We start from the raw sequence: 57382 nt of genomic DNA, 5'->3' as shown, positions 1-57382 counted from the left end.
TACGATAGAAGGAATGGTACAACGGACGGACTCTTCAGTATCTCTTCAACGAGTACCCAAAAGAAATACATGTATTTTAAATTTGATGTGACGGCAGCTTCAGATCCGAGCTATAAATTTATTTTGCAAGTATCTGCTAAATTAGGAACCAACCTGACGACAGCGGATTTTCAGGTTTTCGGATTAAACGACAATTCGTGGCAGGAAAATACGTTTACATGGAACAATGCTTCTGCCCTTCAAAAAGATCTTCAGCAAATGGAGCAGGTCGGTCAATTTACGATTACTACCTTAAATGGCGCTAAGCCAATTTATCATGACATTGATGTCTCTGACTATGTGAGACAACATTTAGCGGATGGCATTGTATCCTTTGTGGTTGCAGATTCGCTGTCATCAGGGAAATCAGTCAACATCTATTCCAAAGATAATACCTCCGTCTCTAATCCGGAAACGCAGCTTCTTGTGAAGCGCATTGTGCAAAGCGATACTACGCCGCCACAATGGCCTGCAGGTGCTGCCTTAAAGTCAATTAATCTAGGTACAGACTTTGTGCAGCTTGTTTGGCCAGCAGCAACAGATGATAGCTCCGTAGCAAACTATAAGCTTTACCAAGATGGCGCACTTACAGCGACCATTGCGGGCAGTAACACGTATACGGCTCAAGGCCTGACACCGAATACTAGTGTATCTTATGCCGTCTATGCTGGAGACGTAGCTGGAAACTACTCTACTGAACCTTTGACCTACAACACAACAACCTTGTCAGCGCCAGTTACGCCGATTCCGATTGTCGATGTAAATGCGAGCAGCAGTGACGGGAATGTGGAAAGCAATACATTAGATAATAACTTATACAGTCGCTGGTCAGCATCAGGTGATGGTCAGTATATCATGTTTGATTTAGGTCAAACCAAACGAATCGGCTATGTAGGTATCGCATTTTATAAAGGTGATCTGCGCTCCACTCGAATCGATATTGAGACTTCTAATGATGCTATAGCATGGACAAATGTATGGAGTGGAAACAGCCGTGCGACCACAGCAAATATGCAAGCTTTTGATATTCCAGATATGGATGCTCGTTTCGTGCGTATCATAGGACATGGGAACTCAGATGGCAGCACGTTTACCAGCTTAACGGATGTCATGATCTATGCACCCTATTTAAAAGGCGACACTCCAGTTGCCATAGTACCGAACATTACACCAACTGCTCCTCCAGGGACAGTTCCTTTCACCAAAGCAGGATTAACGAATCCAGATGGCACTGTACATGCACTGCATACACCGAACCTTGTCACAGGAACAACCCTTAATGTAACAAGTTATGGTGCGGATCCTGCAGATAATGCGAATGATGACCGTGTTGCGATTCAAAATGCCATTAATGCTGCTTCTCCAGGAGACGAAGTTTACCTGCCAAACGGTGTGTATAACCTAATCACTTCGCCAGATGGCTTTGTGAATTTGAAGTTGAAGTCCGGCGTGAATTTACGTGGTGAAAGTGAAAGTGGCACTATCTTGAAATCCAGCATCGATGATATTAAAAATAGTTCCGTTGTGAAGTCATCAAGTCAACACGATATTAAGGTTTCAAACTTGACGATCACATCGACTTGGAATCGCTCATTCTCTCTCGAGCATGCGACGAACAATCCCGATGCAGGTGGTCCCGATAGCAGCATTGCTATCGCTAACTATGGAGAAATTCCATCCTATAATGTGACGATTGATCATGTTACGGTGGAACGTTTTAGACGGATGGCTATCCGTATTGAGAACAGTCATGATGTGGTTGTTCGCCACAGCACATTCCGAAATGCAACAGATCTAGGTGGAGGCGGAGCAGGTTACGGAACTTCCATTCAAGGTATGCCGAAGGTGGATCGACTTGGTTTCGACAATGATACGTATTGGAATGTTGTTGAAGATTCAACGTTTGAAGGACCGTATTTACGTCATGGTTCCCTAATCCAAAATGTCGCGCACAATAACGTTTTGCGTAACAATCATTATATGAATACCAAATTAGACGCCATTGATCTTCACGGTGAGTTAGAATATTTAAATGAGGTGTACGGCAACACCATCGAGAATATTTTGACTGGCGGAGGCGTAGGCCTTGGGAATACAGGAGGAACAGCTCCTTCTAATCATAGTAAATCCGGCCCCAATAACCACATTCATGACAATGTGATCCGTAATTCGCGAGAAGGCATTGTTGTCACGATGGGTACGCCAGAAACGTTGATTGAGAACAATATTATCGAAAATACAACATCGGTCGAAAATGCAGTAGGTATCAATATTCTAAATGGGCCGGGAACTCGTATTGTTAATAACATTATTCGAAATAATACGGCGTCTAATTACTGGGGCATTTTGCTGGAGCATGATAGAGGGGATCAGAATGCTAACTTTATCGGCGCTGGTGATCCTCAGAATGTGCAAATTGAAGGAAATGTCCTTACTGGAAATGCAAATGGCATTCAATTACAAGCTGGCGCTAACATTTTGGTAAATAAAAATCGCTTGAACAATTTGGGCACCAATTATGATAAGGAAGCTGGAGTTACTGCGACAGAGGTATGGCCATCTACGGACAGTACGTTAAGTGGTTTGGAGGTAAATGCTGGTACATTAAGCCCGGCATTTGATCCAGCAGTGACGGAGTATGTGTCTTCTGTTCCAAAAAGCACGTCTGAGCTTTTCATTACACCAACGACAGGAAGCGGCGAGGCTACAATGACCGTAAACGGTGCTCCAGTTGTTAGTGGATCACCTTCCAATGCCATTCAACTGCAGGTTGGTGAAAATGTCATAGTACTTGTCGTTACCGCAGAAGATACAACGACGAAGACTTATCGACTAGTGGTAACGCGTTTACTCTCAGACAATGCGAATTTAAGTAACCTAACTATTGACGCGGGTACGTTTGTATTTAACCCTATGCTTACAACCCAAACGGCGAATGTATCTACTGGGAATTCTAAAATACAAGTAACACCAACCACATCAGATAGCACAGCTACTGTGACCGTAGACGGAGAAACTGTTGTAAGTGGCTTTCCTTCTAAAACAATCAAATTGCATCCTGGTGCGAATGAAATTGCTATTGTCGTTACCGCAGAAGATTCGTCGATGAAGTCTTATCTCTTGACGGTAATCCGTGGCAAGGACAAAGACATGGATATATAAGATTGAAAAAAGCTTGATCAAGCCCAGTTCACTACTGGGAATTGATCAAGCTTTTCTATTTCTGCTGGTATCCTAGCGATTATCAATTTTCTCTGGGTACAGATCATGATTCATCAAGCGATGCTCAGCCATGGCTTCGTACTTCGTACCTGGTTGACCCCAGTTACAGTAAGGATCAATGGAGATGCCGCCGCGAGGTGTGAACTTGCCCCATACCTCGATATAACGCGGATTCATCAATTCGATGAGATCATTCATAATAATATTGACACAATCCTCGTGGAAATCACCGTGATTGCGGAAGCTGAATAGATAAAGTTTCAAGGACTTGCTCTCCACCATTTTGATCGTAGGAATATACGAAATGTAGAGGGTAGCGAAATCCGGTTGTCCAGTTACAGGGCAAAGGCTAGTGAACTCAGGGAAGTTAAATTTGACGAAATAAGCCCGATCCGGGTGTTTATTATCAAATGCTTCTAAGAGTGTAGGGTCATAATTGAACACATACTTCGTGCCTTGATTGCCCAAAAGGGTAATCTCTTTCAAGTCTTCATTACTTCTTCCTGCCATGGGTAAATCCTCATTTCATAGTTTTTTAGAGAGGGAGTTTTCGAACCTCTTCTTATTCTGTACAAAATGTATCATACTCCGCAGGAAAAAGCACCTTGCAGCGAGGTGGCAATTATTACAGACTTGTGTAGGTCGTCTAGCACACGCTTACAGCGAAACGGGTTGTCCCAGTGCCACGGATTTGTAACCCGCTAAGGCGACAACGGTTGAACGTAACCCATCTTCCCCCGTGATCGGCACCTGTTCGCCATTCAGCAACGCTTGAACAAATGCTTTCACTAAGTAAGCATCCATGGAGTCGCCCCAGAAATTCCATTGGCCTTTCCCATTATCTAAGCTATATAGCTCGTTTTTTTGAGCAAAAGCATCGAGGGATAGCGTTCCTTTCGTACCCACAATCGTCATCGTCACATCTCCCCAAGTAGGGAAAGCGGCATTCCGCGACCAGCTTGTGTCTAAGACGCCGACGACGCCATTCGCGAATTTGACATGGATCATACCCGCATCATCGATCGCTAACTCTTCATTGAATAACGTTGCAGCATAAGCGTAGACTTCTTTCACTTCGGATTGGGTCATCCAATTCATCAAGTCCATGACGTGTACGGTATGATCTAATAAGGCACCGCCGCCGGATAGCTCGGATTGGAGGAACCAGCCTGAAGGGAGCGAACCGCGATTGGTTCCCTTGATGGCTACGATCTCACCAATTTCGCCCTGCTCGATAGCCTCTTTAGCTTTAACCACTGAGGCTAAATAGCGGCATGGGAATGCCGTCATCAGCTGAACGCCGTTTTCTTTACACGCGGCAATCATCGCTTCCATTTCCGAGAGCGAAACGCCAAGCGGCTTTTCACAAAGCACGTGCTTGCCAGCTTTCGCCGCTGCGATCGTGATTTCTGCATGATGCACGTTCTCGGAACAAATGACGACAGCATCCAAATCCGTGGCAAGTAAATCCTGATAATGTTCATAGTAGGGCAATTCATACTTGGCGATTACTTTTTCCACGCGTCTGTGATTGTCATCTGCAATACCCGTGACCTCCACCTGCGAGATCGCTCGTAGTGAATCCAAATAAGAGTGTGCATGGCCGTGCGCGAAGCTGATCATACCTACTTTTAATTTTTTCATACTGTTTCCTCCCCAGACGTTGAGCTTGGCTTCAATAGGACAGATTTCCCTGTGCGAACCGAATCCAAGGCAGCCATCGTAATTTCTAGTGCTTGATAGGCATCGTTTGCCGTAACGATGGGCTCACTTCCGTCTCGGATACACTGAATGAAATGGGCAATCTCCAAATCATAGGGACTTGCGTATCCGGGACTTTGCGGAACTTCTGCGAAACGTCTGCCTTCTGAATCGGAAGGGGCTTTGCAGATGTGCAGGGAACTGCTCTTTTGGCTGTCGCTGCGGACAATGCCTCTGCTTCCTGCAATTTCCACGGCGGTTTGGAACGGCCCTTGGTACCCCCAGAAGGCTTCCACATTGGCAACGGCTCCATTTTCAAAAAGAAGAGTAACTAGCGCATAATCAATGTCATTGACGCGTTGGTTCAAGCCATATACAGACTTCACTTCTCCGACGGCCCAACGTAGAAAATCAATATCGTGGATCATGAGATCGGTAATGACGCCTCCGCTTTTATTGAAATCTTTGAACCATGGTCTGACATCACCAGGGTGTGAACCGATTCGTTTGGCATGAATGACGCCGACTCGTCCTAACTTGCCCTCATCAATGGCTTGCTTCATTTGTACATATTCGGGGAAAAAACGAACGACATGTCCGACAAATAAGCGGACGCCGTAGTGGTCGCAACCTTGAATCATGGCTGCCGCATCTTCTAAGTTAAGGGCAAGTGGTTTCTCACATATCACATGTTTGCCGGCTTGTGCCGCTTTTAACGTATATTCCTTATGTAAGTAGCTTGGCAGTGTCACACTGATGACATCGAAATCAGCCTTGTTCAGCATGTCTTCAAAAGATGTAAAAGCAGGTGCCCCTGTCGTAAGGGAAAGTGCTTGTGCTAGCTCGAGATCCAGATCACATACGCCTGTTATCTCTATATCAGGCATGTTTGCATAGCTGAGGGCGTGTACGTTCCCCATTCCCCCGCAACCAATGATCGCAACTTTCATGCAAATTCACTCCTCACTTTATCGTATGAAAAATAGTAACTAAGTAATATGATATAGGTATTGTCCAATAGCGTATATGCGGACATTTATTCAGTTTATATCCAAATTTGTTATTAGTGGAAGCGTGGTGTTTGAAAGACATGGACATTTATAAAGAACCAATCCCCTATCAAAACCCATCATTATGCATGAAAGTATGGCGTTTCGCCCAATCGGGGGCAGAAGGGGAGTACGGTAACACCTGGCATTATCATAAAGAGATTGAATTCATTTTAGTTGAGCAGGGTATCCACGAAATTCAAACACCGAATCATGTCTACTCGCTCAAAGCCGGGGATGTGCTGCTGATCGGCTCTTCCCAATTGCATAGAGGACGCAAAATAAGCGATAAGGACCTCGTCTATATCGTACTTCATATTGACCTCGAGCCTTATTTCGATCGGGCTATGATGAGGTATTACCGAGATTTTCTGGAGATATTTCATCCGTTAGAAGCGCTTAATTACATTTTCCAAGAAAACGAGCATGTGAAGAAAGAAATTGCCAGGATTATTACGGATACCCATGATGAAGTTATGGGAACTAAGAAGGGCTATGAAATTGCAGTCAGCATGCATATCAAGCATCTGCTCTTAATGCTGCTTCGCTATGACAATCGGGGGTTGTTAACGACACATGGCAATGTGGATGGGGATGCGGATATCATTCGGTCACTTGTTGTCTATGTGGACGAGCATTTGACGGAGAAGATCGATATGGGGGCGGTCAGTCGAATCGCCGGTATGAGTTATTCGTATTTTTCGAAATATTTTAAGAAAAAGATGGGAGCCTCATTTATCGACTATGTCAACCAGAAGCGTATTTCAAAAGCGGAGCGGCTGCTCGTTACTGAAAAACGCAGTGTGAACGAAATCGCAGAGACTGTTGGTATAGGGAATATGGCGCATTTCTATGAGTTGTTCAAACGGTTCAATGGCTGTACACCTAAGCAATATCTGAACAAAATGAATGTAAGTGACTTTTGAACAAAAGGGGCCGTCTCACAAGTAGAGTAACTACTTACGAGTCGGCCTCGTTTCTTTTTGTCATGTATGTAATTAGATTAGGCCAATAATTTCAAAAATTCACGCATAAAACCTGGTAAATCCGGCCATGCATGACCGCTGACAAGTTTCCCATCGACATGAAGCGTATCCGTTGTATAGGTCGCGCCAAGTGCTTCAACATCTAAGCGACATGCGTTATACGCCGTCAACGTGCGCCCCTCAAAGAGGGAACTGTCTTTCAGAGCGGCGAATACTTGTGCACCATGGCAGATGGCACCGATCGGCTTATCCGCTTCAAGGAAATGACGAAGGATGCGTGGCACATCTTCACTTGAACGAATGTATTCTGGAGCTCTGCCGCCAGGAATGATGAGCCCATCGAACTGGCTGGGATCTACATCGGCGAAAGCGACGTGGGAGGGGAGAAGATGTCCTGGTTTTTCGGTGTATGTTTCCCAATCTTCAACAAAATCGTGGACGACTGTACGAAGTACTTTCTTCGTAGGAGACGCGATAACCGCCTCATAGCCCTCCTCTAGTACACGGTAATAGGGATAGTACACTTCCAAAACCTCTACAGCATCACCCGTTAGAAATAAGATCCTTTTGGACACAAGATCACTCCTTGGTAATAGATGGTAATTCATATATAATTATGAACAAACCTCGTTTTCTTGTAAACGGGTGGAATTTGAGATGAATTGTCGAATGGGATATTCAATAATGATGTTCATTACCAAGGATAATGTTTATAATAGATAAATAAATTATCATGAGAGCTAATCTATGAGGTGAATAGTTGAATTATGAAAGCTTATTTAGAACTGCTTAAGGATGTCTTAGATCAAGGTGTAGAAAAGGGAGATCGCACGGGAACAGGAACGATTTCTGTTTTTGGCCGTCAGATGCGAATCAACCTGAGGGAAGGCTTCCCACTTCTAACAACAAAGAAGCTGCATATCAAATCCATTGTTCATGAACTGCTGTGGTTCATAAGCGGCAGCACGAATGTCCAATATTTGCGCGATAATGGTGTTACGATCTGGGATGAGTGGGCTGACGAAAACGGAAATCTTGGCCGCGTATACGGTGCACAGTGGCGTACATGGCTTGCGCCAAATGGGCAAGTTATCGATCAAATTGAGAAGCTGATTCACCAAATCAAGACGAATCCTGATTCACGCAGACACTTAGTGAGCGCTTGGAACCCTGCGGAAGTGGATCATATGGCCTTGCCGCCTTGCCACTATGCGTTTCAATTCTATGTAGCGAACGGTCGTTTATCGTGTATGTTTCAAATGAGATCCGTGGACACGTTCTTGGGTCTGCCTTTTAATCTGGCATCGTACGCTCTGTTAACCCATATGATTGCTCAGCAGTGTGATTTGGAAGTAGGCGATCTGATCTGGAACGGCGGCGATGTACACATTTATCAGAATCATGTTGAACAAGTGAATAAACAGTTAGTGAGAGACCCACAAGAGCTGCCAACGCTTCATATCAAAAGGAAGCCAGCTTCCATCTTCGATTACCAATTCGATGATTTTGAATTTCTTAACTATACACCGCTGCCGGGCATCAAGGCTCCGATTGCGATCTAAGGAAGTTGTTGTAACGAAAGGAGTGTTCGCCGTATGAGTATTTCATTTATTTTTGCCATGGATCGTAACCGAGCCATTGGCGTCAATAATAAGCTACCTTGGCATCTGCCAGGCGATTTGAAATTTTTCAAAAACGTGACGATGGGGCACCCCATCCTGATGGGACGCAAAACGTACGAGTCCATCGGCAAGCCGCTTCCCGGGAGACGAAACGTCATTCTCACGCAAAATACCGCGTACCAAGCCGAGGGCTGCGAAGTTATTCACTCGGTAGACGAAGCGATCGACGCGTTCCGTGATCAGGAGTTATTCGTCATCGGCGGAGCAGAGATTTTCAAACTATTTGCTTCGCATGTGAATCGTATGTACATCACTTACATCGAGGATGAGTTCGAAGCGGATACCTTTATGTCCGACCTCGACTTGTCCACTTGGACTCTGGTATCGTCTGAGCAAGGTGAGCGCAACGAGAAGAATCCGTATGAGTACTATTTCCGGATTTACGAACGGAATTAGATCGTCTGACAAAAAAGCCTTGAGCACTCCCACTGTTTCGCACAGATGGCGCTCAAGGCTTTCTTCTATTGTAGAGACTTCACGCACTTTATTTACGTTTTCGAACCAACGATACGATCAACGCTAACGCGCCAAGCACCACGGCAGCAATGGACAGGTATAGTGACGTGTTCGATTCGGAACTATTTCCAGCAGATGCTGTGCCTGCCGTTATATTCCCGTGACTGTCCGTAGTCGCTCCAGCGGCAGCTTTCGCTTTAACGGTAGTGACTGAAGCGGGTTTGTCTGAGCCATTCGCCCCAACCCATTCCACGACAGTGCCGTCCTTGTATGTTTGGTAGGCTTTCCAGATGATCTGAGTAGCGGTATCAGCTACTTTACCTTGCATGCTGAAATCACCGAATTCAGTTGCCCCTAGTCCATCACCCGTTGCTGTCCAAGTAACGCCAGTAATTTTCCCGGCAGCGTCCTTTGCAATGTCGTACTTCCAACCTGCTTTAGGTTCAAAACGAGAAACAGCTACCGAATCAAGAGGGAATTTGACCTCGACTTTAACAGTAGCACTTTCCTTCTCAGAAGGTACACGTACGGTGAAAACTTCATAGCTGCCTTGCGTGGCTTCTTTCGGATATACAACGACGTGAGCACTTGCGATCCCCACGAGAAGCATGGACGCGATCATCATCGAGCTTGCGGTTAACATGAGCTTTTTAAACATGGAATTTATTTCCCCTTTCGATTTCAACTCTTACCATGTTGTCCATCTTACCTGATAGACAAGCATAAGAGTATGACTCGACTGGGCTATTTTTTCGACTAGTTTTGTCCTTTTCGTGTCAACCCATGCTTAATAGCGAAAGCTGTGAGCTGCACGCGATTCTCTAAGGATAGCTTCACGAGTATATTTTTCATGTGATTTTTCACAGTATGCTCGGAGATCAGCAGCTTCTCGGCAATAACCCGATTATTATCCCCTTGTGCGACATAAGCGGTGATTTCTTGTTCACGTGATGTAAGCATGTGAGGGCTCGGGCCTTCCGTGTGCGCGCCAACTGGTGAGCGGAAACGTCCGAATAGCTTGTCCGCCATACCGCGGGCCACCTCTGAATTATCGTCAAGCAAGGCACGCAAATAGCTGAGCCATTCATCGGGATCCATGTTTTTGAGTAAATACCCTTGTGCGCCGAATTGCAAAGCCGTGAAGAGATCTGCAACATCATCCGAAACTGTGAGCATAACGATGCGTATCCCGCCATAGGCTTGTTTAATGTGCCGTGTAGCCTGTAATCCGTCCATGGGTGACATATGAATATCCATTAAGACGACGTCTGGAGCAAGTTCTCCACAAAGACGAATGGCATCTTCTCCTGTACTGGCTTCTCCAACGATGAAGAAATCTGCGCATGGCGCAAGCATGCTTCGGATCGCTTTGCGTGCTAAGGGATGATCATCAACAATTAGAACGCGAAATGGCATAAGTTCGGGCATTAGCTGTTCACCTTTCTTTCAGCTTGAACGATCAGTTCCGTGCCAGCGTCTTTCTCACTCAGAAGCTCAAGCGTAGCCCCGAGCTCGGAAGCCCGTTTTCGCATGAGATCGATGCCGTAAGTCGTGCTTTTAGCAGTAGTCTGCGTATTAGGCTGCAGTCCGCACCCATTGTCCGTGATATCCATCCGCCAGTGATTGTTGTCAGCTTCCAAATGGAAGGTAGCATCTGTTGCCATCGAATGTTTACGAATGTTGGTGAAAGCCTCCTGCATAATGCCGAAGAGGAGGATTTCTTCATTAGGTGAGAAGCTGTTTTCGGTGATTTTCACGGTCTCCTGAAGTTCAATGCCCGTGACCAAACGCCAATTATCTAAATAGGTATGAATGCGCTGCCCAAAGGAAGTGCCTTCTTCTGGCGGTGTGCGCAGATTGAAAATAGCCTGACGAAGTGAATTGTCGATCTCGGAAACAGCCGCTTTCGCTTCTTCGATATCGCCTTGACGCAGCTTCACATTCAAGAAGAAGAGGGTTTGTGCCAAATCGTCATGCAGCTCTCGAGCCAGACGCTCTCGCTCCTCGAAGACCGCTCTGCGAGCTTCGCTGAGGAGGATTTTCTCATTGCTGCGTTCCATGCTGGTAAACATCCAGGATGCGAAGAGATACGACAGGAGCAACGTAATCACTGTAATTGTGAAATTGCCGGCTTCCATCGTCAAATAGCGCAGTAAAAATTCATGACGAATATATTCAAATCCGCCAATAATAAAGACGGGCACCAGCACTGTAAAAAGCTTGTATTTACGCATAGACATGCAAGGGATCAGCTCCTTTTCAAAGTAAAAAGCAAGGGAAAGTTTCTTAAGATAAGTAGGTGTAAGATTGGAACGGTTTCTATTATAGCATCTTTGATTTAGAATTCTTCACAAAAAATAGACGCGGTACTTCTCAATTCCTGCACACGTGTGCTACATTATTAATAAATCGTAACACGGATGGGAAAGGTGTGGTTGAATTACTATGTGGAAATCTTTACTGCAGGAGAGGAAAAGCTGGGCTGGATACGTTGGCTTTATTATCCTCCTTCATGTCTTGGGGCTGATCGGTTTATATACCGTTGCCCAATCATCTCCTGCGTTCTGGGGGATTGGACTTCTGGCGTACACGTTAGGGATGCGTCATGCGTTCGATGTTGATCATATTGCGGCCATCGACAATACGGTGCGGAAGCTAGTGCAACAGAAGAAAAATCCACTTGGCGTCGGTTTTTACTTTTCATTGGGGCACTCGTCCGTCGTGTTCGTCATGGCGATTGTAACGGCCTTCTCCGTGCAGTGGGCAGCTCGTGAACTCCCATGGATGCAGCGTTTTGGCGGTGTGATCGGCGCTTCTGTGTCTGGATTATTCCTGGTCATCATTGGTATCATCAATCTGTTAATCCTTATTAGTCTCTATAAAATGTTTCTGAAGTTTCGTGGCGGCAAATACGACAACAACGAGTTTGAAGAGCTTTTAGAATCACGTGGGTTCATTGCGCGACTCATTAAACCGCTATTCTCGTTCATCACCAAAAGCTGGCATGTGTATCCGTTAGGTTTCCTTTTTGGTTTAGGCTTTGATACGGCAAGTGAAATCGCCTTATTGGCTATATCCGCACATGCGGCTAAGGATGCGATTCCGTTCATAGGTGTCATTTCGCTGCCGCTCTTGTTCGCAGCTGGGATGAGCCTATTCGATACGGCAGATGGTATGTTTATGACGAAAGCGTACAAATGGGCTTTTCATACGCCAGTGCGCAAGCTGTATTACAATCTGACCGTTACCGCACTTGCGGTTGTAGCGGCGTTAATTATTGGCGTGATCGAGCTCGGACAGGTGCTTTCCGAAGAATTCAGCATGGAAGGTACGTTCTGGACGTGGTTGCAAGAGATTGATTTCGGTACGTTAGGCTTTATTTTGGTTGGGATGTTCGTCATCGCGTGGATCGTTTCGATTGCTGTCTGGAGAGGCATGAAGATTGAGGAGCGCTGGGGCACAAAGTACAATCCATAGTAAAAAGGGCCTCTGCGTAAGCAAAAGAGGCTCTTTTTTTGTAATGGTGAACAATGGAATATGAATTTTTTCTAAAGGTAATGATAGAAAAAAGGATTTTTCAATTATTCGTTGAAAGTAGTCTGTCTAGCACTTGAAATTGTGTAAAAGAAAGTAGGACGAATCATGATTGAGTTTAAACATCTTTCTAAAGTATATCCAAATGGTACTGTTGGCCTAAATGACATTAACCTTACCATACACCCAGGGGAGTTCGTTGTAATCGTTGGTTTATCAGGTGCTGGTAAATCCACGCTGCTTCGTTCGATTAATCGTCTGCATGAGACGACTAGCGGTGAAATTTTAATCGATGGGAAATCCATTACTAAGGCGAATGGCGCACAGCTGCGTCGGATGCGTAGAGACATCGGGATGATTTTCCAAACCTTTAATCTAGTCAAAAGATCCACGGTTATTCGTAACGTCCTTTCCGGTCGCGTTGGGTACCATTCCACACTTCGCACGATGTTTGGTTTGTTCCCTAAAGCGGACCTTGAGCTTTCGCTCAAAGCACTGGAGCGGGTTAACATTCGTGAAAAAGCGTATTCGCGCGCCGATGAATTGTCCGGCGGTCAACAGCAGCGCGTTTCCATTGCCAGAGCGCTCGCACAGGAAGCCAAAATCATCCTGGCGGACGAGCCCGTTGCGTCATTGGATCCGCTCACGACACGTCAGGTTATGGATGACCTGAAACGGATCAACAAGGACCTCGGGATTACAACCGTCGTCAACCTTCACTTTATCGATTTGGCTCGCGAGTACGCGACACGCATTATCGGACTTCGTGCAGGGAAGGTCGTGTACGATGGACCTGTTGCTGATGCGACAGATGATGTGTTCTCCGAGATCTACGGCCGCGCCATCAAGAAAGATGAGCTGCTGGGGGTGCAGGAGGGATGAGTGCAGCAACCGTCAAAAAGCCTCCGCGCACAAAGTTCTATATGATCATCGCGATCATGGTGCTATTCTTGATCGGCAGCATCTATCAGACAGATGCGACGCTGACAAGATTAGCTACAGGTACACCGGAGATTTTGAAATTCATCGCAGAAATGTTTCCGCCAGATTGGCTGTTCTTCGCTGATATTTGGAAGCCGATGGCGCAAACCATACAAATGTCCATCCTGGGCACGATTGTTGGCGCGTTATTCGCATTCCCAATGGCGCTGTTGGCTGCTCGTAACGTTACTTCGACGCCATGGTTGTCCTATCCAGCTCGATTTATAATGAATTTTGTTCGTACCATTCCTGATTTGCTCTATGCGGCCCTATTTGCAGTTTTAGTAGGCTTTGGTCCAACAGCAGGTACGTTAGCACTAATTTTCTTTACTTTTGGTATTATTTCAAAGCTTTCTTATGAATCAACGGAAGCCATCGATCCGGGTCCGCTTGAGGCGATGACGGCAGTTGGAGCAAATAAGTTGAAGCTGATCCGCTTCGGGGTTCTGCCACAAGTTGCTCCTACGTACCTAGCGCATTTTCTGTACACGTTTGAAGTGAGCATTCGTGCTTCCGCCATTCTCGGTCTGGTTGGCGCGGGGGGTATCGGCTTATTGCTCAAAAATACACTCGATCTGTTCCGTTATGATCAGTCTTGTGCCATTGTTATTTATACGTTGCTGATCGTCGTCATCATTGATTTGGTGAGCACGCGATTCCGTACGTATTTGCTAAAAGGCAGTGCCAAGCCGATGTCTGAAACACAAGCTAACACGTATAAAATTATTGGCGCAGTAGCTGTGATTGGTCTACTTGTATGGGCATTAACTGGCTTGGAATTAACAGGCTTCCAACCAACCACTTGGATTCTTACAAAAGCGATGATCAGTGGATTATTCCATCCAGACTGGGCGTATGTGTATATCCCTGAAGGAGAAGATTTACTGCGTTCCCTGCTTGAAACCTTGTCGATTTCTTATTTAGGAAACTTCGTTTCAGCGATCGTTTGTCTTCCTTTTGCTTTCTGGGCAGCGGCGAATATGAGCAAGTACCGTGCTGTTTCTGGTACAGGGAAGCTATTCCTTAGCGTCGTTCGTACGATTCCGGAAATTATTATGGCTTTGATCTTTATTAAAGCAGTCGGACCGAACGCCTATGCGGGCGTAATGGCTCTTGGCTTGCATTCTGTGGGGATGCTGGGCAAACTATATGCCGAGGCCATCGAAAATATGGATATGGGGCCTACAGAGGCTATGACGGCCGTTGGAGCCAACTTCTGGCAGCGGATGTCATTCGCTGTCATTCCACAGGTCATACCAGATTTCATTTCGTATACGTTGTACCGTTTTGAAATCAATGTCCGTTCGGCGACCTTACTTGGCGTCATTGGTGCTGGGGGGATCGGGACACCGTTGATCTTCGCACTGAATGCAAGGCAGTGGCCGCGAGTAGGAATTATCTTGATTGGGATTATCGTCACCGTCTCTATCATTGACTATATCTCGGGATCATTACGAAAACGAATCGTATAAAATCGAATCACGTGTTCATACAAAAAAGGCAGTTCCTGAAGGTTGTAACCTTCAAGAACTGCCTTTTTTAGTTAAGAGCCGTTTACTTACTGATGACCCCGCCTTGCGCAACTAAATGGAGGATACGAGGCTCACGAAGACGATGCGATGCTTGTGTGAGAGGTTCATCCGGCCCTATAATTTCAATTTGTTCAATTAAGTTGATCGGGATCATAATGTTGTTTATTTTTAATAGCTGAAATTCTGGGTAATACTGCGCAATGACGCCTCGGACTTCATCGGTGCCGCACCGAATAATAACTTCTGTTTTACGCATGATCAGCATTTCGTACATCCCGTTTTTCACCCCACAATGAGTTATGACACGACCGACTTAGTAAACGTTTGATAGATGATAGTAAACGATGAGCTTGGACGGGCGTACCACATTCATAATATGCAAGGAAAGTCTGGTATAGAATGTAAATTTTAGAAGGGAAAAACCACCGCGTCATGGATGTTAGACACATGCTGCGGTGGTTTGTTGTGTAGTGTGTAATTTGATTTTAAAGTATTTTGAAATTATTTCAAGCCCATTGCTTTGTTAGCTTCACGAACGATGTTGAATTTATCATCAGTTGTAGCTACATAACCTTGGTGTGTGTATACATCGATAATTACTTTTTTACCTTCTGGATCGTTACCGATCGCGATGAAAGCATCTTGAATTTTCTTCTTCCAAGCCGCATCCATATCGGAACGAACAGCGATTGTATCGTTTGGAATTTTGTCGGAGAAAGAAAGAACTTTCGTTTGTTTAAAGATATCTGGGTAATCTTTCAGCATATTAGTACGGATATCTTGGAACACGCCTACAGCATCAACTTGGCCGTTAAGAAGTGCGATAACCGCTTTGTCATGCCCTTGGAATTGAACGCCTGTTACATCTTTCACTGGATCAACACCAGCTTGCTTTAATACAAGACCTGGGTAAACATAACCAGCTGCGGAAGTAACACCTTGCCAACCCATTTTCTTGCCTTTCAAATCAGCAACGGATTTGATTGGTGAATCGGCTTTAACAAGAATTTCGGATTTGTAGAAATCAACCAGTTCTTTCGTTGGTTGACCCGTTGCATCATCAACGCCAAAACGTTGTGCTTGTACAAGAAGATCAGCAGCTTTACGGTTATCGTGGGCAACAACATAGTTACTTGGTGGCAAGAAACCAACATCAACTTGTTTGGAGGACATAGCTTCGATAACAACGTTGTAATCTGTGGAAACGGAAACCTTTACTGGGATTCCTAGTTTATCTCCAAGCAATTTTTCAAGCGGTTTAGCTTTTGCTTCAAGTGTCTCTGCATTTTGGGAGGGTACGAATTGTACTTTAAGTTCTTTAGGAATGAAACCTGCCGCTGCTGCTGGAGTAGCCGTTGCTGCTGCTGTTGCTGCTGCAGTAGCTTTAGCAGTTGATGAAGCAGCCGGAGTTTCGTCTTTTTTCGCGCAGCCAACAAGTGCACCTGCAGCTACAACCATGGACAAACTGAGTACTGTTAATTTTTTCATGTTTTTTTTGACCTCCGTTTAAATATTTACTTTTTATCTATGTTGTACTATAACATTATCATAAGAGATATGGAAGATAGTGTGAAGTATTTGTTAATCTGACAACTGATATGTAAAACTTTACAATAATTATGGATTGGAGTGAACCGTTTGACGCAGAATGGACAGGCACGAACAAGTCACATTTCGATTTTAGAAACGAGTGACCTCCATGGGAATATGCTTCCCATACATTATGCAAATAATCATCCCAATGATGTAGGATTGACGAAAATCGCTACCCTAATTACACAGGAACGAGCCAAGGAAGCGCATGTCATTGTGTTGGATAATGGAGACCTGATTCAAGGTACACCACTTGCCTATCACCATGCACGCTTGGACAATGAACCTATGAATCCCATGGTGTTAGGTCTGAACTATTTGAAATATGATGGGGCCGTACTAGGGAATCATGAATTCAATTATGGCATGGACGTGCTCCAGAAAGCAGTCCGAGAATCTGATTTCCCTTGGTTAAGTGCCAATATTGTGAATGAAGAGACGGGAGAGCCTTTCTTTGGCAAGCCGTATCTGATTAAGGAACTTGCGGATGGTGTGCGTGTAGGGATTCTTGGCTTAACTACTCCCTATATTCCGAATTGGGAAGACCCGAAGCATATTGTCGGCTTGCGTTTTGAAGATCCTATTGCAGCAGCTCGTACGTGGATACAATTCCTCAAGGAGCAGGAACAGGTAGATGTCATTGTTGTTTCCTACCATGGTGGATTCGAAAGAGATATCGCGACTGGTGAGCCTACGGAACCTTTGACGGGCGAGAATCAAGGGTATCAGTTGTGCATGGAAGTAGAAGGGATAGACGTTCTACTCACAGGTCATCAGCATCGAAGTATTGCAGGCGCCCAAATTAATGGTGTAACCATCGTTCAACCAGGCACAGCTGGCGTAACGCTTGGAAAGGTGGACATCGTGCTAGAGCAGGTAGAAGGTAAGTGGCGCATTGCTTCCAAGCAATCGGAGCTTTTATCTGTTGCGAATGTGGAGCCAGACACGGTGCTGATCGCGCAGATCAGTTCTTACGAGGCGAAGACACAACTGTGGCTGGATCAACCAATCGGGAAGCTTACGGGGGACATGCTCGTGACAAATCCGATGCACATTCGTACAGAGGACAATGCGCTGATTGAGTTTATAAACAAGGTCCAGATGGAGCTATCGGGTGCCCAGATTTCAAACACAGCGTTATTCGATAACTTTTCACCTGGATTTCCATCGGATATTACCATGCGGGATATCGTTTCCAACTATATTTACCCGAACACGCTCAAAGTCATTCGAATCTCAGGTCAAGATATTAAGGATGCTTTGGAGCAGTCGGCGGAGTATTTTGAATTGGCGGAAAATGGAGAGCTTCACGTAAGCAAGTCCTTCATGGAACCGAAGCCTGCCCATTATAATTACGATATGTGGGAGGGAATCTCCTACACCTTAAATGTTTCTCGTCCAGTCGGGGATCGGGTTGTGCAGCTGGATTATGAGGGGGAACCGATTAAGCTCGAAGCCACTTTCGATGTGGTCATGAACAATTATCGGGCTGCTGGCGGAGGCAACTATGCCATGTTTCAGAATAAGCCAGTTGTCAAAGATATTCCAACAGATGTAGCTGAGCTGCTGGCAGGGTATATTATGGAACGAGGTACCATCGAGGCGAGCGTAAACCATAACTGGAAAGTGATTTGGACGTAGATCGTTCTGCCATGAGAAAAGCCTTACAATAGGAGGAGAACTGTCGTGTTCTCAGCTTTTGTAAGGCTTTTTGGTTGCGAGAAGGTTATTTCTCACGAATATAAGCACGATCTCCCGTTCGAGGATTGTAGTAGACCCGATAGGTGAACCCGTCTTTGGGATCTATGAAAACTTCAGATGTAAATACAAAGCCGTTTGGAGGCGATTGGGGTGTCGCGGCCCCCTCTGTTTTGTAGCGTTTGTCATAAACAAGATAACCTAGGAGAAGTAAAACAAGGAAGCCTACTATCCACAAGCCGTATACGAGCAAAATAGAGAAGTTCCCGCTCATAGCCTTCGCGTCCGAACGGCTGTGCCATACGCGACGATTTCGCTCATATTTTGACCAATATCCCCGCTGTCGAACCGCATCATGACAATCGCATCTCCGCCCATGGCAGCCGCATTCTTGACCAGTCGGTCCATGGCTTGCCTGCGGCCATCTTCCACCATTTGCGTATATTGCGTGACTTCTCCGCCAATTAACCCTTTCAGCGAGGCCATAATATCCCCGCCAATGCCTCTGGCCCGCACGACGACGCCAAAGGTACTGCCTAAAACTTCTGTAACCTCATAACCGGCAATGTTTTCTGTTGTAACTACAATCATATTGAATCGCTCCTTTATTGTTAAAATAGATGCTTTTCTACTGGATAAGGATTGGCTATTATTAACTTAGTACGTTAATCGCATGAGGGGGTTTCACATTGAAAACAGGGACAACGATTGAATTATGGCCAGGAGCTACACAAGACAGTCAAGGTGAGGAGAACCAAGGCTGCCCAAGCTTAACCTTATATCCAGCAGAGGGAGATGGCTTGCGTGCAGCAGTTATTGTATGTCCAGGAGGCGGTTACGGCAGACGTGCCCCTCATGAAGGCGAGCCTATTGCAAAGTGGCTGAATGGGTTAGGCATATCCGCGTATGTGTTGAACTACCGCGTAGCGCCATATAAACATCCTGTTCCGTTGCAAGATGCGCAGCGGGCTATTCGAACCGTGAGACATCATGCCGAGGCGTGGGGAGTCGATGCTAACCGCATTGGTATTCTTGGTTTTTCTGCAGGTGGACATTTGACAGCAACAGCAGGTACGCACTACGATGCCGGAGATCAGACCTCCGCGGACCCGATTGAGCATCATAGCTCTCGTCCGGATCTCATGGTGCTATGTTATCCGGTTATTTCATTTGGTGTGAACGCGCACCAAGGTTCACGGATTAATTTGATAGGCGAAGATGCTAGTGAAGAGTTAGTCAACGATTTGAGCAATGAACTTCAGGTTACGACTGATACGCCGCCAACCTTCCTGTGGCATACAGCGGATGATGCAGCGGTTTCGGTTGAAAATAGCCTGCTTTTTGCTAGTGCGCTAAGCCGCAATAAAGTTCCTTTTGACCTGCATGTTTTCGAGTCGGGACGTCACGGAATTGGCATTGCAGATGATCATCCGGAAGCGTATATCTGGCCTGAGGTTTGTGCGAATTGGTTGAAAAAGCAGCATTTCGCATGACCAAGCTTGCCTACGAATGCCATCCGCTTGGCGACTCAGCGATTGTGATTCGCTTTGGTGCGGACATTTCGTTAACGAATCTGCATAAGGTCAGGCAGGTAGTGAATTATTTAGAAAATAACTGGTGGGATGGCTTCATTGAGCTAGTCGCCGCTTATACAACCATTACAATTTATTATGATGCATTCCGCATATATAACTATTCTTCCGAAGCTGTGTTAAAAAGTGGGCGATCCCATAGGACGGTTGATTGGCTTCCATATGACTATGTCCTGCAACATATTGAGCAGCTATTAGATGCGTATTTAGTGGACGATAGTGAAGGATTAGCCGGGCAGTTAGGAGCTATCATTGAGATTCCAGTCTGCTATGAGGCGGCATATGGACTCGATCTGGCAGAAGTAGCGGATTATCATCAGGTGAGCATGGAAGAAATCGTGTCTTGGCATACTTCTCGTGTGTACCCTGTGTACATGATCGGTTTCGCACCTGGTTTTCCTTATTTAGGCGGTATGGATGAGAGACTTGCTACACCGCGCAAATCAGTGCCGCGCACGCAAATTCCAGCTGGTTCTGTGGGTATTGGCGGGGCGCAGACGGGCATATATCCTTTTGAAACCCCAGGCGGCTGGCAGCTTATCGGTCGAACGCCACTTCGATTGTTCCGTCCGGATATCGTTCCCCCATCCTTGCTCAAGGTTGGCGATCAAGTGAGATTTGTGGCGATCACATCGGAGGAGTTTCATGCGTTAGAGGAAGGGAATGCGAGTCATGAGCTTTAAGGTCATTAAACCTGGGCTATTATCCACTATACAGGATGAGGGGCGCAATGGTTTTCGAAAACATGGTGTCATTGTGGCAGGACCGATGGATCGATTTGCTCACCGAGCAGCCAATATGTTGGTTGGTAATGGCTCGGAAGCGGCAGCCTTGGAAATGACACTTCAGGGGCCAATCTTAGTTGCACAGAAAGATATGCTGGTTGCCATTTGCGGAGCAGACATGGGGGCAGAAGTAGATGGTGTTGCAGCGCCCTTATGGCAGCCATTTATACTTCTTTCAGGGAATGAGTTGCATCTTCGTTATGCAGCCCATGGGTGTAGAGCGTATCTTGCTGTGCATGGTGGGTTCAAGGCCAATTACGTGCTAGGAAGCCACAGCACCTATCAGAGAGCTGCCATTGGTGGATATGAGGGAAGAGCACTACGTACCGGGGATGTACTAGAAGTAGAGATGGATGGGTTGGCCTCTGAGATTGTGAACGAGGTTGAATTACGAAGCAAGTTCGTGAGTTCAATGATTCGTCCTGATTATCGCGACAATCCGACAATACGGATCGTGAGAGGTAAGGAAGCCTCCTTATTTACACCCAACAGCTGGACTAGATTGCTTTCTCAAAGCTTTCTCGTAACTTCGCAATCGGATCGAATGGGGTATCGGTTGTCAAGTAATCCCAAGCTTGAGCTCGAAGCTGGCTTATCCTACGAAATGATCTCCGAAGCTGTCGTCGCAGGCACGATCCAGGTTCCCTCAAGTGGACAACCTATTCTCCTGATGGCGGATTGCCAAACAACTGGCGGATACCCGCGCATCGGTCACGTGATCACGGCAGATCTACCGCTGGTGGCGCAGGTGAAGCCAGGTGGACAGCTGCGCTTTCAGGAGGTTACGCATCTAGAAGCACAAGAACAGTTGTTGCTTCAGGCGATGGATCTTAAGCTGCTGGGGGTGGGGGTGAAGGCTTGGTTAAGGGGGTTGGGATGAGCGGAAATGAAATGAATCCCACCGGCTCCCCCCTCAGCTCTCCAACATCTCCCCCCCACAGCAACTTTAACTGGAAAAACTCCAGCTATTTTTGGGGATTTTGATTGTTTTTGGTATTTAAATGGAAAAACCCCAGTTAATTTCGCTTAAATCCCTCCTTGGGAAGGAAATGACCGAAATTAACTGGAGGAAATACAGTTATCTTATAAATTTACCGAAATGCTCCTTAATTAGCTGGAGAAAACTCTTAGGCCCCCTAATGAAACTGGAGTCTTCCTACCCATTTTATTAAAATAGGGATAAGGGAGATGATCCGGTATGGGAAAAAGATTGAAGCAAGAAGAACGTCTGAAAATTGTTAAAGAAGCATTGGCTGGAGTTAAGGTTGGGGTGTTAGCTCGTATGTACGACATTCATCCTGAGACCATTCGCGAGTGGGTTAGGGAGCACCGTGACTCCATTCCACAAGAAGAAATACCTATGGCGGACGAGCATTTGCAAGAGCTTCAAAGGCTACAAGAAGTTGAAGAGCGCTATGAAAAGGCCTGTAAGGTGCTTGGTGAAAAGGAACTAGAAATTGAGATTTTACGTGAGCTGCTAAAAAAGAAGAACCCCGCTTATCTGAAAAATTTGAAGTAGCAGATCTATTTATTAAGCGGGGAAATTCAACTGCAAAGGTTCTGCGCATACTTGGATTGTCTGAATCCACATACTATGATCGGAAAAAGCGATCTGCACAATCTAGGCCGATATGCCCGACAAATGCTGTAATGGGACGCCCCGTGCCTGGTTACTCGCATACAGAAACAGGTAATAAGGTTAGTGATGAACAAATCAAAGAGTGGCTTCTAGAGCTTCTTGAAGGCGAGGAACATGTCTACGGCTATAAACTTCTAGCACAATGCATTCGCAACCAACATGGCGTGAGACTGAACAAAAAGAAGTCGTATCGCTTGTGTAAAGAGCTAGGGATCCTTCAAAAACAACGCAAACGAATTCAGACACATCCCCGTAGATTAGCGAAAAATAGATCCATAACAGGGCACAACCAGCTCTGGCAAATGGATATTAAGTATGGCTATGTCATTGGACTGGAACGTTTCTTCTATGTACTCAGTATTATTGATGTGTTTGACCGCGTCGTTGTTGGGCAATACAAAGGTCCGATTTGTGAAGCCAAACATGCCGTCCAAACATTATGGAACGCAATACAGAGCCGTATAACGGCTAGTGAGGAATTACCAGTCGTTCGAACGGACAACGGGCCTCAATTCATTAGTAAGTTATTTCAAGACACCTGTGAGAGCCTCGATTTGGTACATGAACGCATACCGCCAAAGACTCCGAACCTTAATGCATTCATCGAGTCTTTCCATAGCCTCTTAGAACGTGATCTCTTCAGTCAAAGAGATTTTATGACCTTTGATGAAGCGTACAAGAAACTCGATGACTATATGGATTTTTACAATAATCGTAAAATGCACGGTAGTTTGAGATTAATGCCTCCAAGCAAGTTTTCAGAATGGGTAAAGACACTGGAAGACTCTTCGGCATTTCATAATTCCATGTAAACGCTCGAAATAGTGAGCTTTTCTAAGAATGCACAATTACTGTAGGCTAAGACTCCAAATTAAGGGGGCCTAGCCGAAAATGCAGTTATTTCGTGAAATTGCACAAATACGCTTATCCCACTCTTCACTCAGCAGTTTCCCTATTCAATCCAGAGAGAATAAGTTGAGAGAAGAATGAACTGCGTGATGAGAGAAGAAGAATGGATTGAGTAATGAGAGAAGAATGAAATGAGTAAAGAGTGAAATGAGTAATGAGATAAATGAGTAATGAGATAAATGAGTAAAGAATCAAATGAGTAAAGAATCAAATGAGTAAAAATGAATGAATGATGATGCCGGAGTGGTATTCATCTAAGTGGGGAGTGAAATCGTCATGCTGCGCATTGACTTGAATTGTGACATGGGCGAAGGCTTCGGCGCCTATCGCCTCGGCCGTGATGCGGAGCTGCTCGACTACGTCAGCTCCGCCAACATCGCCTGCGGGTTCCACGCAGGCGACCCCGCAACCATGCGCAGCACAGTTCAGCTGTGCTTGCGCAAGGGCGTTGCGATCGGGGCCCATCCGGGCCTCCCCGATCTGCAGGGCTTCGGCCGGCGCGAGATCGCGATCACGCCGGCAGAGGCTTACGAGCTGACATTGTATCAGCTCGGAGCGCTGCAGGCGTTCGTCCACGCCGAAGGCGGACGCCTGCAGCACGTCAAGCCGCATGGCGCGCTCTACCACATGGCCGCGAAGCGCCATGAGATAGCCGCCGCGATTGCGGCTGCAACGGCCAGCGTCAGCACGGAGCTGACGCTGTATGGCCCGCCCGGCAGCGAGCTGCTGCGGGCGGGCACCGCCGCGGGGCTGCGGACCGCGAGCGAGGCTTTCGCGGACCGCAGCTACCAGCGGGACGGCTCTTTAACGCCCCGCGATCAGGCGGGGGCGCTGCTTGAGAGCGCCGCCGAGGCTGCGACGCAGGTGGAGCGGCTTGTCCGCGAAGGGAAGGTTCTCTCCATCACGGGAGAGGAACTGAGCATGCGCGCGGACACGATCTGTATCCACGGCGATGGGTTGCACGCCGTGGAGTTCGCGCGCGATATCCGCGCGCTGTTAGAGCGAGGCGGCATCGCAGTGATGCCGCTGGAGACCTAGCGAATTCACTAGGTCTTTTTTTACTTATCCCCCAAACTTGACCCCTCACAAGGAAAGAATCCCTATAACTATTCTTTCACTTGAGACCTGCTCAGCAATATGAGTAAATAGATATGTAGCCGGCCGGCTTCCATGCCTTCGGAAAGGAGTGATCAAGGTGATTACAACGCAAACAGAGGTGATCTCTGCGTAAGCAGAGATCACTGTTCCAAGCGGGGGCCACTAGGCCCTCGCATAATTTTTACGAACGAGTAGACAGCGAGAAGCTTTTTACATATAATGAGAATTGTGAACACAAAGTGAACACAACAATAAACTACGGTGAAGGGAGTGCTTTTTAATGAACACAATGACAATGACAGTAGCGATGAATGTTGCGGCCGCCGCAGAGGTACTCGTCTCCTAACTGAATATCATTCGTGGAATAACCGTTCACCTGAATTGTATAATTGCATATACAACCGACAGGCACGATTATGATCGTGTTTTTTTTATTCCATTTTTGAGAATGGTAGGAGGTTAAGGGGCGATGAAGATACTCTCTGCAAATCAGTCAAAGTTAAGCTTTGCACAATTTGAGGAGGTTTTCATCCATGAGTTATAAGAACGGGAAAGATGTTCTTCCCCCTAACCTATTAAAACAATTACAAGAATATATCCAAGGCGAGATCGTGTATATCCCTAAGAAAGAGCAGAAACGTGCAGGCTGGGGAGAAAATAACGGCACTCGCATCATTATTGAGCGGAGAAATCGTGAGATTTTCCGGTTGTATCAGACGGGTTCGACAGTGTTGGAGCTGATCAAGGTGTTTCATTTGTCCGAAGACAGTATCCGCAAAATTATTGTTAAAACACGTGAATTAACAGCCAATCAGGCATAGCAGCAGCATCCATCGTGATGCTGCTTTTTTTTTTTTGTAGGAAATCCTAGTTTCCATGCCGAAATCATTCATACAGCGGATGTAAATGTTTAGGAGGAATAGAGAGATGATATCTGTATTTGTATATGGCACGTTACTGGTGGGGGAAAGCAATCATTTTGTGGTCTCTCCGTATTTATTGGAAGTGCAACCTGGCGCGATCCATGGACGTTTATATGATGTAGGACCTTACCCTGCGTTAGTTCGTACAGATGATGAATATGTGGTTGAGGGAGAGTGGATTGAAGTTACCGAAGAGGGGTTGGCTGCCATGGACATTTTGGAAACGTACTACAGTCCAGGTCATACGGATAATGAATACGAGCGAATTTGGGTAAAAGATGCCATCGGAGAGAAAGAAGGTTGGGTATATTGCTATCCTGATCCGCGTGGACTTCCAGTTATTCAAGGCTCCTCTTGGAAATCTCATCTGCACAATAAGAAGGCGTGATTTTATTCGAGTTTTTCCGACATTCTCCTATCTTGGCCTCAGATATGATGCTATAATTAATACTAATTTATGGACTCGAGGAGAGAGAACATGTCAGCTTACAAAATTTTGCTAGCCGACGATGAATTGGCACTTCGCTTTCTTCTGACGGAGACGTTATCTGATGAGGGATACGTCATCACGGAGGTTGAGGATGGTCAACAAGCGATCGAGCAGCTCAGCAAGGAAGCCTACGATTTAATTATTCTGGATTATATGATGCCGGAACGCACGGGCGTAGAGGTTTGCTCTTGGTTGAGACAAAGTGATAATGTGAATAAGGACTTGCCAGTTATTCTACTGACAGCCAAAGCGCTGGAGAAAGATAAAGAGAAAGCGAAGGCTGCGGGTGTCACGACATACATTGTAAAGCCCTTCAGTCCACTTCAATTATTAGATACCATCGGGCAGCTATTGCAACGCCAGGTTGAATAAGGATGCACTAGGATCAGTTAGATTAAGCTTATAAAGGGTGATTGTCTGCTATGAGCCATAGGAATATAGAGAGATCCAAAGATTCAGCTTCAGAATCCGATCGAGATGCAAGAATCCTTAAACAAGGAAGAAAGCTGTTTATTCGTGAATTTGACAAGCAACTGCAGCAGTTGCAGTCCTTGCTGACAGCGGTTCAGGTGCAGCCAAATCTAGAGGATTTGCAACAATGCTATCGGATTGCACATACATTCAAAGGTAGTGCGCCTGTCTTTGGTTATATGAGAATTGGTAAACTGGCGGAAGACATGGTGCGGAAATGGGAATGGACTCTAGCCATTGAGAAGCAGGATCATGAGTCGCTCTTGTCGACGAGCCCGGTATATGAAAGCATTGAACGAACGGTTGAATTATTGCTTGAATTGAAAATGGAGCTGGATATCGGCTTAACGGAAATTCAGATGGATGAGGAGAACGATCCTGTTACAGGCTCGATGCTTCGAACTCTCAAAAGTCGTATTTTACTAGTAGATGATGACGATGCGCTTCGCTCTTATTTAACTAGACGATTGCAACTGGATGATTGTATCGTTGATGAAGCCGCTGATGTAGAGTCAGCAAAAAAAATACTGCGTGAGCATACATATGATCTTGTTACGCTAGATCTTATGATGCACCCACAGTCTGGCTATGAGCTATTTGATTTTCTAAAAGAAGATCCTACTCTGAAATGGCTGCCGCTTATCGTGTTATCTGGACGTGATGATATCAGCGATAAAGTTCGTTGTTTCCATTTAGGGGCCGATGATTATGTGACCAAGCCATTCCAATATGAGGAATTGGCTGCGCGCATCTACGGTCTGCTCAAGAGGACCCGAAATTTTGAACAGCTGGCTTTCCGCGACCCGCTGACAGGTGTGTTTAATCGCCGCTATTTTGATCTGCAGATTGGATTAGAGCTGCAGCGCATTGAGCGCTACCCAGCGCCAATTTCTCTCGTGTTTATCGATATTGACAGCTTCAAAAGTGTTAATGATACGTATGGACATCACGTAGGTGATTTGGTGCTCCAAGGCTTGGCTCATCTGATGCAGGTCAATCTGCGTTCGACAGATTTATTGGCTCGTTTTGGCGGCGAAGAGTTTGTAATCGCACTTCCGAATACGACTGTGGATCAAGCTAGGTCTATCATGCAAGATATTTTAGATAAAGTTCGAGTGAAGCCCGTTGCACAGAATGAGGGTCAAACGTTCTCCATTACGTTCTCAGCTGGAGTAGCTGAATGGCAGGTAGGGATGACGGTTGCGGAGTGGGTAGCGAAAGCGGACGATGCGATGTACCAAGCGAAGCAGCAAGGCAAGAATCGCGTTGTTCTGGCCGACTTAGAAGATGAGGGTGCACAATTTACGAAGCTGGTTGCCCATGCGAATGCCCAGCTGCAGAAGAAAAAGCTCTTGATCGTTGATGATGATCCGATTCTGAGAGCGATTCTGATCTCGCAATTGGAGCACTTGCCGATTGTTATTACGCAGGTTTCTGATGGTGAAGCAGCATGGCAACTGCTGTGTGATCAAGCCTTCGATGCTTGTATTTTGGATGGCATCTTGCCTGGACTTGATGGATTTACCATCTTGGAGAAGATCAAGACGGATGCGAATGCGCTCTCCAAAGATTTGAAGATACTGATGCTTTCTGGTAAGAAGAAGGAAGCGGATGTGGCGAAAGGTCTGCAAATGGGAGCCGATGATTATATGACGAAGCCATTCTCACTCGTGGAGTTGGAGAATCGCGTCAAACAGTTAATGAAACTTGTCTAGGAAAGGAGGGGCTATGTCCTCTCCTTTTTTTGTTTTTGCTCCCTTAAGAAAGTTGTCTGTGGTTCAATTTACCTTGAAGGAGGTTTGCGACTCCAGCACTTTCTGATACAGTAGAATGATATACGAAGATACACATGAAGGAGCAAGATGAATGTCGGATAAAGACAATCTGGTACGTTTTGGAATTTCAATGCCGCAGTCTCTAATCGAGCAATTTGATCGGTTGATTGCCTTACAAGGGTATGATAATCGCTCGGAGGCGATTCGTGATCTGGCGCGCAAGGCGCTTTTGACCTCAAGCAGTATGGAGCCAACTGAAATGGTTGCCGGTACAATTGTCATGGTATATGACCACGATAGCCGTGATTTACCGATCACGCTAATGGATCTTCAGCACGACTACCATCATGCCATTATTTCAACGATGCATATCCATTTAAACCATAAGCAATGCTTGGAAATACTCGTCGTTCGCGGTGAAGTGCAGAAGCTTCGAGAGCTGCAGCAACGCATACAAGTGTTAAAAGGTGTTGCCTACGCAGAGCTGTCTGTTACACATGTGGACGAGCATGGTCAAAGTCATGGACACAGCCATCATCATGGGCATCATCACGTTCACGATAAGGCTGAGACGGATTAGTGGAATTCGTAGTTCGTTTGTATTTTTGCTAAAATAAAGGATATGGAGGTGCGTTATGTCAGAGAAGAGATGGTTCTCTTTGGAAGAAGCCAATTATTTATTGCCATTTGTTGATCAAGAACTGAAGAAGATGCAAGCCTTGAAGCGTGAATTTGAGGACAAATATATGGAGTTACGCCATAAGAAGAATGAATACGCTTCGATGCCCAGCTCGGAAAAGGATCCCTTTTTCGTCATGGAAGCAGCGTTGGAATTTCTTCAAATTGAAGCGCGTGGACTCATTCAAAGCTTTCAAAAGACAGGCATTGAGCTAAAAGATATCGATACGGGACTTGTTGATTTCCCAGCAGTCATGAATGGACAAGAAGTGTTGCTTTGTTGGAAGCAAGGAGAGGATCAGATTCGTTATTATCACGGAGAGCAAGATGGGTTTGCTGGCCGTAGACCGATAGCGGATTAGAGGGATATTAATGACGAGATTATTACTACAACAACGAACTAAAATGTGGTTCCTGCGACTGCCAGTAGGCTTAATTGCTGTGTTAGCGATCATGTTTATGAGTGCTCTCCTTGCGCCCCAATCAGTCTCTGCACATGCCTCATTAGTTGAAGCGACACCAGAAGCGGGAGCCAAGCTTGAAAGCTCGCCTGCTGTGGTGTCCGTCACGTTTAATGAACAATTAGACAGCGGACTCTTTTATATTAAGGTATATGATCATAGCGGAGCTGAGATAACGAATCGCAAAGCGATAATGAATAAGGATCAGATGGGGATCAAGCTGGATTTGCCGAAGCTGGCAGAAGGCGTGTATTTGATTAGTTATCACGTCATTTCAGCAGATGGTCATCCTGTGGGTGGAAGTTATCCGATCACGGTCGGGAACCCGCCTCAGGAGGATTTGCTCGATGTACCATCCGCTCATACGGGACACGATCACAGTGCAGGGCCGCTGACGACCAAGGGGTTGCTGCAATACGCCTCCCGTGGTTTATGGTTTCTTATGCTGTTGGCCTTGACTGGTTGGGCATTCTGGTTAAGATTGGTGAGAACCCAAGGTGAAGAAGCTCAGAAATCGGTCTCTACCTGGTCGCTCAATCTTCAACGCGGACATATTGTTGCCTTATTGCTGCTCATTTTCACTCATATAGAGGATCTTTTGGGCGGCGGCGGTGTGGATGAAATATGGCAGCTGCTAAGCGCGACGAATATTGGAATTTCTTGGGTACTGCTTCTCGTATTATCATTCCTAGGTTTTGTTTTGCTGGGCAGGGCGGCATGGTTGGATGTGGCTTGGGCCTTGGCCCTTTTGGCAGTCAAAAGCTTCAGCGGCCACGCAGCTTCCTTCTCACCTCTGTGGGCGACGATTGGGCTCGATTTTATTCATCTCGTAGCCGCAGCTTGTTGGGTTGGCGGATTAATTTTGCTGTATGCGAAATGGCGTCATAACAAGACGGGGCTCGGTAGTTATATGCAAAAGTTTTCCAAATTCGCATTGATTTCGATCCTTGTTTTAACCGTTTCAGGGATCCTTTCTGTCTTGCTATTTTTACCGAATCTGCGTTATTTAACGTACACAACTTGGGGGATCCTCTTGCTTGTGAAAGTAGGCGTGGTGGTGCTTGTCGCCGTGTTGGGGTTCGTAATTCGACTCTTCCTTCGCAAAAAGCAAGTGAATCAATCGATCGTCTGGGTGAAACTAGATCTATCCCTTATGGTCATCATTGTTGTGCTTGTCGGACTGCTTACGTATATGGCACCCATTCCTTCTAATGAGCCGCTTCAGTGGCATCAGATGGGAGAGAAGGTCCATGTTTCGGTCGATATTACACCTAAAATTCCGGGCAATAACAGCTTCGTCGCTAAGGTATGGCTGCCTGAAAAATCAGGTCAACCTAAGCAGGTTCTCTTGATTTTGCATAATAAGGATGATGAGCAGATTGCACCGATCTCTATTCCGTTAACGATCTATAAAGATACGAAGGAAGAGGAGTCCTACGGTTTTGCTAAATTTAGTTATAAATCGGAAGGGCCATATCTGCCATTTAGAGGCAATTGGGAGCTAGAAATGCGCGTCATGGATACCGAAGATAATGAGACGGTGTATACCAAAGACTTCATTGTGTATTAAGCCTGAGAAGGCAGATTAGATAAGCGAGGAGGATGACGATGGCTTGGGTTCAAATTCTAGATAAAGACCATCTTTCCGTTAAACTCGATGACAAAGATGATTCCGCTCTAATTGAAGTCAATGACGGCGGCATTTCACCGAACTATGTGACGATTCGACTGAATGAGCAAGAAGTGGATGAGTTGATAGAAGCCCTCCAACGCATCAAGCAATCGATGCAATGATGGTAAATGGTTAAGAAAGAACCTTCCCCCGAGACTGAACGAAAGTCGGAAAGGGAAGGTTCTTTTTGTTTGCATGTAGGTAGTCGCGTTAAAACAAGCTCCAGTCGAACTCCTGCGAAAGGATGCCAAGCAGATGTACACCAGCAGTGCTGTTGCCTTTACGGTTCAGTGAGGGTCCAACGATGCCGATACCGTATTGTCCTGGCACCATCGTCAGGATGCCGCCGGACACGCCGCTCTTCGCAGGCAGCCCGACATTCATGGCAAATTCACCGGAGGCATTGTACATCCCACAGGTAAACATGAAGGTCTTGGCGATTTGTACGAAGCGCCGCGGAATAAGGCGTTGTTTGCGAATCGGATCTACGCCGTTATGAGCGAGTACGAGGGCCATTCTGGCAAGATCCGTGCAATTCACCTCGATGGAGCAGTGGCTGAAGTAGACACGAAGGACTTCGTCTACTTCTTTATCCAAGACACCGTTATCTTTAAGGAAATAAGCTAAGGAACGATTGCGATGAGCGGTATCCGACTCGGATTTGAACACGTTTTGATTAATGGAAAGCGAAGGATTATCCGCAATATCCCTGAAGAAATGAAGAATACGATCGACCTGTTCATCCGTGTTATTCCCTGCAATTAAAGAAGAGATCGCAATCGCTCCTGCATTAATTAGCGGATTGAAAGGGATGCCTGGCTCGATAAGCTCGAGCTTCAGCATCGAGTTGAAGTCATCGCCAGTCGGCTCCATCCCAACTTTGGAGAATACAACGTCTTCGCCATTATCCATAAGTGCAAGTATAAGTGAAAAAACTTTCGAAATACTTTGTAAGGTGAAGCGAAAGTCAGAATCACCTGACATGATGGTTTTCCCTTCGCTATCCATAATGCATATACCGAGAATATCTCCAGAAGCGTTAGCTAGCTCAGGGATGTAGGAAGCGACATGACCATCCGACGTATGCGTTTTGCTAACAGCAACCCATTCGTCGATGTGAGTGTGAAGCTCCTTCCAGGTTTCATCGTGCTGTTGGTGAGACATGGTGAAGTCAGTCCTTCCTCTTCTCTAGGCTTTCCAAGCTTGCGGATGATTGTCGCTGATGAGCTCTGTTGCTGCTGCATTTGCAATTACTTGTTCTGGGTTTTTACAGCCTGGAATAACAGAAGTTACTGCATCATGCTTTAAGCACCAAGCCAATGCCCATTTCGCCATGTCCATGCCTTCAGGCACTTCATTTTGCTGAATGCGCTGAACGTCTTCCAGCTTCTGTTTGACACTTTCCGCATCGTGACGATGACGAACGTCCGTGTTACTAAATACAGCGCCTGGCTTATATTTACCGCTTAAATAGCCGCTGGCAAGAGGTACACGTGCGAGTACACCAAGGTCTTGATCGATACAAGATTGGAATACCTGATCTTCCGGCGCGCGGTCCAGTCGATTGTAGACAACTTGAATCGCTTTGGCATTCACTTTGCTTGAAGCCGCGGTCTGATGAATATTGGCATTGCTGCCGATCGAGGTGCCAAGGTGACGGATTTTGCCAGCTTGCACTTGTTTATCAAGGGTCGTCCATAGATCATCATTATCGAATAAAGCATCAGGTCCAGAATGGAATTGGTATAAGTCAATATAGTCCGTATGTAAAGCTTGTAGAGATGCGTCAAGTTGCTTAATGACGGCTTCGGCGCTAAACTCATCAGTTCGTGTGAATAAATCATGGAAATGATGGCCGAATTTCGTCGCTACAACCCACTTATCGCGATCGCGGCGGGATAAATAATTACCGATAAATGACTCGGAGAGGTGATCACCATAGCATTCTGCCGTATCAATTAAGTTGATACCAAGCTCTGCTGCTTGATCCAGAATAGCGTCCGCTTCTGCTTGTGTATAGGTTAATCCCCACTCACCGCCGAATTGCCAAGTGCCAACACCAACGATGGAAACTTTCAGGTCTGTTTTGCCAAGTCTACGATATTTCATGTCGAGCACTCTCCTTATTAGGTTATCCAAATTCATTATACAACAACATTTTATTTATTTTATCTTAATGTAAGCTTTCCATAAATGGGTTACGGTGTAAATAGAAATAATTTAAGGCGAAAGGATGTTGGTTCTATTGATCAAAAAATATGTGCTAAGCCTATTGAAAGAATGGGTGCCTACTATAGCATTTGCTATTATTATTGCGCTTGTAGTTAATACGTATGTTGCGCAAGCGATGACTGTTCCAACAGGATCCATGCTGCCAACTATTCAATTACAAGACGAGCTGATTGTTGAGAAAATGAAGCCATTAACCGACTTTGAATTCGGTGATATTGTTGTGTTTTGGCCGCCAATTGAGGGGAATGAGGACCGCTATGTGAAGCGTCTGATCGGACTGCCTGGCGATACGATCGAGATCAAAAATGGTGCTCTTTACAGGAACGGAGCCAAGGTAGACGAGCCTTATATCCAAGCACCTATGACATATACTTTTCATCAAGTAACTGTGCCTGAAGGGAAGTATTTCTTCTTAGGCGACAATCGCAATGACAGCTATGATTCTCATTTGTGGCCAGTGACACCTTTTGTAGCTGAAAAGGATATTATCGGCAAAGCCGTATTTCGCATTTTCCCGCTTAGTCAAATGGGGACAATTGAATAACATTAAAAGAAGCTCCCGACCTCATTTAGAGGAAGGGAGCTTTTTCTTGCATTAAGCGAGATGAGGTGATACTTGGTTCTCTTCAGCGTCGCCTTTATTTTTCTTCTTGCGCTCGGAAAGTTTGATGTTCCCAACGAATAGCGTAAGGACCGCGCCGAGTAGCACGAATACCAGTCCGTAGATAAACACTTGATGAAGAGAGGAGACAAGCGCATCTTTAATGATTGGCAATTTCTCCACTAATTCTTTTGGCAATTTGGCCATTGCCTCTGGACTTAACAGGGAGGAATAGAGAGTTTGCGGGTTCTTATGGATCATATCAATTAATGGACTCCCTACTTCCGCGGGAAACTGTTTCACTACTGGCTCTAGGTTTTGTTCAAGCAAAACTGTTGATTTATGATTCATAATAGCGCCGAGAATCGTCATCCCGAAGGTACCACCGATTTGACGGAAAAATTGGCTGGAAGACGTTACCACACCAAGCTCTGATTTCGGGAAGCTTTCTTGTAAAGCGAGTGTCAGAATTGGCATGACAAGACCCATTCCTAAACCAAGTAGAACCATGTAGCTGGATGCTATCAACTTCGTCGTAGAAATACCCATTGTGCTAAGGAAAACAAAGCCAACAGCCATAACAATCATACCGATGAGCATTTGTCTACGAACACCAATCTTATCAATTAATTGGCCTGAAACGACGCTGGCAGCAATCATTGTAATCATGAGCGGTGTCATGACGGTTCCAGAAGCTGACGCGCTAATACCGACAATCCCTTGCATGAAGAGAGGAACGAACATAATAGCACCGAACATTCCTACCGCCATCAGGAAGCCTACGCCGTTAATGGTGGAGAAGGTTCTATTTTTGAACAAACGAACAGGAAGGATTGGCTCTTGTGCTTTACTTTCAATGAATACGAAGGAAACTAATGACACGACAGCTAGTGCGAACAGACCAATAATCTGCCATGAGCCCCAAGCATACTCACTACCGCCAAACGTGAGAGCAAGAAGTAAACTCACTACACCGACAATCATCGTGACGATACCTGGGATATCAAACTTAACTTTCCCTACTGATTTATGCTTCGGTAAAGCAATAGAAATCAGAATAACAGCTAGAATACCAACAGGCAGGTTAATGTAAAACACCCAACGCCAGTCCCAAGCATCTACGATCCAGCCACCGACTTGCGGCCCGATAACGGAGGATAAACCGAAGATCGCTCCGAAAACACCTTGCCATTTGGCACGCTGTTTACCAGTGAATAAATCCCCAATAATAATCATGGCCATCGGCATCATGATACCACCGCCAAGACCTTGCAAACCGCGGAACAAAATAAGTTCAGTCATATTCTGAGACATTCCGCAAAGCGCTGAAGCAACGATGAAGATAATAAGTCCTGTTACATAGATGACGCGGCGGCCCATTAAATCAGCCAGTTTACCAGCGATAGGTACGATAACGGTGGAAGTCAGCATGTAAGCTGTCGTTAACCAAGTCATCAGCCCAAGTCCGCCGAATTCACCGACGATACGCGGCATTGCTGTTCCTACGATCGTACCGTCCAAAGCCCCGAAGAGCATAGCAATGATCAAGCCGGTGAGGAGGAGTCCCCTATTTTTGAGCTCAGGTGCAGCTTCTTCCGAGAGATCCTTTGGATCTGCTTTTTGAATACTTACCATCTGTATCACTCCTTTGATGTAATAAAATTAATACGATGAGGTGAATTTTTCGAACGCACTTACGAAGACATGAAGTTCATCTGAGGGAAGCTGTGATAAGCCGCGTGCAATCACTTTCTTCTGGACATCGTTAGCTTGAGCGAGGACTGCGCTGCCTTCTGCCGTATTTTCAACCAGAACAATTCGGCGATCCGTCTCATGATGCTTACGTATAACGTGTCCACTTTGAACAAGCCGGTCAATCATGACCGTAATCGCACTTGGTTTAACGCCCAATTTATCGGCCAGATGAGATTGTTTTGGTGTCTGTTCCTTCGAAATCATCGCTAACATGAATAATTGAGGAGCTGTTAACTCCGAATTCAATTCTGAGAGGACTCTTTGCGTTATTTTGCGATGAGCCAGTTCAAATGTTGTGCGGAAGCGATTGGTATAGTCAGTCAATTCATCTTCCAAGTGATAACCTCCTTGCAAATTGTTAGAATTGTCTAATAATTAAACAATATAATAATTAAATCAAATAATATTTAAATTGTTTAAGTAAAATATAAACCTGTCAATGGATGAAGTCAATAGGGTGTTTCTGAAAATTTCAGAAAACCAAGGAGTGATGTACTTGCATATCCTTTGTATCTTGCATATAATAACTGGTACATATACGTGGAAATGCTTTGACGGAGAAGAGTACGCAGTGCTTCTTGACAGGGAGGGAAAGCCGATGATTGAGAGCTGGCCCCGAGAATCAGGCTGTGGAAGTTCACTCCCGAGCAGTCCTTTGAACAGAAGCGCGAAGCGGCTTCTCAGTAGAGGGAACCGGACACATCGTCCGTTATCTGGAATGAAGTGAGACTCGTTTATTTGTCAACTGGACATAGACGAATCTAATTAGGGTGGTACCACGGCTTTTCGTCCCTTGCGAGGGAGCGGAAAGTCTTTTTTGTGTTTTCATAAAGGGCGGTTCAGAGGCCTAATTCAGGAGGGATTTCGATGAAAGAGCGGTTAGAAGCTTTGAAGCAGGAAGCGCTGCAGGAGCTAAGCGGCGTAGGAAGTCAGCAGGAGCTGAACGATTTAAGAGTTAAATATTTAGGTAAAAAAGGACCATTAACCGAGGTTCTTCGTGGCATGGGCGCTTTAAGCGCAGAAGAAAGACCGGTCATCGGCCAAGTGGCGAATGATGTGCGTGCAGCGATTGAGGCTGTTATTGAAGAGAAACAAGCAGCTTACACGAAGCAAGAAACAGAGAATAGACTTCGTGCGGAAATGATCGACGTTACATTGCCAGGACGTCCTTCACAGCAAGGTGCTGTGCATCCTCTAAGCAAAGTCATTCAAGAAATTGAAGACATTTTCATAGGGATGGGTTACACCGTTGCGGAGGGTCCAGAGGTTGAGCAAGACTATTACAACTTCGAAGCGTTGAACCTGCCGAAGGATCATCCGGCTCGTGATATGCAGGATTCGTTCTATATTACAGAAGAAATTTTGATGCGCACGCAGACATCCCCTGTTCAAGTAAGAACAATGGAGAAGCGTAAAGGTGAAGTTCCGATCAAAATCATTTGTCCAGGCAAAGTCTACCGCCGCGATGACGACGATGCGACTCACTCTCACATGTTTCAACAAATTGAAGGTCTGGTCATTGACCGCACTGTGCGGATGAGTGATCTCAAAGGGACATTGCTTCAATTCGTACAAGAAATGTATGGACCAACGACGAAAATTCGTATGCGCCCAAGCTTTTTCCCCTTCACAGAGCCGAGTGTTGAGGTCGATGTGAGTTGTGCGATGTGTGGCGGCGAAGGCTGCCGTACGTGTAAGCAAACAGGTTGGTTGGAAATTCTCGGAGCGGGAATGGTTCATCCGCGAGTTCTTGAAATGGGTGGCTATGATCCGAAGGAATACACAGGCTTCGCATTCGGTATGGGTGTTGAGCGTATCGCTATGTTGAAATATGGCATCGAAGATATTCGTCATTTCTATACGAATGATTTGCGTTTCTTAAAGCAATTTTTACATGTGTAAGCATTAGGAAAAGGAGGGTATCAAGCATGAAAGTTTCTTATCAATGGTTATCGGAATATGTTGACGTATCAGGTTTCACAGCCGAAGAATTAGCTGAAAAATTAACCCGCAGCGGTATCGAAGTGGATATCGTCGAGGATCGCAATAAAGGTGTATCTAACGTTGTTGTCGGGTTTGTAAAATCCCGTGAAAAGCACCCTGATGCCGACAAACTTAGCGTTTGCGTGATCGATGCAGGGCAAGGGGAAGACTTGCAAATCGTGTGTGGTGCCAAAAATATTGATGCTGGACAAAAGGTTCCTGTCGCGATGATCGGCGCTGTCCTTCCAGGCGGACTGGAAATCAAACGCGCTAAGCTGCGTGGCGTGGAATCACAAGGTATGATTTGTTCCGCGAAAGAGCTAGGGCTTAACGACAAATTGCTTCCAAAAGAAATTCAAGAAGGCATCTTGGTGTTGCCTGAGGATACGGAAATTGGCCAATCAATTCTAGATGTATTGGCGATTAGCGATAAAGTCATGGAGCTTGACTTGACGCCAAACCGCTCCGATTGCTTGAGCATGCTCGGGGCTGCTTACGAGATCGCGGCGATCCTTGGCCGCGAAGTTAAGCTGCCTGATGCGGAAGCTGCGCTGCAAACGGCAGGAGCTGCCGGCGTGAAGGCTGCGGACCGCATCAGCGTGAAAATCACAGCGACTGAGCAGTGTACGCACTACGCAGCTCGCCTGATCGAAGGCGTGCGCGTGGGCACTTCTCCGCTGTGGATCCAGAACCGCTTGATGGCTGCGGGCATCCGCCCTATCAACAACATCGTCGACATCACGAACTTCGTGATGTTGGAATACGGCCAGCCGCTTCACGCGTTCGACTTGGAGCAGCTGAATAACGGACACATCGATGTACGACTCGCTGAAGCTGGCGAGAAGCTCGTTACGCTTGACGATGTGGAACGTACCCTTGAACCGCACATGCTGCTCGTCACGGACGGCACCAAGCCTGTTGCAATCGCTGGAGTTATGGGCGGAGCCAACTCCGAAGTGACTGACGGAACTTCGCGGATCCTGCTTGAATCCGCAAAGTTCGCTGGCAGCTCTGTGCGCCGCACATCGCGCCAGCTAGGTCTGCGTTCCGAAGCGAGCCTTCGCTTCGAGAAAGAAGTGAACCCGGAATCGGTGATTCCGGCACTAAACCGTGCTGCTGCGCTGATTGCGCAATACGCAGGTGGTAAAGTCGCTGACGGCATCGTAGAAGCCGTTAGCGGAACCCACGAGTCGGTCAGCATCGAGCTTGCAGCTGACCGCGTGAACAACTATCTCGGCACAGCGCTTTCCTTGACCGAGATGGGGCAAATCCTTTCGCGCTTGCACTTCACATTCGAGCAAGCTGGCGAAGGCAAGCTGCTCGTGCATGTGCCGAGCCGCCGCGGAGACATTACGCGTGATGTCGATTTGATCGAAGAGGTCGCACGCCTCTTTGGTTACGATAACATCCCAACAACCTTGATGACCGGTGTTACGACGCCAGGGTCACTATCCAAAGAGCAATCCATCCGCCGGATTACACGGAATATCTTGACGCAAAGCGGATTGAATGAAGTGATTACGTATTCCTTCACAAACCCGCGTTCACACGGTGGCGCAGGTGCAGAAGTGAATCCACAAGCGCAAGTAGATGCTATTCCTGGTCTATACCCGACTGCGAAGCCAATTTCACTAGCGATGCCGATGAGCGAAGACCGTAGTCAGCTGCGTACTAGCTTAGTTCCACATTTGCTTGATGTTGTTAGCTATAATCGTAATCGTACGATGGATGATGTCGCCATTTTCGAAATTGGCAAAGCATTCATTACTGACGAAGCAGCACTTACGGCTCTGCCGCAAGAAAAGCTGTTACTGTCTATCGTACTGACAGGCAAACGTCGCCAAGCGCACTGGGCTCAGAAGTCAGAAGCTGTTGATTTTTACGACATCAAAGGGATTTTCGATCGTTTAGTTGGGTACCTTGGAATTAAGGGACTGACATACACGTCAGCAGCACCAGAAGGCTTCCACCCAGGTCGCACAGCAGAGATCTCAATTGTTTCCGCTGAAGGTCCGAAAGTCATTGGTCGTGTAGGTCAACTACATCCGACTGCGCAACAACAGCGTGATCTGGACGACACTTATGTGCTTGAAGTTGAACTATTACCTATCTTGGAAGCGGCAGGCGAAGAGATTGTTTATAAGTTGCTACCTCGCTATCCGTCAATCGGGCGTGATATTGCAGTTGTAGTGAATGCAAGCGTCCCAGTTGGACTTATGGAGCAAGCGATCTCCGAGGTTGCAGGTGAATTGTTGGAGTCTATCCAGGTATTTGATATCTATACGGGAGAGCGCCTTGGTGCTAATCGTAAAAGCGTAGCAATCGCACTTGTGTACCGTCATGCAGACAGAACTCTGCTTGATGAAGAAGTAACTGAACTCCACGCCAAAGTTGTGACAACACTTGAACAACAATTTGAGGCAGAGTTAAGAAAATAGTGTAACTTTCCTTATAGTTTGCAGGAATATAGGCTGGTCTTATCGAAATTATTCTCGATAGGGCCAGCCTTTCATCTTAAGGGAGGATTTAAATTGACTATTGAAGATAAAACAAGAATTACTGTTGATATATATGGACACCAATATAAGCTCAAAGCTGATACAAGCACCAATCATATGAAGCGAGTGGCGGAATATGTAAATGACCAAATGTTTCGTATTGCCAAAGGTTATCCTCGTTTGGATTCGCAACGGATCGCTGTTTTGGCCGCAGTAAACATGGCTGATGAGTGCTTCCGAATGAATGAAATTTTGGAAGAGCTTAGCAAAGTGCAGAAAGAGCAGGAAGCGACTAAAATCGCCTACGAGAAACTTACAACACGGTATCATGAATTGAAGCAAGAAGATGACAGAAACCAAGCCTTACTTGCTGAGCAAAACGGGAAGCTGGAACAAATCTCAGAACTTGAAAAGCAACATAAACAAGAAATTATAAAAGTAAAACAAGAACAAGAACAATCGAATCAGCAAATGCTGCAAATGAAACAGAAGTATGAACTTGGGAAGCAGCAGTTAGACCAAGCCAAGCTGCAACTCGAACAAACGAAACAACAGCAGGTTCAAGCTAAGCAACAGATTGATCAAACTAAACAACAATACGATCAAGCGAAACTACAGATTGATCAAGCGAAACAACAACAAGAGCAAGTTAATAAACAAATAGATCAAATCAAGCAACAGCTTGATCAGGAGAAGCGCCAAAGCGTACAAGTTAAACAGCAGCTTGAGCAAGAAAAACAGCTCCATCAACAAAGCAAGCAACAGCTTGAGCAAGCACAGCAGCATAAATCGCAACAGCTTCTGAAATTAACTGAACAGCATAAAGTTGAGTTGGCTGCCATCGCGGACACGCATCGCAAAGAAAATGAAAGTCTGAACCAACTGCTTGAGGAAGAAAAACAGCTCCATCAACAAAGCAAGCAACAGCTTGAGCAAGCGCAGCAGCATAAATCGCAACAACTTCTTAAGTTAGCTGAACAGCATAAAATTGAGTTGGCTGCCATTGCGGACACGCATCGCAAAGAAATTGAAAGTCTGCACCAACAGCTTCAGGAAGAGAAGCAATCACTTATCCAGCTACATCTGCAAGATAAAGAAAACGCAGAACTTCAGCATCAAGATGCATTGGCATTAATATCCATGCAAAGCGGTTCTGATATCGACGGCATCCATAAGCAGTACCAAGCACAAATCGAATCTATAACCGCGCAGCACCAGGAAGTACAAGCTTCCATGGTACGAGAACATCAATCCCAACTTGCGGCTTTGAGACAAGAGCATCAATTCGCTATGGAGACAATTACAGACGGGCATCAAGCTGCAATAGCACTTTTGTCAGAGGAACAACAAATTGCAATCGCGATCTTGACTGAAGAACAACAGGAAGCAATCGCACTTATGACAGAAGCTCATCAAGCAGAATTAGTAGCTATTTCAGATAGTCATCTCAATGAAATTGAAACAATTTCAGAAGAATACCAATCGGAGTTAACAGCAATTACTGATAAACTGCAAAGTGAATTAGCAAATCAAATTGATGAGCACCATTTCGAGATTGCTTCTTTGACAGAAAATCATCAAAATGAGATTGCTTCTCTCACAAATCAACACCAAATCGAACTGAAAGCAATTTCTGAGAACCATCAAAATGAACTGCATGCAATTTCGGAGCTACACCAAAATGAGTTGAGTTCAATATCAGAGAAACATCAAAATGAATTGGAATCGCTCTCTAAGCAACACCGAGATGAATTATCGTCGAACAATACCAAAAATCATAACGAAATAGCAGCCATCGTACGTGGCCATCATGCTGAGATTCATGTGATAAAACAGAAACATCAAGCTGAGTTAGAAGTTGCAGTAAGCACTCATCAAGAGGATATCGACTCGCTCGCGTTGTTATATCAGGAAGAAGAAGAGGCTAAAGCTCGACGGTTTGAAGAGGCGAAGGGTGATCTAGAAGGTCACTATCAAAAACAACAAGCATCGTTCCAACAGCAGCTTGAGGAGCAGAAGGCAACGATCATTCAACATTATCAAGGGAAAATTGAAGAATTACTTGCACAAATGCAGACAGAACGAGATACACGAGCTCAAGAGTTTGAAGAAGAAAAAGAACTTATTTGGGCTCAAGCTCAGCAGGAAAAGGAAGAGCTTCTACAGCTGAGTATGAATGACGAAGCTCAACAAGAAGAACTTCACGCGGTCAAAGAGGAATACCGGAAATTGCGTGAAGAATATGCTAAGCTTCAAATCGAATACAACGAATGGATTGAGCTTGTAGAAGCTGATAGTCCAATTGGGTAGCCCAAAGTGACAGTGAATCTACTTGATTACGTCTTAATGTCGGTCATTGCCTTAGGACTGTTGATTGGTTACTTTAGAGGATTTATCTCTCAAATCGTTTCTATTTCGGGTATGATCCTCGCATATCTTGTTGCTTTTTATTTTTACAAGGATCTTGCTCCGTTCCTCAAGAGTACGATCTCGTTACCAACATATCAAAATTATCAAAAATATGAATTCATCGTAAAAGGACTCAATTTAGATACTTATATTCTAAATGCCATTGCCTTTGCGCTTCTATTTTTTGGTGTTAAACTTGCACTTATGATCATTGGCAGAGCATTGAACGTTCTTGCCAAAACCCCGGGGCTGAGCACAATTAACCGTTGGAGCGGCGCATTGCTGGGGTTAGCAGAAGCGCTGCTCATCATTGTAATTGCTGTAAATGTTATGACCATCATTCCATCAGATGGCCCCCAGAAGCTTCTAGCAAGCTCATCTATAGCTCCTTATTTGATTAACGAGTTGCCGCAGGTAGCGGGTAAACTCCATGACCTGTGGAAACAAGGAATCTCCCTTTAGAAACTACTGTCTTTTGAAAAAAAGCGGTAGTTTCTATTTATTTTGTGGGGAGACACCATAATGCTAGAGGGGATGAGGGATGAGGATTTGAGATGGAGAGGGAGTCGGCAGGGGCAACCATATCGCAAAACATTTTTTCTGAAGTATCTACAACTTCGAATTAGTCATATTCACCCGAATAGATAACACTTTCATTTTCAAAACGGAAAGAAATTACGTTTAAACAATGTTGACTGAAGGAATTGTAGATATCTCAGAAAACTTAAAACTCCGAAGTACTCCTACCAAAATAAACATTTTTTTCTTTATATGGAAACAAATGTTCTATATAATAAGTACAGGAACACAAGTTCTACTAATGGGGGGAATCTGGTAATGGAAATGCATCTAAATAGGTTCAATGGATAATGCTTTCCAATCAGAGGAAGAGTGTGAGCAGTTCTTAATGAGAAGTCGCTGGGGAAATGGGTTCTCTTGTCCAAGATGTGATCATAATTCATTTTATAAAGTGAAGACACACGGTTTACTCGAATGTAAGGAGTGCCGGACTCAAATATCTATTACTGTTGGTACCGTCATGCATAAATCTAAGTTACCTTTATTAATCTGGTTCAAAGCCATTCGGATATTGATCCAAGATGAGATGGTCTACTCTATTCCAGCGTTTGCAAGCTTGCTTAGTGTGAACTATCGGACTGCGAAGTTGATACTTGAAAAAATTCAATTAGCCTTATACAAGCAATACGCCCGTATGGGGAAGCAAAAGACAGAAAATCTAACCGAAGAGTCCTTAATAGGCAATACTGAGCAACGAAAGAGTGAAGAGAAAAGTATCAGAGCCAATAAGAATACGAGTATTTTAGCAAGGTTCCTGTTTAGGACTTCTAGAAAGATTAAATACGCAGAACAAGATATGTTTAAAAAATGGATGCATTTCAAGTCGTATGAAAAAAGAAAAACCTTATCACAGAATTCGTGAAAAGGTTTAATTTAACAATAACTAGTAATTATTCAACGATAAGAGTTGTTTTCATACTCGCATGACCAGATCCGCACATGATGGAGCAAGTGATTGGGAAAGAACCTGTTTTATCTGGTGTAAAAGTAACTGTTTTATTGCCATTGTTGAGGTTAATGTTAAACTCTTTAATGGATGCTCCATGGACGCCTTGAGAATTGTCGAGTGTTATAGTGACAGACTCACCCTTTTTGATGCGATATTCAGTCTTATCAAATTGAAAATTTGTAGCTTTTAAGACAACTTGTTGTCCACCAGTTGCAGCTTTCGTAGTAGCAGCTGGTGTTGTAGTAGTTTGTGCAGATGCTGCTGGTGTTACTGAAGCTTCTGTTGTTGTTTTGGAGTCTTTGTTTCCACATGCAGTGATGGCAATAACTACTGCTAGTCCCATCATAAGAATTGTAAGTTTTTTCATGGGTACCCCTCCGTATACATAATGATATCCTCATTATTGTACACGACCTATTTCCAAAATACAGTGACAAACTGGTGAAACCACAAAGAAAAGATCGGCCCGGCGAGTGAGAACGCTGCAGGCCGATCTTTTTTTTGGCTTTGCCTTAGCTATCAGTTATGGAAACTGACAAGTTTATCGACGATCTTCTCTGCCGGTGATCCCTTGTTCGAAAGGGGTTTTCACTGGAATGAATAGGTCGATGATCCCAATGACTAAAGCAGCTAAAATAGCACCTATCATACTCGTAGATACATTGGTCACGATGAACTGAGCGGCCCAAATGACTAGTGCGCTCACTATAAACCCTACGATGCCTCTGCCAAAAGGAGTGATCTGTTTGCCGAAGACGCCTTCAATGATCCAAGCCGCGATCGCGATGACCAGTGCCAAGAAAAATGCACTCCAAAATCCGCCGACTGAGAACCCTGGAACTAACCAGCTTACAAACAATAAAACCAAAGCTGAAACAATAAACCTTACCAGATGTCCAAGAAGATGCATGTCGTGAACCTCCTTCTTTCTGTCATGGAATAGGACCATTGACAAAAAAACGATTTTTTGAAAAATGCTTTGATTGTGAAGATTTGCAATTCCTTTGGCAGAGGATTAGATGCACGACTTAGTGTATCCAACTTTGTAATAATTATGGGGGACAGTATCTTCCATATAATCATTGTCTCCGTAGCTAATCAGGATCTATTTGGTTTATAATATAGGGTAGAGAAAAGAGGTTGGAACATTGAATCCAAAAATAATAAAAACATTAGAATATCAGAAAATTTTACATAAAGTAGCTCATCATGCTTCGACATCATTAGGTAAAGATACAGCAGAGAAGCTGGAGCCTAAAGGGGATTTCGAACTCGTTAAGCTTCGCTTACAAGCTACTGATGAGGCGGTAAATGTAGAGAGGTTAAAAGGGAATGCACCTTTCGGAGGAATCCGAGATATTCGTGCGCCTCTGCACAGAGCTAGAATTGGTGGAATACTAAATCCAACGGAGCTGCTGGAAATTTCAACAACGATGTTTGGATCGCGTAGATTGAAGCGATTTGTACTTGCTGCCCATGAGGAATATGCGATTCCAATGTTAAAGTCGCAAGTGGAGTTGTTGACAGAAAATAAACAACTAGAAGATAAGATCAATAGCTGCATTGATGAAAATGCAGTAGTTGTTGATGGGGCAAGCCCTGAACTTGGGCGTGTTCGAAGTGAGCTTCGCACAGGAGAAGGTAGAGTACGTGAAAGATTGGAACAAATGATTCGTAATTCATCTGTCCAGAAGATGCTTCAGGATGTGCTCATTACGATTCGGAATGACCGTTTCGTTATTCCTGTGAAATCGGAGTATCGTTCGAGCTTTGGCGGTATGATTCATGATCAGTCGGCATCAGGTGCGACGCTATATATAGAACCAGATGCCATCGTGCAATTGAATAATAAAATACGTGAACTTAAATTTAAAGAAGAAGCTGAGATTGAGAAGATTCTGCGGGCATTGACTGAGCTAGTTGCTGAACAAGTAGAAGTGCTTGTTTTGGATGTGGATCAGCTGGCAGAACTTGACTTTACTTTTGCCAAAGCGGGTTTAGCTAGGGAATTAAAGGCAACCATGCCTAGATTGAACGATAGAGGCTTTATTAAGATTAAAAGAGGAAGACATCCACTGATCGCGGCGGATGCCGTTGTACCGCTTGATTTGGAGTTGGGCAACGATTACTCTCAAATTATCGTCACAGGCCCGAATACAGGAGGTAAGACGGTTTCTCTTAAAACCGTTGGACTTCTGAGTCTGATGGCGATGTCTGGACTGTTTGTTCCCGCAGAAGAAGGCACGCAACTCTGCGTATTTGATGCCATTTATGCGGATATTGGCGATGAACAAAGTATTGAGCAAAACTTAAGTACGTTTTCCAGTCATATGACGAATATCATAAGTATTTTACGCGATATGACGCCGAAAAGCTTAGTACTACTGGATGAGTTGGGCGCGGGTACCGATCCTGCTGAAGGATCCGCCCTTGCGATTTCAATTTTGGACTATATTCATCAAATTGGCTGCCGCATTATCGCAACAACGCATTATTCGGAATTGAAGGCGTATGCTTATCAAAAACAAGGTACGATTAACGCTAGCATGGAGTTTGATATCCAAACGCTTAGTCCGACTTATCGGTTGTTAGTAGGTGTGCCAGGACGAAGTAATGCGTTCGCGATTGCTGAGCGACTTGGATTGTCTCGTCGCATTATTGAACATGCTCGCACACAGGTAGGAGAAGAAGATCAGCGCGTTGAGTCAATGATTGCTTCGCTCGAGGAGAATCGACTGATCGCAGAATCTGAGCGTTATGCTGCCGAAGAGCTGCGTAAAGAAGCTGAAGCGATGCGTAAATCGCTGGAGGCTCAACAGCTCAAATTCGACGAGCAGCGTGATAAGCTGCTCGAAAAAGCGGAGCGCGATGCGCGCGAAGCTGTTCTCAAAGCTCGCCGCGAGGCCGATGAGGTCATTGCGGATCTACGCCGCATGGCACTGGAAGAAGCCGGAGGAGTCAAGGACCACAAGCTAGTTGAGGCGAAGCGACGTCTGGATCAAGCGACACCCGAACTGCGCAGCAAGCAAGTGCGTGCTTTGAAGAAGCGTCCTGATCGCATTGAAGCAGGAGATGAAGTCCGGGTCATTTCACTCGGCCAAAAAGGACACGTTGTTGAGCTTGTGGGAACAACCGAAGCCAATGTTCAATTGGGTATAATGAAAATGAAGGTTCAATTATCCAACCTTGAGAAAACTGGCAATGCGCCACAGTCAAAGCAACCGCAGAAAGTGGCCACGACACTAAAGCGTACTCGCGATGATAATGTCAAAATGGAATTGGATATGCGCGGCATGAATATGGAAGAAGCTTTGATTGAAGCAGACCGCTTCTTAGATGAATCCTTCTTGAGTAATTTTGGCCAAGTGTATTTAATTCATGGTAAGGGCACAGGTGTGCTTAGAACGGGGATGCAAGAATATTTGCGTCGACATAGACACGTGAAAAGCTATCGGATGGGTAATTACAATGAAGGTGGAGCAGGGGTTACGGTTGTCGAATTGAAATAACTTATAAATTTTTGATCCTTTTTGAAACTCATTCTTCGGTGATGCGTATGAAATAGATATAAAAGAGTATTAAACCTTAGGAGGAATTTTAGATGGGAATTTTCAAAAGACTTCGTGATATGACTATGGCTTCAATTAATGATTTATTGGATAAGGCAGAAGATCCTGTCAAAATGTTAAATCAGTTTTTACGCGATATGGAAGAAGATATTTTGGAAGCGGAAACGGCAGTTGCGAAACAAATTGCTATTGAAAAGAAATTTAAACTGCAATTTGAAGAGTCCGAAGAGATGGTTACAAAACGTACAGAGCAGGCTATGAAAGCCCTAGAAGCAGGGAATGAAGATTTGGCTCGCCGCGCACTGGAAGATAAGAAAGAGCACCAAGGTCGTTATGATGAATTGAAACGTCAATACGAGCTAGCCAAAACAAATGCGGATCAGCTTCGTGGGCAGTTGGCGGAGATGAAAGACGAGTTTAACAAAATGAAAAACAAAAAAGATTTGTTAATTGCTCGCGCAGAAACAGCGAAAGCACAAAAACAAATCAACCAAGCAATGTCTGGGTTTGGTACAGACAATGCGGCTAAAGGTTTTGATCGTATGAGCGAAAAGGTTCTCCAAATGGAAGCTGAAGCGCAAGCAAGCGGAGAAATTCGCTCCAAAAACCGCAGCTTAGATGATGAGTTGGCAGGATTGGGTGGAAGCAGTAGTGAAATCAATGATGAATTGGCTGCAATGAAAGCTAAGCTTGCTGAAAAAAAACAATCCTAATGATATACTAGTTGTACCTGCGAGAGACTGAGTCATACTCAGTCTCTACTACCATATATAGGGAATAAGGGATTTCGTTAAAGTCTCTCTACTTGTGTAAAGGAAGGCAGGAGATGATATGAACGAAGAGGTGGATATCTTGTTAAGTAATCCGTATTTAGCAACGCTTGCTTTTTTTGCTGTAGCAGTGGTCGCGCTTGTTGTTTTCCTTACCATCTTCGAAATGGTTACGAAGTATGATGATTGGGCTGAAATTAAAAAAGGTAATCTATCGGTCGCCATGGCTACTGGTGGGAAAATTTTTGGGATTTGCAACTTGTTCCGCTTCGCTATTTTAAACAACGACACCATGATTCACTCTCTCGTTTGGGCCGGATATGGCTTCGTGCTGTTATTGGTTGCATACTTTATCTTTGAGTTCCTAACGCCTTATTTCAAAATTGATGAGGAAATTAAGAAGGATAATCGTGCGGTAGGTTTCTTATCCTTAACATTGTCTGTCTCCTTATCCTATGTGGTTGGAGCATGTGTAACTTAGTATCATACATAGTCTTGGAGGCTTGAACAATGAAATACCTGTGGGGAACCTTGTTTGCTATCGCGCTTGTGTTTGTAGCGGCAGGGGTTTATTATGTATGGAAATATGCATAGATGCAATTAGCTGGAGGATTTCGCAATGAGTAGCAACGAAGAAGTCATATGTCCATGGTGCCAAACGGAGATTGTCTGGGATCCCGAGATTGGGCCAGAGGATGAGTGTCCACATTGTTTTAATGAATTGAATGATTACCGCAGCATTGATCTGAAGGTTAAGCAGACAGGGCAGAAGCTTCGTTTCAATGAGCAAGAATATGCTGAATCTGATGAGGATTTATCATTAGCTTGGGATGATTCCGATGAGCCGCTTGATAAGTATGGCGAAAAGGTCCAACAATTAACAGATGAGCAGGAAGAAGCGCCTGAGTGCTCGAATTGCCATGAATTCATGCTCCTTGCTGGAACCGAAGTGACAAGCGGAGCTTCCTTCACACCTAGTATTCCCAAAACGTTGGGGAGTGCGTTCTTAACGGGCCCGTTCACGACGGATGTATATGTATGTCCTTCTTGCTTCAGGGTTGAAAAGATACTCTCAGATACGGACCGTTTACTGATGGTTGAACGCATCAAATCGGAATAAGATCGTTAATAATGGAACCGACTCCCTCGTGGATTCGGTTTTTTTTGCATGCATTTGCCTCATATTTTCACTCCAAAGGGGAAGCTTAACAAGAGCCCATATTCGGTCTTAGATAGGAGGAGGAGTATGCAAAAGAATCAAATGAATGTAAAAAGCAAAGGGAGGCTGGATGCTCAAGCGATCCTTTTGCTTGTCGTTCATGCACTATTCGGCGGAGCAAATGCCTTATCGGGTACATTCGTCGGCGTTTATTTATGGAAAGCCAAAAACGACTTTACATTAATCGGCTGGTTCACCTTAACGACCCATTTGACGATGGCCATTACCTTTTGGTTAGCCGGAAAGTGGGTGAAAGAACACAATAAAATGAATTGCTTACGTATTGGTGTATCCATATCAGCGTGTTTCTACATGCTGGTGCTCTGGATGGGGACTAGCAGTGTCCACTACTTCGTTTGGTTAGGCATGGTCCAAGGGATCTCTGTAGGCTTGTTCTGGATTGCTTTCAATGTCGTTTACTTTGAAGTGACGGATCCGGATAATCGGGATCGATTCAATGGTTGGGTTGGCTTATTGGGGGCGTGTGCTGGTATTATTGCTCCATGGATTTCGGGTTTACTCATTGTTACTTTGGGAGATGGATCCGGGTATCGCCTCATCTTCTCCATTTCGTTAGGCATATTTCTATTAGGTGTTGTGGTTAGTTTTTTTCTGAAGAAAAGAAAATTGAGTGGCACCTACGAATGGCTCTTGCCTCTGCGAATTCTTAGTCAACCTAAAACGCCTTGGAAGCGAGTAAGTATGGCTTTACTTTTTCAAGGCGTGCGTGAGGGTGTATTTGGATTCATGATTGGATTGCTCGTGTACATATCGACTTCAAGTGAAGCAAGTTTAGGTAATTTCGCTCTAATTACTTCATCAGTAGCGTTAGTTAGCTTCTGGGCTGCAGGGCGCTTCATTCGACCGTCATTCCGCAAAATGAGTATGTTCATCGGCTCGGTTATGGTTGTTCTCGTTATTTTGCCGTTCTTTTGGAAGGTAACGTACAGCACCTTGTTGATGTTTGGGATAGGGTCTGCACTCTTTTTCCCTATGTACTCCATACCTATGGTTTCGGTTGTCTTTGATTTGATTGGATCGAATGATGAAAGTGCAAAACAACGGGAAGAGTACATTGTCCTGCGTGAGTTATCACTGAATGTAGGGCGCGTATGCGGCGTACTTTTATTTATATGTGTTATTTCTTGGAGTAAAGAGCCGCTTGTCATCAATGTGCTGTTACTCGTCATCGGAAGCTCAACATTCTTCTCTTGGGTGTTCATTAGAAACCAGTTACCTGCAGCCAAGTCTTGACAACGGCTAGGTTTCCGCATGAAAATGTGAGTAGCATGAGTATGGGATGAGGAGGGGGCACCAATGCCGCCAAAAATGGTGAATAGCATCACAGAGCTGATCGGAGATACCCCCGCGGTGCGCGTAAATCGCTTATTGGAACCGGAAGCTGCTGAGCTATATGTGAAATTAGAGTATTTCAATCCGAGCGGAAGCGTGAAAGACCGGGCTGCATGGAATCTCATTGATCAGGCTGAGAAGTCAGGACAACTTGCTCTAGGCGCTACGATTATTGAGCCTACTAGTGGAAATACGGGGATCGGACTCGCGATGAACGCGGCTGCCAAGGGTTATAAGGCCATCTTGATTATGCCGGATAATATGAGCAAGGAACGCATAAATATCCTGAAAGCCTATGGGGCCGAAGTCGTTCTAACACCAGCTGCTTTACGGATGCCAGGTGCAATTGCGAAAGCTGTGGAGTTACGGGATCAAATCCCCGGCAGCTTTATCCCGCAGCAGTTTGAGAATCCAGCGAATCCAAGCATTCATCGAATAACGACTGCACCTGAAATTTTGCAGCAAATGGAGGGGCGGTTAGATGCATTTGTCGCAACTTCGGGAACGGGCGGCACGATTACGGGGACTGGTGAAGTGCTTCGGGAGCATTTGCCGAACATCCAGATCTATGTGGTAGAGCCGAAGGGGTCACCTGTACTTTCTGGTGGAAGCCCTGGGCCACATAAACTCGTAGGGACAAGTCCTGGCTTTGTTCCGGCTATTTTGAACACAAGCATCTATGATGAGATTGTACAGGTGGCGGATGAGGATGCTATCCAAACGATGAAGGATTTGGCGAGTAAGGAAGGCATCCTAGTCGGTCCTTCTGCTGGAGCCTCGGTATGGACAGGGATGCAGGTTGCAAGAAAGCTCGGGGCAGGAAAGCGAGTGCTTTGTATTGCACCAGATACAGGTGAGCGATATTTAAGTATGGATCTCTTTTAACCTTGTACGAGGTACATAAAAGAGAGCTTAGAGCCACTCGGATGGTTATCCAGTGGCTTTTTATTTTGCCAATCCTAGTGGAATTTTCAAATATATATAAATATTCTGCCTTTCTTCCGCGATCAGTAATTGAATTAGGACTGCAATTCATTGTAAGATGAATGGATGAATGAAACATATCTCAGAAAGGTAGGTTTAACCATGGATACTTTGAAGCTTAAAATTCTCGATTTACTAAAGGAAGACGCCCGCAGGAGCGCGGATCTGATCGCCACCATGTTAGGAACGGCGGAGGCCGAAGTTGCGCGAGCGATAAGCGAGATGGAAGCGGATAAGGTCATCGTCAAATACGCAACAGTCGTGAACTGGAGCAAAGTAGATGACGAAAAGGTTACCGCCCTAATTGAAGTGCAAATTACGCCGGAGCGCGGGCGCGGGTTTGATGCGATTGCGGAACGGATCTATTTATATCCGGAAGTCAAATCGGTTTATCTCATGTCTGGAGCATATGATTTGCTCGTTGAGATTGAGGGGAGCTCGCTCAAACAGGTGGCTTCTTTCGTTTCTAACAAGCTCTCGCCAATTGACCGTGTGCTTTCTACGAAAACGAATTTTATTTTGAAAAAATACAAACAAGACGGCATTATTTTCGAAGATCAGGAAGATGATCATCGAATGCTTGTTTCGCCGTAAGGGAGAGGTAGCGCTATGATCAAGGATGAGACTACGATTCAATCAAGCAAAAAATCAATGAAAGACTACCTCGCTCCTGCGGTACGTGAAATGAAGCCGTCTGGCATTCGGAAGTTTTTTGATCTCGTAAGCAATAGTAAAGAGGACATCATCTCGCTAGGTGTGGGTGAACCTGACTTTTCAACACCATGGCACGTTCGTGAAGCAGCTGTACATTCCTTGGAGCGCGGCAGAACGAAATATACGCCAAACTCTGGTATCCCTGAGCTTCGCGAAGCGATTGCGAACTATTTGTATACATCCTTTAAAGTGAAATATGAGCCATCGAACGAGGTACTTGTAACGGTAGGAGGCAGTGAAGCAATTGATCTAGCGCTGCGTTCACTAATTACACCTGGGGATGAGATTCTGATTCCTGAGCCTTGTTATATTTCTTACTCGCCAATTACAGCTATTAGTGGTGGTGTACCAGTAGGTATCGAAACGTTCGCCAAGGATCAATTCAAGCTGACGGAAAAGGCGCTACGTGATGCGATTACGCCACGTTCCAAAATTCTAATTCTTTGTTACCCAAGCAATCCGACGGGCGGCATCATGAACTATGAAGATTGGCTGCCGATCGCCAAAGTTGTTGAAGAGCATGATCTAATTGTCATTTCCGATGAAATTTATGCGGAATTGACGTATGGTCAGAAGCATGTAAGTTTCGCGGCTGTACCGGGGATGCAGGACCGGACGATTCTGGTCAGCGGTTTCTCAAAAGCGTTTGCAATGACAGGCTGGCGGATGGGGTATGCTTGTGGTCACAGAGAGCTAATCTCGGCTATGACCAAGATTCACCAATATACGGTCATGTGTGCGCCTGTCATGGGGCAAGTAGCCGCACATGAAGCATTGACGAATGGGCTGGAAGAGAAAGATCGGATGATTGAATCCTATAATCAACGGAGACGATTGGTTGTCAAAGGATTCCGTGAAGTCGGACTTGAATGCCATGAACCACAAGGCGCGTTCTATGCGTTCCCAAGTATTGTGGCTACAGGACTAACCTCCGATGAATTCGCACAACGACTCTTGTATGAGTCTAAGGTTGCCGCAGTGCCTGGTGATGTCTTTGGATTAGGTGGAGAAGGATTTTTGCGGTGCTCTTATGCCTATAGTGTTTCCCAACTGAATGAAGCATTAGAGAGAATCGGTAATTTCTTAAGGAAATTATAATATTCTTTATAAATTCATATGTTCATAGGAGACGAAAACTGGTATTCTTAGAGTAAGGAGGGATGAGCATGGCTTTTATGGAATATCAGCTTACTAACTTTCATAAGCAATTTCAAATTCGCGAGCAAGAGTTCGGACAGCGTTGGCTGACCAGAAATGCCAAGAAGCAAAATTCCCTAGCACTACTTGAAGAAGAGATCCATACGTTGAGACGTAAAATGGAACAGATGGTCATGGAAGGTCGAGAAATGACATCTGATGCAGTTGTTGAATTAAGCACGATGCTGGATCAAAAAATAAATGAATATATGACATCTGGAAAGAAAAGTCGGTGAAAACCGACTTTTCTGACGACTATCGATAAAGAGAGAGTACTTGACGGAGGGAATTACATACATGAAGGCAAAATGGTTATTCGTTCTCATGCTAGGAATGATATTGATGCTTACTGCTTGTGGTGGACCGAAGGCAGATGTATCGGTATTTATGATGGGACCTAACGGGTTTCCAAGTGAAGCGGCGGAGAAGTTGGAAGTATCCTTGAAATCCAAGGTAGGAGAAATTCCTACTGTGAAGCTGAATACATCACCTATTTTTTCATTAGAAAAAATGATTGTTGAGCTAGCTGCTGGTGGTAATGGCATTTTCATCTTGGGAGAAGAGCAGTTCAAAGGGTTGAGCAACCAAGCGGGATTTGTTTCATTGGATAACATAATCAACCCGAAGGATTATCCGGATGGGGTTATCGAAATCAAAGAAGAAGGCAAAGCGGCGGAAAAGCATTTGTACGGCATTCCACTTACCGGCAACAAATGGATGAAAGAGCAAGGGTTTGAAGGTAAAGGCTTATTTGCGTTCATTCCTCAGAATGCTCCGAAGATGGACGAGGCGTTGAAAGTCATCCAAATTATTGCGCAAAAATAAGAGAACATCTATAATCGACAAATAGTTAGAATGTATAATTTGCAACTATAGGTACTGGTAATGTTCGAATTGGAACATTATTAGTTAAGGGGAAGCCGGTTCAAATCCGGCACGGTCCCGCCACTGTAATTCAGTCTTGCGAAAGTCTGAAGAGTCAGGATACCTGCCTATGGTGCCGATACAACATCCTTCGAGGAAAAGGATCGCGTTAAATCAGGAAGCAGCGCACGTCAGTACGTTGCCCAATACCGCGATTTATCGTCTCCTTCGTTCCTAGTGAACAAGGGGACTTTTTTTTGGCCGTGAATTAAAAATAATGAAAAGAGGGTTTAAGTGATGAAACAGAGCAATTTCAAAAAGGGTCTTATTCTTACATTAGCGGTTGCGACCGCGATCTCGTTAACTGCTTGTGCGAAGAAGGAAACTGAAATTACAGATCCATCGAAACTAGGTGGCGTGGGGACAAAGGCTCCAGTAACATCGGCAACTCCTGCCGCTACGAAGAAAACAACCTATCCTCTGAAAGTGAAAGACGCTACAGGTAAAGAGTTTACGTTCGACAAAGCGCCAGAACGAATCGCATCCGTCTCTCCTGCAGAAACAGAAGCGCTTTTTGCCATTGGACTAGAGGCGAATATTGTGGGTGTATCGGATTTCGATGATTATCCAGATAGCGCTAAATCGAAGCCGAAGTTAGGCAGCATTACGAAGCCCAACATGGAGGCGGTCATTGCTACCAACGCAAATATTGTTTTCACTGGTGTTTCCATGAATGCTAAAACAGTTGATGAACTACGTGCGATGAACATTAACGTCTTTAAAGTAGATCCCAAAACGCTAGATGATGCGATGAACAATATTCAAACGTTCGGACTTATTACCGATCATCAAGAGCAAGCGGAGAAAGTTGTCGCCAAAATGAAAGCGGATCGTCAGAAGGTTGTAGATGCTGTGAAAGACGTGAAGCAAGAAAATAAGAAAAAAGTATACATCGAGTTTGCCCCAGGTTGGACCGTGGGAAGCGGCGTGTTCATGGACGAATTGATTACCCTCTCTGGCGGGATTAACGTTGCTGCGGATAAAGCGGGCTGGTATGAGATCAGTGAAGAGAAAATCATTCAACAGAACCCGAACGTGATCTTATTCGCAAATGGGATCGTCGATATCAAGAGCAAGAAGCCATTAGAAGAAATTATTCGTACGCGCGGCGGGTGGGATGCGATTGACGCCGTGAAAAATAAACGCGTGATAGGGCTCGACCAAAACTCCGTAAGTCGCCCAGGTCCGAGATTGACGGATGGATTACTGGAAATGGCGAAAGGGATTTATCCTGAATTGGTGAAATAATGAAAAGAAAATTGATGCTTGGGGGAGGAGTAGGAGTTATACTCCTTCTTCTTTCTATTGTGGTGAGTTTATCCATCGGGTCAGCTCAGCTTCCTCTCTCACATATCGTGGGGATTCTAGCGAAGCATCTTCCTTGGATAGGAAGTCACATCGAGGTGAACTGGCCACAATCTTCAGAACAAATCATAAATAGAGTAAGAATTCCACGCTTATTACTAGGGATTTTGGTGGGGGCCGTGCTCTCCATAGCAGGTGCTGGTTTTCAAGGGGTTCTACGCAATCCGCTCGCTGACCCTTACTCCCTTGGCGTATCTTCAGGAGCTTCTGTAGGGGCTGCTTTTCTTATTTATTTCGGGCTGCAATTCGCCCTGTTCGGGCAATGGTCGATCCCCATAGTGGCTTTCGTGACGGGGCTTATTTCCCTGTTCTTGGTTTTGAAGCTGGCCATGATTGAAGGGAAGCTAAAGATGGAGACGCTGATTTTATCCGGCGTGGTGATGCAAGCCTTTCTGGGCGCATTCGTGTCGTTCTTAGTTTCGATTTCGAATCAAACGATAAATGAAATTATTTTCTGGCTCATGGGCAGTCTAGCGATGCGTGGATGGTCATATACCTATATGATTTCACCCTATCTATTGATTGGTCTCGTGATTCTGTTAAGCTATGCGAGATCATTAAATCTGTTGGCATTAGGAGAGCGTCAGGCTGCACATCTCGGTGTTCATGTCGAGCGTACGAAACTGATCGTACTGATCGCTTCCACTTTGATCACGGCAGCTGCTGTATCTGTGGCGGGGGTTATCGGTTTCGTTGGATTAATCGTGCCGCACTTGGTGCGACTTCTGGTAGGTCCGGATTATCGTCTGATCATTCCGTTATCCGCGATCGGAGGTGGAATTTATGTGTTATGGGCAGATACCTTGGCTCGAACATTGCTTAGTCCTACAGAAATTCCACTCGGGGTAATTACAGCGTTTCTAGGTGCACCATTTTTTGCCTATCTGCTCCATAAAGATAAGAAAACGTTAAGAGGTTGATCACGATGATTCAAGTGGAGCAGCTCTTTCAGAGCTTTCGAGAACAACAAGTGCTAAATAATATGAGCTTTGAGGTCGGGCAGGGGGAGTTTTTTGGGATCATTGGCCCTAATGGCAGCGGGAAATCTACCCTGCTTCGACTTCTCTCAGGCGTGGATCCTGTCTTGCATGGGAAAGTGTGTGTAAAGGGAAAACCGGTATCTTCGTATTCGCGAAAGGAGCTTGCTAAATGGCTCGCTGTTCTTCAGCAAGATGCTTTGCCTCCTGTTGGCTTCACGGTTCGTGAAGTCGTGGAGATGGGACGCTATCCGTTCCAAAATTGGCTTGGGGAAGATATGGCTGAATCGGATGGACTTATTGATGCCATTATCACAAAGCTTGAGCTGGAAGGGCTT

The 57382-nt window shown here is 45.2% G+C and carries 58 protein-coding genes, 2 riboswitches and 1 other annotated feature (2 of these 61 running past the window's edge); of the genes, 41 read left to right on the top strand and 17 right to left on the bottom strand.

Going from position 1 to position 57382, the window contains the following annotated elements; all coding sequences use genetic code 11:
• Positions 1-3201: the 3' portion of a cadherin-like beta sandwich domain-containing protein gene (locus tag ACSQ8P_RS28585; RefSeq protein ID WP_436238293.1), read on the top strand. The gene continues 192 nt to the left of window position 1, outside the view; only the last 3201 of its 3393 coding nucleotides appear in the window; its start codon lies beyond the left edge, outside the window; its stop codon occupies positions 3199-3201.
• Between the two features lie 72 nt (positions 3202-3273).
• Here ACSQ8P_RS28585 and queF read toward each other — a convergent pair whose 3' ends face one another.
• From queF to ACSQ8P_RS28570, 3 genes are all read right to left on the bottom strand, one after another.
• A complete protein-coding gene (gene queF, locus ACSQ8P_RS28580; RefSeq protein WP_436238292.1) occupies positions 3274-3771 on the bottom strand; it encodes a preQ(1) synthase in 498 nt (165 codons plus the stop codon).
• Positions 3772-3782: 11 nt separating this feature from the next.
• Positions 3783-3826, bottom strand: a riboswitch (PreQ1 riboswitch).
• Positions 3827-3918: 92 nt separating this feature from the next.
• Entirely contained in the window at positions 3919-4905 is a 987-nt protein-coding gene (locus ACSQ8P_RS28575; protein WP_436238291.1) for a Gfo/Idh/MocA family protein, read from the bottom strand.
• On the bottom strand, positions 4902-5912 hold the full coding sequence (locus ACSQ8P_RS28570; RefSeq protein ID WP_436238290.1) for a Gfo/Idh/MocA family protein: 1011 nt from the start codon (positions 5910-5912) through the stop codon (positions 4902-4904). Before ACSQ8P_RS28570 ends, ACSQ8P_RS28575 begins: the two co-directional genes overlap by 4 nt.
• Positions 5913-6100: 188 nt before the next feature.
• On the opposite strand from ACSQ8P_RS28570, the gene ACSQ8P_RS28565 reads away from it, so the two are divergent.
• Positions 6101-6937 (top strand): AraC family transcriptional regulator, encoded by an 837-nt coding sequence (locus ACSQ8P_RS28565; RefSeq protein ID WP_436238289.1) that lies wholly within the window; start codon positions 6101-6103, stop codon positions 6935-6937.
• A gap of 77 nt (positions 6938-7014) precedes the next feature.
• Here ACSQ8P_RS28565 and ACSQ8P_RS28560 read toward each other — a convergent pair whose 3' ends face one another.
• Positions 7015-7572, bottom strand: coding sequence for a DJ-1/PfpI family protein (locus ACSQ8P_RS28560; protein ID WP_436238288.1), 558 nt, complete (start codon positions 7570-7572; stop codon positions 7015-7017).
• 192 nt (positions 7573-7764) lie between these two features.
• On the opposite strand from ACSQ8P_RS28560, the gene thyA reads away from it, so the two are divergent.
• Positions 7765-8559 carry a thymidylate synthase gene (thyA, locus tag ACSQ8P_RS28555; protein WP_436238287.1) on the top strand — a complete coding sequence of 265 codons (795 nt, stop codon included), beginning with the start codon at positions 7765-7767 and terminating at the stop codon, positions 8557-8559.
• 33 nt (positions 8560-8592) lie between these two features.
• Positions 8593-9075 (top strand): dihydrofolate reductase, encoded by a 483-nt coding sequence (locus ACSQ8P_RS28550; RefSeq protein ID WP_436238286.1) that lies wholly within the window; start codon positions 8593-8595, stop codon positions 9073-9075.
• Positions 9076-9163: 88 nt separating this feature from the next.
• On the opposite strand, the gene ACSQ8P_RS28545 is transcribed toward ACSQ8P_RS28550, so the two are convergent.
• The 3 genes from ACSQ8P_RS28545 to ACSQ8P_RS28535 all read right to left on the bottom strand — a co-directional run bounded on the left by ACSQ8P_RS28545 (position 9164) and on the right by ACSQ8P_RS28535 (position 11375).
• Positions 9164-9793: a YcnI family copper-binding membrane protein gene (locus tag ACSQ8P_RS28545; RefSeq protein WP_436238285.1), complete on the bottom strand. Its 630-nt coding sequence runs from the start codon at positions 9791-9793 to the stop codon at positions 9164-9166.
• Between the two features lie 98 nt (positions 9794-9891).
• On the bottom strand, positions 9892-10563 hold the full coding sequence (locus ACSQ8P_RS28540; protein WP_436238284.1) for a response regulator: 672 nt from the start codon (positions 10561-10563) through the stop codon (positions 9892-9894).
• On the bottom strand, positions 10563-11375 hold the full coding sequence (locus ACSQ8P_RS28535) for a sensor histidine kinase (protein WP_436238283.1): 813 nt from the start codon (positions 11373-11375) through the stop codon (positions 10563-10565). The genes ACSQ8P_RS28540 and ACSQ8P_RS28535 overlap by 1 nt, the downstream gene beginning before the upstream one ends.
• Positions 11376-11580: 205 nt before the next feature.
• Here ACSQ8P_RS28535 and ACSQ8P_RS28530 point away from each other — a divergent pair, with 205 nt between their 5' ends.
• The 3 genes from ACSQ8P_RS28530 to phnE all read left to right on the top strand — a co-directional run bounded on the left by ACSQ8P_RS28530 (position 11581) and on the right by phnE (position 15122).
• Positions 11581-12612, top strand: coding sequence for a HoxN/HupN/NixA family nickel/cobalt transporter (locus ACSQ8P_RS28530; RefSeq protein WP_436238282.1), 1032 nt, complete (start codon positions 11581-11583; stop codon positions 12610-12612).
• Between the two features lie 165 nt (positions 12613-12777).
• Positions 12778-13551 carry a phosphonate ABC transporter ATP-binding protein gene (phnC, locus tag ACSQ8P_RS28525; protein ID WP_056609336.1) on the top strand — a complete coding sequence of 258 codons (774 nt, stop codon included), beginning with the start codon at positions 12778-12780 and terminating at the stop codon, positions 13549-13551.
• The gene (gene phnE / locus ACSQ8P_RS28520; protein WP_436238281.1) at positions 13548-15122 is read left to right on the top strand and encodes a phosphonate ABC transporter, permease protein PhnE; all 1575 of its coding nucleotides are present in this window, start codon (positions 13548-13550) and stop codon (positions 15120-15122) included. Before phnC ends, phnE begins: the two co-directional genes overlap by 4 nt.
• An 82-nt stretch (positions 15123-15204) precedes the next feature.
• Here phnE and ACSQ8P_RS28515 read toward each other — a convergent pair whose 3' ends face one another.
• Both ACSQ8P_RS28515 and ACSQ8P_RS28510 read right to left on the bottom strand, forming a co-directional pair.
• Positions 15205-15456 carry a hypothetical protein gene (locus tag ACSQ8P_RS28515; RefSeq protein ID WP_436238280.1) on the bottom strand — a complete coding sequence of 84 codons (252 nt, stop codon included), beginning with the start codon at positions 15454-15456 and terminating at the stop codon, positions 15205-15207.
• 227 nt (positions 15457-15683) lie between these two features.
• On the bottom strand, positions 15684-16670 hold the full coding sequence (locus ACSQ8P_RS28510) for a phosphate/phosphite/phosphonate ABC transporter substrate-binding protein (protein ID WP_436238279.1): 987 nt from the start codon (positions 16668-16670) through the stop codon (positions 15684-15686).
• Between the two features lie 150 nt (positions 16671-16820).
• On the opposite strand from ACSQ8P_RS28510, the gene ACSQ8P_RS28505 reads away from it, so the two are divergent.
• Entirely contained in the window at positions 16821-18416 is a 1596-nt protein-coding gene (locus tag ACSQ8P_RS28505; RefSeq protein WP_436238278.1) for a bifunctional metallophosphatase/5'-nucleotidase, read from the top strand.
• A gap of 85 nt (positions 18417-18501) precedes the next feature.
• On the opposite strand, the gene ACSQ8P_RS28500 is transcribed toward ACSQ8P_RS28505, so the two are convergent.
• Both ACSQ8P_RS28500 and ACSQ8P_RS28495 read right to left on the bottom strand, forming a co-directional pair.
• Positions 18502-18747 carry an HD family phosphohydrolase gene (locus ACSQ8P_RS28500; protein ID WP_436238277.1) on the bottom strand — a complete coding sequence of 82 codons (246 nt, stop codon included), beginning with the start codon at positions 18745-18747 and terminating at the stop codon, positions 18502-18504.
• Positions 18744-19064 (bottom strand): YbjQ family protein, encoded by a 321-nt coding sequence (locus ACSQ8P_RS28495; protein WP_171630093.1) that lies wholly within the window; start codon positions 19062-19064, stop codon positions 18744-18746. Before ACSQ8P_RS28495 ends, ACSQ8P_RS28500 begins: the two co-directional genes overlap by 4 nt.
• A gap of 98 nt (positions 19065-19162) precedes the next feature.
• Here ACSQ8P_RS28495 and ACSQ8P_RS28490 point away from each other — a divergent pair, with 98 nt between their 5' ends.
• From ACSQ8P_RS28490 to ACSQ8P_RS28425, 14 genes are all read left to right on the top strand, one after another.
• Positions 19163-19966, top strand: coding sequence for an alpha/beta hydrolase (locus tag ACSQ8P_RS28490; protein ID WP_436238276.1), 804 nt, complete (start codon positions 19163-19165; stop codon positions 19964-19966).
• Positions 19963-20748: a 5-oxoprolinase subunit PxpB gene (gene pxpB / locus ACSQ8P_RS28485; protein ID WP_436238275.1), complete on the top strand. Its 786-nt coding sequence runs from the start codon at positions 19963-19965 to the stop codon at positions 20746-20748. The genes ACSQ8P_RS28490 and pxpB overlap by 4 nt, the downstream gene beginning before the upstream one ends.
• Positions 20738-21730: a biotin-dependent carboxyltransferase family protein gene (locus ACSQ8P_RS28480; protein WP_436238274.1), complete on the top strand. Its 993-nt coding sequence runs from the start codon at positions 20738-20740 to the stop codon at positions 21728-21730. Before pxpB ends, ACSQ8P_RS28480 begins: the two co-directional genes overlap by 11 nt.
• 318 nt (positions 21731-22048) lie before the next feature.
• Positions 22049-22369 (top strand): transposase, encoded by a 321-nt coding sequence (locus ACSQ8P_RS28475; RefSeq protein WP_436233700.1) that lies wholly within the window; start codon positions 22049-22051, stop codon positions 22367-22369.
• Positions 22370-22380: 11 nt separating this feature from the next.
• Positions 22381-23301, top strand: coding sequence for an IS3 family transposase (locus ACSQ8P_RS28470; RefSeq protein WP_436239432.1), 921 nt, complete (start codon positions 22381-22383; stop codon positions 23299-23301).
• Positions 23302-23674: 373 nt separating this feature from the next.
• Complete coding sequence (locus ACSQ8P_RS28465; protein ID WP_436238273.1) at positions 23675-24436, top strand: LamB/YcsF family protein; 762 nt, start codon at positions 23675-23677, stop codon at positions 24434-24436.
• 593 nt (positions 24437-25029) lie between these two features.
• A complete protein-coding gene (locus ACSQ8P_RS28460) occupies positions 25030-25317 on the top strand; it encodes a CD3324 family protein (RefSeq protein WP_028556449.1) in 288 nt (95 codons plus the stop codon).
• Between the two features lie 106 nt (positions 25318-25423).
• The gene (locus ACSQ8P_RS28455) at positions 25424-25807 is read left to right on the top strand and encodes a gamma-glutamylcyclotransferase family protein (protein WP_436238272.1); all 384 of its coding nucleotides are present in this window, start codon (positions 25424-25426) and stop codon (positions 25805-25807) included.
• Between the two features lie 90 nt (positions 25808-25897).
• A complete protein-coding gene (locus ACSQ8P_RS28450; RefSeq protein WP_436238271.1) occupies positions 25898-26281 on the top strand; it encodes a response regulator in 384 nt (127 codons plus the stop codon).
• A 50-nt stretch (positions 26282-26331) separates the two neighbouring features.
• Positions 26332-28095, top strand: a complete 1764-nt coding sequence (locus ACSQ8P_RS28445) for a diguanylate cyclase (RefSeq protein WP_436238270.1) — start codon at positions 26332-26334, stop codon at positions 28093-28095.
• Between the two features lie 151 nt (positions 28096-28246).
• Positions 28247-28735 carry a nickel-responsive transcriptional regulator NikR gene (nikR, locus tag ACSQ8P_RS28440; protein ID WP_436238269.1) on the top strand — a complete coding sequence of 163 codons (489 nt, stop codon included), beginning with the start codon at positions 28247-28249 and terminating at the stop codon, positions 28733-28735.
• A 55-nt stretch (positions 28736-28790) separates the two neighbouring features.
• Positions 28791-29195, top strand: coding sequence for a DUF2203 domain-containing protein (locus ACSQ8P_RS28435; RefSeq protein WP_436238268.1), 405 nt, complete (start codon positions 28791-28793; stop codon positions 29193-29195).
• 10 nt (positions 29196-29205) lie between these two features.
• On the top strand, positions 29206-30864 hold the full coding sequence (locus tag ACSQ8P_RS28430; RefSeq protein WP_436238267.1) for a copper resistance CopC/CopD family protein: 1659 nt from the start codon (positions 29206-29208) through the stop codon (positions 30862-30864).
• A 38-nt stretch (positions 30865-30902) separates the two neighbouring features.
• The gene (locus ACSQ8P_RS28425; RefSeq protein WP_436238266.1) at positions 30903-31088 is read left to right on the top strand and encodes a hypothetical protein; all 186 of its coding nucleotides are present in this window, start codon (positions 30903-30905) and stop codon (positions 31086-31088) included.
• 88 nt (positions 31089-31176) lie between these two features.
• Here ACSQ8P_RS28425 and glsA read toward each other — a convergent pair whose 3' ends face one another.
• Positions 31177-32130, bottom strand: coding sequence for a glutaminase A (gene glsA / locus ACSQ8P_RS28420; RefSeq protein WP_436238265.1), 954 nt, complete (start codon positions 32128-32130; stop codon positions 31177-31179).
• Positions 32131-32154: 24 nt separating this feature from the next.
• Positions 32155-33075, bottom strand: coding sequence for an aldo/keto reductase (locus tag ACSQ8P_RS28415; RefSeq protein WP_436238264.1), 921 nt, complete (start codon positions 33073-33075; stop codon positions 32155-32157).
• A gap of 136 nt (positions 33076-33211) precedes the next feature.
• On the opposite strand from ACSQ8P_RS28415, the gene lepB reads away from it, so the two are divergent.
• On the top strand, positions 33212-33742 hold the full coding sequence (gene lepB / locus ACSQ8P_RS28410; protein ID WP_436238263.1) for a signal peptidase I: 531 nt from the start codon (positions 33212-33214) through the stop codon (positions 33740-33742).
• A gap of 51 nt (positions 33743-33793) precedes the next feature.
• Here the strand turns inward: lepB and ACSQ8P_RS28405 are convergent, their stop codons facing one another.
• The gene (locus ACSQ8P_RS28405; RefSeq protein WP_436238262.1) at positions 33794-35434 is read right to left on the bottom strand and encodes an MDR family MFS transporter; all 1641 of its coding nucleotides are present in this window, start codon (positions 35432-35434) and stop codon (positions 33794-33796) included.
• A gap of 27 nt (positions 35435-35461) precedes the next feature.
• Complete coding sequence (locus ACSQ8P_RS28400; protein WP_436238261.1) at positions 35462-35890, bottom strand: MarR family winged helix-turn-helix transcriptional regulator; 429 nt, start codon at positions 35888-35890, stop codon at positions 35462-35464.
• A 206-nt stretch (positions 35891-36096) separates the two neighbouring features.
• Positions 36097-36351, top strand: a binding site (T-box leader).
• A gap of 70 nt (positions 36352-36421) precedes the next feature.
• On the opposite strand from ACSQ8P_RS28400, the gene pheS reads away from it, so the two are divergent.
• The 5 genes from pheS (at position 36422) to ACSQ8P_RS28375 (ending at position 43885) form a co-directional block, all read left to right on the top strand.
• A complete protein-coding gene (pheS, locus tag ACSQ8P_RS28395) occupies positions 36422-37456 on the top strand; it encodes a phenylalanine--tRNA ligase subunit alpha (RefSeq protein ID WP_436238260.1) in 1035 nt (344 codons plus the stop codon).
• Between the two features lie 26 nt (positions 37457-37482).
• Entirely contained in the window at positions 37483-39975 is a 2493-nt protein-coding gene (pheT, locus tag ACSQ8P_RS28390) for a phenylalanine--tRNA ligase subunit beta (protein ID WP_436238259.1), read from the top strand.
• A gap of 93 nt (positions 39976-40068) precedes the next feature.
• Positions 40069-42345, top strand: coding sequence for a hypothetical protein (locus ACSQ8P_RS28385; RefSeq protein WP_436238258.1), 2277 nt, complete (start codon positions 40069-40071; stop codon positions 42343-42345).
• A gap of 12 nt (positions 42346-42357) precedes the next feature.
• Positions 42358-42906 carry a CvpA family protein gene (locus ACSQ8P_RS28380; RefSeq protein WP_436238257.1) on the top strand — a complete coding sequence of 183 codons (549 nt, stop codon included), beginning with the start codon at positions 42358-42360 and terminating at the stop codon, positions 42904-42906.
• A 400-nt stretch (positions 42907-43306) separates the two neighbouring features.
• Complete coding sequence (locus tag ACSQ8P_RS28375) at positions 43307-43885, top strand: transposase (protein ID WP_436238256.1); 579 nt, start codon at positions 43307-43309, stop codon at positions 43883-43885.
• A 28-nt stretch (positions 43886-43913) separates the two neighbouring features.
• On the opposite strand, the gene ACSQ8P_RS28370 is transcribed toward ACSQ8P_RS28375, so the two are convergent.
• Positions 43914-44339: a cytochrome C oxidase subunit II gene (locus ACSQ8P_RS28370; protein WP_436238255.1), complete on the bottom strand. Its 426-nt coding sequence runs from the start codon at positions 44337-44339 to the stop codon at positions 43914-43916.
• A 174-nt stretch (positions 44340-44513) separates the two neighbouring features.
• A complete protein-coding gene (locus tag ACSQ8P_RS28365) occupies positions 44514-44882 on the bottom strand; it encodes a phage holin family protein (RefSeq protein ID WP_436238254.1) in 369 nt (122 codons plus the stop codon).
• A 238-nt stretch (positions 44883-45120) separates the two neighbouring features.
• Between ACSQ8P_RS28365 and ACSQ8P_RS28360 the strand changes: the two genes are divergently transcribed.
• The 13 genes from ACSQ8P_RS28360 to ACSQ8P_RS28300 form a co-directional block, all read left to right on the top strand.
• A complete protein-coding gene (locus ACSQ8P_RS28360) occupies positions 45121-47481 on the top strand; it encodes an endonuclease MutS2 (RefSeq protein ID WP_436238253.1) in 2361 nt (786 codons plus the stop codon).
• A gap of 92 nt (positions 47482-47573) precedes the next feature.
• Positions 47574-48254: a PspA/IM30 family protein gene (locus ACSQ8P_RS28355; protein WP_436238252.1), complete on the top strand. Its 681-nt coding sequence runs from the start codon at positions 47574-47576 to the stop codon at positions 48252-48254.
• A gap of 118 nt (positions 48255-48372) precedes the next feature.
• Positions 48373-48792: a DUF350 domain-containing protein gene (locus tag ACSQ8P_RS28350; protein ID WP_173110822.1), complete on the top strand. Its 420-nt coding sequence runs from the start codon at positions 48373-48375 to the stop codon at positions 48790-48792.
• A 138-nt stretch (positions 48793-48930) separates the two neighbouring features.
• Positions 48931-49431 carry a hypothetical protein gene (locus ACSQ8P_RS28345; protein WP_436238251.1) on the top strand — a complete coding sequence of 167 codons (501 nt, stop codon included), beginning with the start codon at positions 48931-48933 and terminating at the stop codon, positions 49429-49431.
• 126 nt (positions 49432-49557) lie between these two features.
• Positions 49558-50784 carry an MFS transporter gene (locus ACSQ8P_RS28340; protein ID WP_436238250.1) on the top strand — a complete coding sequence of 409 codons (1227 nt, stop codon included), beginning with the start codon at positions 49558-49560 and terminating at the stop codon, positions 50782-50784.
• A gap of 63 nt (positions 50785-50847) precedes the next feature.
• Complete coding sequence (gene cysK, locus ACSQ8P_RS28335) at positions 50848-51768, top strand: cysteine synthase A (RefSeq protein WP_436238249.1); 921 nt, start codon at positions 50848-50850, stop codon at positions 51766-51768.
• A gap of 201 nt (positions 51769-51969) precedes the next feature.
• Positions 51970-52461, top strand: coding sequence for an Lrp/AsnC family transcriptional regulator (locus ACSQ8P_RS28330; RefSeq protein ID WP_056609404.1), 492 nt, complete (start codon positions 51970-51972; stop codon positions 52459-52461).
• Positions 52462-52476: 15 nt separating this feature from the next.
• A complete protein-coding gene (locus ACSQ8P_RS28325; protein WP_436238248.1) occupies positions 52477-53679 on the top strand; it encodes an aminotransferase class I/II-fold pyridoxal phosphate-dependent enzyme in 1203 nt (400 codons plus the stop codon).
• A gap of 68 nt (positions 53680-53747) precedes the next feature.
• Positions 53748-54014: an aspartyl-phosphate phosphatase Spo0E family protein gene (locus ACSQ8P_RS28320; RefSeq protein WP_436238247.1), complete on the top strand. Its 267-nt coding sequence runs from the start codon at positions 53748-53750 to the stop codon at positions 54012-54014.
• A 61-nt stretch (positions 54015-54075) separates the two neighbouring features.
• Complete coding sequence (locus ACSQ8P_RS28315; protein ID WP_436238246.1) at positions 54076-54603, top strand: hypothetical protein; 528 nt, start codon at positions 54076-54078, stop codon at positions 54601-54603.
• A gap of 32 nt (positions 54604-54635) precedes the next feature.
• Positions 54636-54788: riboswitch (cobalamin riboswitch) on the top strand.
• 151 nt (positions 54789-54939) lie between these two features.
• Positions 54940-55950 carry an ABC transporter substrate-binding protein gene (locus tag ACSQ8P_RS28310; protein ID WP_436238245.1) on the top strand — a complete coding sequence of 337 codons (1011 nt, stop codon included), beginning with the start codon at positions 54940-54942 and terminating at the stop codon, positions 55948-55950.
• The gene (locus tag ACSQ8P_RS28305; protein WP_436238244.1) at positions 55950-56987 is read left to right on the top strand and encodes a FecCD family ABC transporter permease; all 1038 of its coding nucleotides are present in this window, start codon (positions 55950-55952) and stop codon (positions 56985-56987) included. The genes ACSQ8P_RS28310 and ACSQ8P_RS28305 overlap by 1 nt, the downstream gene beginning before the upstream one ends.
• Before the next feature lie 5 nt (positions 56988-56992).
• Positions 56993-57382: the 5' portion of an ABC transporter ATP-binding protein gene (locus ACSQ8P_RS28300; protein WP_436238243.1), read on the top strand. 387 nt of this gene lie beyond the right edge of the window; only the first 390 of its 777 coding nucleotides appear in the window; it begins with the start codon at positions 56993-56995; its stop codon lies beyond the right edge, outside the window.

Origin of the sequence: Paenibacillus sp. LjRoot153 (assembly GCF_964253085.1) — a bacterium.
Taxonomy (GTDB): Bacteria; Bacillota; Bacilli; order Paenibacillales; family NBRC-103111; genus Paenibacillus_E.
The sequence above is the reverse complement of the archived record's forward strand: the minus strand, read 5'-3'. Positions and strand labels throughout refer to the sequence as shown.

What these genes read in the sequence shown, in the direction of transcription:
- ACSQ8P_RS28320 (WP_436238247.1), top strand. Translation starts at nt 53,748, where the DNA reads ATGGCTTTTATGGAATATCAGCTTACTAACTTTCATAAGCAATTTCAA.
- ACSQ8P_RS28340 (WP_436238250.1), top strand. Translation starts at nt 49,558, where the DNA reads ATGCAAAAGAATCAAATGAATGTAAAAAGCAAAGGGAGGCTGGATGCT.
- ACSQ8P_RS28570 (WP_436238290.1), bottom strand. Translation starts at nt 5,912, where the DNA reads ATGAAAGTTGCGATCATTGGTTGCGGGGGAATGGGGAACGTACACGCC.
- ACSQ8P_RS28310 (WP_436238245.1), top strand. Translation starts at nt 54,940, where the DNA reads ATGAAACAGAGCAATTTCAAAAAGGGTCTTATTCTTACATTAGCGGTT.
- phnE (WP_436238281.1), top strand. Translation starts at nt 13,548, where the DNA reads ATGAGTGCAGCAACCGTCAAAAAGCCTCCGCGCACAAAGTTCTATATG.
- glsA (WP_436238265.1), bottom strand. Translation starts at nt 32,130, where the DNA reads ATGTCTCACCAACAGCACGATGAAACCTGGAAGGAGCTTCACACTCAC.
- ACSQ8P_RS28435 (WP_436238268.1), top strand. Translation starts at nt 28,791, where the DNA reads ATGTCAGAGAAGAGATGGTTCTCTTTGGAAGAAGCCAATTATTTATTG.
- ACSQ8P_RS28370 (WP_436238255.1), bottom strand. Translation starts at nt 44,339, where the DNA reads ATGAAAAAACTTACAATTCTTATGATGGGACTAGCAGTAGTTATTGCC.
- ACSQ8P_RS28480 (WP_436238274.1), top strand. Translation starts at nt 20,738, where the DNA reads ATGAGCTTTAAGGTCATTAAACCTGGGCTATTATCCACTATACAGGAT.
- nikR (WP_436238269.1), top strand. Translation starts at nt 28,247, where the DNA reads ATGTCGGATAAAGACAATCTGGTACGTTTTGGAATTTCAATGCCGCAG.
- ACSQ8P_RS28495 (WP_171630093.1), bottom strand. Translation starts at nt 19,064, where the DNA reads ATGATTGTAGTTACAACAGAAAACATTGCCGGTTATGAGGTTACAGAA.
- ACSQ8P_RS28305 (WP_436238244.1), top strand. Translation starts at nt 55,950, where the DNA reads ATGAAAAGAAAATTGATGCTTGGGGGAGGAGTAGGAGTTATACTCCTT.
- ACSQ8P_RS28315 (WP_436238246.1), top strand. Translation starts at nt 54,076, where the DNA reads ATGAAGGCAAAATGGTTATTCGTTCTCATGCTAGGAATGATATTGATG.
- ACSQ8P_RS28330 (WP_056609404.1), top strand. Translation starts at nt 51,970, where the DNA reads ATGGATACTTTGAAGCTTAAAATTCTCGATTTACTAAAGGAAGACGCC.
- ACSQ8P_RS28345 (WP_436238251.1), top strand. Translation starts at nt 48,931, where the DNA reads ATGAGTAGCAACGAAGAAGTCATATGTCCATGGTGCCAAACGGAGATT.
- ACSQ8P_RS28460 (WP_028556449.1), top strand. Translation starts at nt 25,030, where the DNA reads ATGAGTTATAAGAACGGGAAAGATGTTCTTCCCCCTAACCTATTAAAA.
- ACSQ8P_RS28510 (WP_436238279.1), bottom strand. Translation starts at nt 16,670, where the DNA reads ATGAAAAAATTAACAGTACTCAGTTTGTCCATGGTTGTAGCTGCAGGT.
- ACSQ8P_RS28465 (WP_436238273.1), top strand. Translation starts at nt 23,675, where the DNA reads ATGCTGCGCATTGACTTGAATTGTGACATGGGCGAAGGCTTCGGCGCC.
- ACSQ8P_RS28405 (WP_436238262.1), bottom strand. Translation starts at nt 35,434, where the DNA reads ATGGTAAGTATTCAAAAAGCAGATCCAAAGGATCTCTCGGAAGAAGCT.
- phnC (WP_056609336.1), top strand. Translation starts at nt 12,778, where the DNA reads ATGATTGAGTTTAAACATCTTTCTAAAGTATATCCAAATGGTACTGTT.
- ACSQ8P_RS28450 (WP_436238271.1), top strand. Translation starts at nt 25,898, where the DNA reads ATGTCAGCTTACAAAATTTTGCTAGCCGACGATGAATTGGCACTTCGC.
- ACSQ8P_RS28530 (WP_436238282.1), top strand. Translation starts at nt 11,581, where the DNA reads ATGTGGAAATCTTTACTGCAGGAGAGGAAAAGCTGGGCTGGATACGTT.
- ACSQ8P_RS28425 (WP_436238266.1), top strand. Translation starts at nt 30,903, where the DNA reads ATGGCTTGGGTTCAAATTCTAGATAAAGACCATCTTTCCGTTAAACTC.
- queF (WP_436238292.1), bottom strand. Translation starts at nt 3,771, where the DNA reads ATGGCAGGAAGAAGTAATGAAGACTTGAAAGAGATTACCCTTTTGGGC.
- ACSQ8P_RS28500 (WP_436238277.1), bottom strand. Translation starts at nt 18,747, where the DNA reads ATGAGCGGGAACTTCTCTATTTTGCTCGTATACGGCTTGTGGATAGTA.
- pheS (WP_436238260.1), top strand. Translation starts at nt 36,422, where the DNA reads ATGAAAGAGCGGTTAGAAGCTTTGAAGCAGGAAGCGCTGCAGGAGCTA.
- pxpB (WP_436238275.1), top strand. Translation starts at nt 19,963, where the DNA reads ATGACCAAGCTTGCCTACGAATGCCATCCGCTTGGCGACTCAGCGATT.
- ACSQ8P_RS28550 (WP_436238286.1), top strand. Translation starts at nt 8,593, where the DNA reads ATGAGTATTTCATTTATTTTTGCCATGGATCGTAACCGAGCCATTGGC.
- ACSQ8P_RS28475 (WP_436233700.1), top strand. Translation starts at nt 22,049, where the DNA reads ATGGGAAAAAGATTGAAGCAAGAAGAACGTCTGAAAATTGTTAAAGAA.
- pheT (WP_436238259.1), top strand. Translation starts at nt 37,483, where the DNA reads ATGAAAGTTTCTTATCAATGGTTATCGGAATATGTTGACGTATCAGGT.
- ACSQ8P_RS28535 (WP_436238283.1), bottom strand. Translation starts at nt 11,375, where the DNA reads ATGTCTATGCGTAAATACAAGCTTTTTACAGTGCTGGTGCCCGTCTTT.
- ACSQ8P_RS28565 (WP_436238289.1), top strand. Translation starts at nt 6,101, where the DNA reads ATGAAAGTATGGCGTTTCGCCCAATCGGGGGCAGAAGGGGAGTACGGT.
- cysK (WP_436238249.1), top strand. Translation starts at nt 50,848, where the DNA reads ATGCCGCCAAAAATGGTGAATAGCATCACAGAGCTGATCGGAGATACC.
- ACSQ8P_RS28365 (WP_436238254.1), bottom strand. Translation starts at nt 44,882, where the DNA reads ATGCATCTTCTTGGACATCTGGTAAGGTTTATTGTTTCAGCTTTGGTT.
- ACSQ8P_RS28540 (WP_436238284.1), bottom strand. Translation starts at nt 10,563, where the DNA reads ATGCCCGAACTTATGCCATTTCGCGTTCTAATTGTTGATGATCATCCC.
- ACSQ8P_RS28430 (WP_436238267.1), top strand. Translation starts at nt 29,206, where the DNA reads ATGACGAGATTATTACTACAACAACGAACTAAAATGTGGTTCCTGCGA.
- ACSQ8P_RS28445 (WP_436238270.1), top strand. Translation starts at nt 26,332, where the DNA reads ATGAGCCATAGGAATATAGAGAGATCCAAAGATTCAGCTTCAGAATCC.
- ACSQ8P_RS28350 (WP_173110822.1), top strand. Translation starts at nt 48,373, where the DNA reads ATGAACGAAGAGGTGGATATCTTGTTAAGTAATCCGTATTTAGCAACG.
- ACSQ8P_RS28375 (WP_436238256.1), top strand. Translation starts at nt 43,307, where the DNA reads ATGGATAATGCTTTCCAATCAGAGGAAGAGTGTGAGCAGTTCTTAATG.
- ACSQ8P_RS28575 (WP_436238291.1), bottom strand. Translation starts at nt 4,905, where the DNA reads ATGAAAAAATTAAAAGTAGGTATGATCAGCTTCGCGCACGGCCATGCA.
- thyA (WP_436238287.1), top strand. Translation starts at nt 7,765, where the DNA reads ATGAAAGCTTATTTAGAACTGCTTAAGGATGTCTTAGATCAAGGTGTA.
- ACSQ8P_RS28415 (WP_436238264.1), bottom strand. Translation starts at nt 33,075, where the DNA reads ATGAAATATCGTAGACTTGGCAAAACAGACCTGAAAGTTTCCATCGTT.
- ACSQ8P_RS28515 (WP_436238280.1), bottom strand. Translation starts at nt 15,456, where the DNA reads ATGTACGAAATGCTGATCATGCGTAAAACAGAAGTTATTATTCGGTGC.
- ACSQ8P_RS28455 (WP_436238272.1), top strand. Translation starts at nt 25,424, where the DNA reads ATGATATCTGTATTTGTATATGGCACGTTACTGGTGGGGGAAAGCAAT.
- ACSQ8P_RS28325 (WP_436238248.1), top strand. Translation starts at nt 52,477, where the DNA reads ATGATCAAGGATGAGACTACGATTCAATCAAGCAAAAAATCAATGAAA.
- ACSQ8P_RS28355 (WP_436238252.1), top strand. Translation starts at nt 47,574, where the DNA reads ATGGGAATTTTCAAAAGACTTCGTGATATGACTATGGCTTCAATTAAT.
- ACSQ8P_RS28545 (WP_436238285.1), bottom strand. Translation starts at nt 9,793, where the DNA reads ATGTTTAAAAAGCTCATGTTAACCGCAAGCTCGATGATGATCGCGTCC.